58 protein-coding genes, 1 pseudogene and 1 riboswitch (1 of these 60 running past the window's edge) are annotated in these 57,671 nt (G+C 37.8%); of the genes and pseudogenes, 10 read left to right on the top strand and 49 right to left on the bottom strand.

Annotation, left to right across the window (positions count from 1 at the left end; genetic code table 11):
* From N7603_RS04215 to N7603_RS04160, 12 genes are all read right to left on the bottom strand, one after another.
* On the bottom strand, positions 1–81 hold the start of the coding sequence (locus tag N7603_RS04215; protein ID WP_262096106.1) for a hypothetical protein. Its footprint begins 315 nt before the window's first position; 81 of the gene's 396 nt are visible here — the first part of the coding sequence; it begins with the start codon at positions 79–81; the stop codon falls past the left edge of the window.
* Positions 44–1,039 carry a S16 family serine protease gene (locus N7603_RS04210; RefSeq protein ID WP_262096105.1) on the bottom strand — a complete coding sequence of 332 codons (996 nt, stop codon included), beginning with the start codon at positions 1,037–1,039 and terminating at the stop codon, positions 44–46. Before N7603_RS04210 ends, N7603_RS04215 begins: the two co-directional genes overlap by 38 nt.
* Complete coding sequence (locus N7603_RS04205) at positions 1,036–1,506, bottom strand: deoxycytidylate deaminase (RefSeq protein ID WP_262096104.1); 471 nt, start codon at positions 1,504–1,506, stop codon at positions 1,036–1,038. Before N7603_RS04205 ends, N7603_RS04210 begins: the two co-directional genes overlap by 4 nt.
* Complete coding sequence (gene msrA / locus N7603_RS04200; protein ID WP_262096103.1) at positions 1,503–2,000, bottom strand: peptide-methionine (S)-S-oxide reductase MsrA; 498 nt, start codon at positions 1,998–2,000, stop codon at positions 1,503–1,505. The genes N7603_RS04205 and msrA overlap by 4 nt, the downstream gene beginning before the upstream one ends.
* A gap of 186 nt (positions 2,001–2,186) precedes the next feature.
* Positions 2,187–3,911: an aspartate--tRNA ligase gene (aspS, locus tag N7603_RS04195; protein WP_262096102.1), complete on the bottom strand. Its 1,725-nt coding sequence runs from the start codon at positions 3,909–3,911 to the stop codon at positions 2,187–2,189.
* A 1-nt stretch (position 3,912) separates the two neighbouring features.
* The gene (gene hisS / locus N7603_RS04190; RefSeq protein ID WP_262096101.1) at positions 3,913–5,178 is read right to left on the bottom strand and encodes a histidine--tRNA ligase; all 1,266 of its coding nucleotides are present in this window, start codon (positions 5,176–5,178) and stop codon (positions 3,913–3,915) included.
* Positions 5,175–5,732 carry a GNAT family N-acetyltransferase gene (locus tag N7603_RS04185; RefSeq protein ID WP_262096100.1) on the bottom strand — a complete coding sequence of 186 codons (558 nt, stop codon included), beginning with the start codon at positions 5,730–5,732 and terminating at the stop codon, positions 5,175–5,177. Before N7603_RS04185 ends, hisS begins: the two co-directional genes overlap by 4 nt.
* Before the next feature lie 246 nt (positions 5,733–5,978).
* Positions 5,979–7,061: an AI-2E family transporter gene (locus tag N7603_RS04180; RefSeq protein ID WP_262096099.1), complete on the bottom strand. Its 1,083-nt coding sequence runs from the start codon at positions 7,059–7,061 to the stop codon at positions 5,979–5,981.
* 6 nt (positions 7,062–7,067) lie between these two features.
* Positions 7,068–7,508: a D-aminoacyl-tRNA deacylase gene (gene dtd / locus N7603_RS04175; RefSeq protein WP_262096098.1), complete on the bottom strand. Its 441-nt coding sequence runs from the start codon at positions 7,506–7,508 to the stop codon at positions 7,068–7,070.
* Entirely contained in the window at positions 7,508–9,691 is a 2,184-nt protein-coding gene (locus N7603_RS04170) for a RelA/SpoT family protein (RefSeq protein ID WP_262096097.1), read from the bottom strand. The genes dtd and N7603_RS04170 overlap by 1 nt, the downstream gene beginning before the upstream one ends.
* A gap of 8 nt (positions 9,692–9,699) precedes the next feature.
* Complete coding sequence (locus N7603_RS04165) at positions 9,700–10,212, bottom strand: adenine phosphoribosyltransferase (protein ID WP_262096096.1); 513 nt, start codon at positions 10,210–10,212, stop codon at positions 9,700–9,702.
* A 55-nt stretch (positions 10,213–10,267) separates the two neighbouring features.
* Positions 10,268–11,044, bottom strand: a complete 777-nt coding sequence (locus N7603_RS04160; protein ID WP_262096095.1) for a beta/alpha barrel domain-containing protein — start codon at positions 11,042–11,044, stop codon at positions 10,268–10,270.
* 100 nt (positions 11,045–11,144) lie between these two features.
* On the opposite strand from N7603_RS04160, the gene N7603_RS04155 reads away from it, so the two are divergent.
* A complete protein-coding gene (locus N7603_RS04155; RefSeq protein WP_262096094.1) occupies positions 11,145–12,380 on the top strand; it encodes a replication-associated recombination protein A in 1,236 nt (411 codons plus the stop codon).
* 5 nt (positions 12,381–12,385) lie between these two features.
* Here the strand turns inward: N7603_RS04155 and N7603_RS04150 are convergent, their stop codons facing one another.
* Positions 12,386–13,111: a glycoside hydrolase family 16 protein gene (locus tag N7603_RS04150; protein WP_262096093.1), complete on the bottom strand. Its 726-nt coding sequence runs from the start codon at positions 13,109–13,111 to the stop codon at positions 12,386–12,388.
* Between the two features lie 103 nt (positions 13,112–13,214).
* Between N7603_RS04150 and N7603_RS04145 the strand changes: the two genes are divergently transcribed.
* On the top strand, positions 13,215–13,739 hold the full coding sequence (locus N7603_RS04145; RefSeq protein WP_262096092.1) for a peptidylprolyl isomerase: 525 nt from the start codon (positions 13,215–13,217) through the stop codon (positions 13,737–13,739).
* A 40-nt stretch (positions 13,740–13,779) separates the two neighbouring features.
* On the opposite strand, the gene N7603_RS04140 is transcribed toward N7603_RS04145, so the two are convergent.
* From N7603_RS04140 to N7603_RS04110, 7 genes are all read right to left on the bottom strand, one after another.
* Entirely contained in the window at positions 13,780–14,118 is a 339-nt protein-coding gene (locus N7603_RS04140) for a hypothetical protein (RefSeq protein WP_262096091.1), read from the bottom strand.
* 2 nt (positions 14,119–14,120) lie between these two features.
* On the bottom strand, positions 14,121–17,183 hold the full coding sequence (locus N7603_RS04135) for a hypothetical protein (protein ID WP_262096090.1): 3,063 nt from the start codon (positions 17,181–17,183) through the stop codon (positions 14,121–14,123).
* 28 nt (positions 17,184–17,211) lie between these two features.
* Positions 17,212–18,219, bottom strand: a complete 1,008-nt coding sequence (locus N7603_RS04130; protein ID WP_262096089.1) for a LacI family DNA-binding transcriptional regulator — start codon at positions 18,217–18,219, stop codon at positions 17,212–17,214.
* 5 nt (positions 18,220–18,224) lie between these two features.
* Positions 18,225–18,956 carry a glycoside hydrolase family 16 protein gene (locus N7603_RS04125; protein ID WP_262096088.1) on the bottom strand — a complete coding sequence of 244 codons (732 nt, stop codon included), beginning with the start codon at positions 18,954–18,956 and terminating at the stop codon, positions 18,225–18,227.
* The gene (locus N7603_RS04120) at positions 18,946–19,350 is read right to left on the bottom strand and encodes a cupin domain-containing protein (protein ID WP_262096087.1); all 405 of its coding nucleotides are present in this window, start codon (positions 19,348–19,350) and stop codon (positions 18,946–18,948) included. Before N7603_RS04120 ends, N7603_RS04125 begins: the two co-directional genes overlap by 11 nt.
* Complete coding sequence (locus N7603_RS04115) at positions 19,337–21,847, bottom strand: GH36-type glycosyl hydrolase domain-containing protein (protein WP_262096086.1); 2,511 nt, start codon at positions 21,845–21,847, stop codon at positions 19,337–19,339. The genes N7603_RS04120 and N7603_RS04115 overlap by 14 nt, the downstream gene beginning before the upstream one ends.
* A 264-nt stretch (positions 21,848–22,111) precedes the next feature.
* Positions 22,112–23,785 carry a ribonuclease J gene (locus N7603_RS04110; protein WP_262096085.1) on the bottom strand — a complete coding sequence of 558 codons (1,674 nt, stop codon included), beginning with the start codon at positions 23,783–23,785 and terminating at the stop codon, positions 22,112–22,114.
* Between the two features lie 154 nt (positions 23,786–23,939).
* Between N7603_RS04110 and recU the strand changes: the two genes are divergently transcribed.
* Positions 23,940–24,542: a Holliday junction resolvase RecU gene (gene recU / locus N7603_RS04105; protein WP_262096084.1), complete on the top strand. Its 603-nt coding sequence runs from the start codon at positions 23,940–23,942 to the stop codon at positions 24,540–24,542.
* Here recU and thiT read toward each other — a convergent pair.
* From thiT to N7603_RS04085, 4 genes are all read right to left on the bottom strand, one after another.
* A complete protein-coding gene (thiT, locus tag N7603_RS04100) occupies positions 24,505–25,044 on the bottom strand; it encodes an energy-coupled thiamine transporter ThiT (RefSeq protein WP_262096083.1) in 540 nt (179 codons plus the stop codon). The genes recU and thiT overlap by 38 nt on opposite strands.
* A gap of 49 nt (positions 25,045–25,093) precedes the next feature.
* Positions 25,094–25,191: riboswitch (TPP riboswitch) on the bottom strand.
* A 40-nt stretch (positions 25,192–25,231) separates the two neighbouring features.
* Entirely contained in the window at positions 25,232–25,873 is a 642-nt protein-coding gene (locus N7603_RS04095) for a hypothetical protein (protein ID WP_262096082.1), read from the bottom strand.
* 105 nt (positions 25,874–25,978) lie between these two features.
* Positions 25,979–26,743 (bottom strand): SDR family NAD(P)-dependent oxidoreductase, encoded by a 765-nt coding sequence (locus N7603_RS04090; RefSeq protein ID WP_262096081.1) that lies wholly within the window; start codon positions 26,741–26,743, stop codon positions 25,979–25,981.
* Complete coding sequence (locus N7603_RS04085; RefSeq protein ID WP_262096080.1) at positions 26,740–28,035, bottom strand: pyrimidine-nucleoside phosphorylase; 1,296 nt, start codon at positions 28,033–28,035, stop codon at positions 26,740–26,742. Before N7603_RS04085 ends, N7603_RS04090 begins: the two co-directional genes overlap by 4 nt.
* An 86-nt stretch (positions 28,036–28,121) precedes the next feature.
* Here N7603_RS04085 and N7603_RS04080 point away from each other — a divergent pair, with 86 nt between their 5' ends.
* The 6 genes from N7603_RS04080 (at position 28,122) to N7603_RS04055 (ending at position 32,657) form a co-directional block, all read left to right on the top strand.
* Positions 28,122–28,694: a histidine phosphatase family protein gene (locus tag N7603_RS04080; protein WP_262096078.1), complete on the top strand. Its 573-nt coding sequence runs from the start codon at positions 28,122–28,124 to the stop codon at positions 28,692–28,694.
* A 143-nt stretch (positions 28,695–28,837) separates the two neighbouring features.
* Positions 28,838–29,758 carry an RnfABCDGE type electron transport complex subunit D gene (locus tag N7603_RS04075; protein WP_262096077.1) on the top strand — a complete coding sequence of 307 codons (921 nt, stop codon included), beginning with the start codon at positions 28,838–28,840 and terminating at the stop codon, positions 29,756–29,758.
* On the top strand, positions 29,755–30,351 hold the full coding sequence (locus N7603_RS04070; protein WP_262096076.1) for an RnfABCDGE type electron transport complex subunit G: 597 nt from the start codon (positions 29,755–29,757) through the stop codon (positions 30,349–30,351). Before N7603_RS04075 ends, N7603_RS04070 begins: the two co-directional genes overlap by 4 nt.
* 2 nt (positions 30,352–30,353) lie before the next feature.
* Complete coding sequence (locus N7603_RS04065; protein WP_262096075.1) at positions 30,354–30,980, top strand: Rnf-Nqr domain containing protein; 627 nt, start codon at positions 30,354–30,356, stop codon at positions 30,978–30,980.
* A 3-nt stretch (positions 30,981–30,983) separates the two neighbouring features.
* Complete coding sequence (locus N7603_RS04060) at positions 30,984–31,565, top strand: Rnf-Nqr domain containing protein (RefSeq protein WP_262096074.1); 582 nt, start codon at positions 30,984–30,986, stop codon at positions 31,563–31,565.
* A 9-nt stretch (positions 31,566–31,574) separates the two neighbouring features.
* Positions 31,575–32,657, top strand: a complete 1,083-nt coding sequence (locus N7603_RS04055) for an NADH:ubiquinone reductase (Na(+)-transporting) subunit F (RefSeq protein ID WP_262096073.1) — start codon at positions 31,575–31,577, stop codon at positions 32,655–32,657.
* 67 nt (positions 32,658–32,724) lie between these two features.
* Here the strand turns inward: N7603_RS04055 and N7603_RS04050 are convergent, their stop codons facing one another.
* The 22 genes and pseudogenes from N7603_RS04050 to tgt all read right to left on the bottom strand — a co-directional run bounded on the left by N7603_RS04050 (position 32,725) and on the right by tgt (position 55,064).
* Positions 32,725–34,710: an ABC transporter ATP-binding protein gene (locus N7603_RS04050; RefSeq protein WP_262096072.1), complete on the bottom strand. Its 1,986-nt coding sequence runs from the start codon at positions 34,708–34,710 to the stop codon at positions 32,725–32,727.
* 4 nt (positions 34,711–34,714) lie between these two features.
* Positions 34,715–36,448, bottom strand: coding sequence for an ABC transporter ATP-binding protein (locus tag N7603_RS04045; RefSeq protein ID WP_262096071.1), 1,734 nt, complete (start codon positions 36,446–36,448; stop codon positions 34,715–34,717).
* A gap of 140 nt (positions 36,449–36,588) precedes the next feature.
* Positions 36,589–36,672: a winged helix-turn-helix domain-containing protein gene (locus N7603_RS09070; RefSeq protein ID WP_373425363.1), complete on the bottom strand. Its 84-nt coding sequence runs from the start codon at positions 36,670–36,672 to the stop codon at positions 36,589–36,591.
* A gap of 369 nt (positions 36,673–37,041) precedes the next feature.
* Entirely contained in the window at positions 37,042–37,845 is an 804-nt protein-coding gene (locus N7603_RS04040) for a lysophospholipid acyltransferase family protein (RefSeq protein ID WP_262096070.1), read from the bottom strand.
* Positions 37,842–38,315 (bottom strand): dihydrofolate reductase, encoded by a 474-nt coding sequence (locus N7603_RS04035; RefSeq protein ID WP_262096069.1) that lies wholly within the window; start codon positions 38,313–38,315, stop codon positions 37,842–37,844. The genes N7603_RS04040 and N7603_RS04035 overlap by 4 nt, the downstream gene beginning before the upstream one ends.
* The gene (locus tag N7603_RS04030) at positions 38,312–39,178 is read right to left on the bottom strand and encodes a thymidylate synthase (RefSeq protein WP_262096068.1); all 867 of its coding nucleotides are present in this window, start codon (positions 39,176–39,178) and stop codon (positions 38,312–38,314) included. The genes N7603_RS04035 and N7603_RS04030 overlap by 4 nt, the downstream gene beginning before the upstream one ends.
* Positions 39,178–40,554, bottom strand: coding sequence for a dipeptidase PepV (pepV, locus tag N7603_RS04025; RefSeq protein ID WP_262096067.1), 1,377 nt, complete (start codon positions 40,552–40,554; stop codon positions 39,178–39,180). The genes N7603_RS04030 and pepV overlap by 1 nt, the downstream gene beginning before the upstream one ends.
* A 119-nt stretch (positions 40,555–40,673) precedes the next feature.
* Positions 40,674–41,030 (bottom strand): single-stranded DNA-binding protein, encoded by a 357-nt coding sequence (locus N7603_RS04020; protein WP_262096066.1) that lies wholly within the window; start codon positions 41,028–41,030, stop codon positions 40,674–40,676.
* Between the two features lie 159 nt (positions 41,031–41,189).
* Positions 41,190–42,482 (bottom strand): EF-P 5-aminopentanol modification-associated protein YfmH, encoded by a 1,293-nt coding sequence (gene yfmH / locus N7603_RS04015; protein ID WP_262096065.1) that lies wholly within the window; start codon positions 42,480–42,482, stop codon positions 41,190–41,192.
* 3 nt (positions 42,483–42,485) lie between these two features.
* The gene (gene yfmF / locus N7603_RS04010) at positions 42,486–43,697 is read right to left on the bottom strand and encodes an EF-P 5-aminopentanol modification-associated protein YfmF (RefSeq protein ID WP_262096064.1); all 1,212 of its coding nucleotides are present in this window, start codon (positions 43,695–43,697) and stop codon (positions 42,486–42,488) included.
* Positions 43,694–44,410: a purine-nucleoside phosphorylase gene (deoD, locus tag N7603_RS04005; RefSeq protein ID WP_373425362.1), complete on the bottom strand. Its 717-nt coding sequence runs from the start codon at positions 44,408–44,410 to the stop codon at positions 43,694–43,696. Before deoD ends, yfmF begins: the two co-directional genes overlap by 4 nt.
* On the bottom strand, positions 44,391–45,071 hold the full coding sequence (deoC, locus tag N7603_RS04000; RefSeq protein ID WP_262096062.1) for a deoxyribose-phosphate aldolase: 681 nt from the start codon (positions 45,069–45,071) through the stop codon (positions 44,391–44,393). Before deoC ends, deoD begins: the two co-directional genes overlap by 20 nt.
* A gap of 2 nt (positions 45,072–45,073) precedes the next feature.
* Positions 45,074–45,316: a YgjV family protein gene (locus N7603_RS03995; protein WP_262096061.1), complete on the bottom strand. Its 243-nt coding sequence runs from the start codon at positions 45,314–45,316 to the stop codon at positions 45,074–45,076.
* Positions 45,317–45,360: 44 nt separating this feature from the next.
* A complete protein-coding gene (locus tag N7603_RS03990) occupies positions 45,361–46,227 on the bottom strand; it encodes a hypothetical protein (RefSeq protein WP_262096060.1) in 867 nt (288 codons plus the stop codon).
* 12 nt (positions 46,228–46,239) lie between these two features.
* On the bottom strand, positions 46,240–47,010 hold the full coding sequence (surE, locus tag N7603_RS03985) for a 5'/3'-nucleotidase SurE (RefSeq protein WP_262096059.1): 771 nt from the start codon (positions 47,008–47,010) through the stop codon (positions 46,240–46,242).
* A 1-nt stretch (position 47,011) separates the two neighbouring features.
* Entirely contained in the window at positions 47,012–49,705 is a 2,694-nt protein-coding gene (gene ileS / locus N7603_RS03980; RefSeq protein ID WP_262096058.1) for an isoleucine--tRNA ligase, read from the bottom strand.
* A gap of 218 nt (positions 49,706–49,923) precedes the next feature.
* On the bottom strand, positions 49,924–50,520 hold the full coding sequence (locus N7603_RS03975) for a YlmH/Sll1252 family protein (RefSeq protein ID WP_262096057.1): 597 nt from the start codon (positions 50,518–50,520) through the stop codon (positions 49,924–49,926).
* Between the two features lie 94 nt (positions 50,521–50,614).
* The gene (sepF, locus tag N7603_RS03970; protein WP_262096056.1) at positions 50,615–50,962 is read right to left on the bottom strand and encodes a cell division protein SepF; all 348 of its coding nucleotides are present in this window, start codon (positions 50,960–50,962) and stop codon (positions 50,615–50,617) included.
* Positions 50,963–50,970: 8 nt separating this feature from the next.
* Positions 50,971–51,615, bottom strand: a complete 645-nt coding sequence (locus N7603_RS03965; RefSeq protein ID WP_262096055.1) for a YggS family pyridoxal phosphate-dependent enzyme — start codon at positions 51,613–51,615, stop codon at positions 50,971–50,973.
* A complete protein-coding gene (gene ychF / locus N7603_RS03960) occupies positions 51,587–52,687 on the bottom strand; it encodes a redox-regulated ATPase YchF (RefSeq protein ID WP_262096054.1) in 1,101 nt (366 codons plus the stop codon). The genes N7603_RS03965 and ychF overlap by 29 nt, the downstream gene beginning before the upstream one ends.
* A gap of 45 nt (positions 52,688–52,732) precedes the next feature.
* On the bottom strand, positions 52,733–53,860 hold the full coding sequence (ftsZ, locus tag N7603_RS03955; RefSeq protein WP_262096053.1) for a cell division protein FtsZ: 1,128 nt from the start codon (positions 53,858–53,860) through the stop codon (positions 52,733–52,735).
* 95 nt (positions 53,861–53,955) lie between these two features.
* Positions 53,956–55,064 (bottom strand): annotated as a pseudogene (gene tgt / locus N7603_RS03950) (tRNA guanosine(34) transglycosylase Tgt).
* Between the two features lie 91 nt (positions 55,065–55,155).
* Here tgt and N7603_RS03945 point away from each other — a divergent pair.
* Positions 55,156–55,641, top strand: a complete 486-nt coding sequence (locus tag N7603_RS03945; RefSeq protein WP_262096052.1) for a QueT transporter family protein — start codon at positions 55,156–55,158, stop codon at positions 55,639–55,641.
* A gap of 35 nt (positions 55,642–55,676) precedes the next feature.
* On the opposite strand, the gene N7603_RS03940 is transcribed toward N7603_RS03945, so the two are convergent.
* From N7603_RS03940 to N7603_RS03930, 3 genes are read right to left on the bottom strand one after another with little or no spacing between them, the layout of a single operon-like run.
* Positions 55,677–56,006: a DUF6054 family protein gene (locus tag N7603_RS03940; RefSeq protein ID WP_262096051.1), complete on the bottom strand. Its 330-nt coding sequence runs from the start codon at positions 56,004–56,006 to the stop codon at positions 55,677–55,679.
* Positions 55,993–57,018 (bottom strand): A/G-specific adenine glycosylase, encoded by a 1,026-nt coding sequence (gene mutY, locus N7603_RS03935; protein ID WP_262096050.1) that lies wholly within the window; start codon positions 57,016–57,018, stop codon positions 55,993–55,995. The genes N7603_RS03940 and mutY overlap by 14 nt, the downstream gene beginning before the upstream one ends.
* Positions 56,999–57,538: a histidine phosphatase family protein gene (locus N7603_RS03930; RefSeq protein ID WP_262096049.1), complete on the bottom strand. Its 540-nt coding sequence runs from the start codon at positions 57,536–57,538 to the stop codon at positions 56,999–57,001. Before N7603_RS03930 ends, mutY begins: the two co-directional genes overlap by 20 nt.
* Between the last annotated feature and the right edge of the window lie 133 nt (positions 57,539–57,671).

Raw genomic sequence — 57,671 nt, 5'->3', positions numbered from 1 at the left:
GAATGAAAGATTTTTATGATAGGCTTTATACTGCTTTTGGGTATTAAGACAATCGTGAAAGTACACTTTGAATGGCTTCATCGATGTCACCTACCTTTATCAGTTCAAATGTTGGGGATTTTAATGTTTCATAGACTTTCAGTGCAGCTTCATAGTTTTCGGCACCACATAGGAATATATCGATATTGTGATCATTAGCGGTGTATATTTTTTGTTCAATACCACCAATTGCGCCTATCGTACCATCCAATTCAATCGTACCTGTCCCTGCGATTTTAAGTTCTTTTAAATCAATATCGAGTAATTTCATGTATAAATCTAAAGTTTGAATCATCCCACCAGAGGGACCACCAACAAAATCGCTAGTGTGTGCCGTACTCAATAAAGGTATAGTGGTCAGTGTGTAGTAAGGTTCAAAACGAATACCGTAGCGATCCATGGTTGTGTTTTTATTCAGCGTTATTGTCAGACGTTCCTGCCCTCTTAAAACAACAACTTCGACTTGATCATTATTCGAAAATTGACCAAAGAGCGTTTCTTTAGATACACTATCAATAGTCATCGTATCGACTTCGATTAAAATATCACCCAAACGAATGTCATCTTGATAGGACTCCACGAAACTCGCAATATAACCTTTAAGAACATAGTCAATTTGGATGTTTGGATTCACTAGATTCGCCCTTGTGTAGGCTTGAATGGTTGCGTATTGATAACTCAATTCTTCTGCGATTTGACCCATTTTGAATTGGTCCATCACGCTCATACCTTCATAGGCTTTTGGTAATGTGGAGATATCGATTTGTTTAATAAGTTTCGCTATCCAGTATTGAAATAATGTGGGTTTATCCATACTGACCACATAAATCGTATAGAAATGCGGGTCTTGTTCAAGATTCACCTGGGTTTTTACAGGTGTTAAGTCACCTTTAAGAGTAAGGGTTTTATCGTTTAAACGATAGGTCACCGAAAATAGGATCGACACATAGACTAGGATGAGTACGATTGAAGTGACCTTATGCTTCCATAACCACTTCATGGTTTAATCTCAATTTGTCCCAAATGAAACTGACGGATTTTAACACCTGCAGCATTTAACATGCGCATCGCTGCGACATTAGACGGTGTATTTTCGTATTTATTTTCTTGATAGACGAGTTCTTTAATCCCACTTTGAATCAGTAATTTTGTACATTCATGACACGGAAAAAGCGTGACATAGCAAACCCCATTTTTAATCGATTGAGTTGCGTTTAAAATTGCATTGGCTTCTGCGTGAACGACATAAGGGTATTTGGTGTCCTGTAAGTCACCATCTTTTGTCCAAGGAAATTCATCGTCAGACAACTGTTGTGGTAATCCATTATAACCAATCCCGATGATGCGTTTATCGGTATTGATGATACAAGCGCCTACTTGGGTGTTTGGATCTTTAGATCTGAGTGCTGATAGTGAAGCAACCCCCATAAAGTATTGGTCCCATGAAATGTAGTCAGAGCGTTTCATTTACGTTCATCTGCTTTCAATAAGTCTAAGTTGACATGACAGTACCCATTTGGATTCTTGATTAAGTAATCTTGATGGTATTCTTCTGCTTTATAATAATTTTTTAAAGGTTCAACAACAACAGCGAACTTGCGTTCAGATAACGCTTGGCGTTTTTGAATGAATTCACGCGACACCAGTGCGTCGTTTTCAGATTCATAATAAACACCTGAGCGATATTGTAAGCCAATATCGTTACCTTGACGGTTAAGTGTATACGGGTTGATGATTCTAAAGAAATGTTCCAAAATGGTTGAAAGGGAAACGATGGTTTCATCATATTTGACTAATGTGACTTCAGCGTGCGTAGCCACTCCATTACAAACTTCTTGATAAGTCGGGTTTGGTTTGTTCCCGTTCGCATAACCAACTTCAGTATGATAGACCCCTTTTAAATCTCTAAAATAGGCTTGGACACCCCAAAAGCATCCACCTGCTAAAATGATTTTTTTCATAGATTAACCTCCAAATTGCTTTAATAATATCATACCTTAAAAACACATTTTTGACTAGAGAACCGACTAATATTTATAAACTATTCTAATTGTGGGAATTTCACTAAAATGCGTTATAAGCGATTATTAAAATAAAATCCCAATTCAATGATTAAACTGAACTGGGATAATTTATTCCATAAGTTACTACTTTTTGATGATTAAATTGAGTTCTTCAAGCTGAGCATCTGCAACTGTAGAGGGTGCTTGCATCATGAGGTCTCTCGCACTTTGTGTTTTTGGGAATGCGATAACATCTTTGATGTTCTTGGTGTGTGTCATAAGCATAACTAAACGGTCAAGACCTAATGCCAATCCACCATGTGGAGGTGTACCATACTTGAGTGCGCCTACTAAGAATCCAAAGCGTTCTTCAATCGTTTCATTTGATAATCCAATCGCTTCAAACATTTGTTGTTGGATGTGTGATTCGTGAATTCTCACGGACCCACCACCGAGTTCATAACCGTTTAAAACAATATCATACGCTTGTGCACGGCAGGCTTTTGGATTGGTTGTTAATAACGGTTTATCGGCTTCTTTAGGCGATGTAAATGGATGATGGGCAGCAGTTAATGAGCCGTCATCATTGACATCAAAGAGTGGCCAGTCTACAATCCAAACAAAACGGTAATCGTCATCAGAAGCTAAATTGAGGTAGTCACCAAGTTCTTTACGTAGTGCCCCTGCTGCTTTGGAGGCTGATTCATAATCCTTACCTGCAATAACCAATAATAAGTCATTATCATTTAAACCAGCTGTATGGATAAATGCATGTGGGTCTGTGATGTTCTTTAGTAAAGACCCCGATAATTCATGGTTCATTACTTTAAGGAAAGCAAGTGCGTCCCCATGATTTTTCTTCACAGTTAATGTGAATGCATCCAGTTCTTTTCTAGATAAATGGGCTCCATTTGGTACGACAAAACCTCTTACGGTTTTATTTGCTAAAAATGGAATTTCAAATGAATCTAGTAAAGGATTCAAGTCCTTTAACAATAAACCGAAACGAATGTCTGGTTTATCAGATCCGTATAAAGACATCGCTTTATCGAAGGACATGCGTTCAATTGGTAATTGAATTTCATGGTTTAGCACTTTTTTAAATGTATGAGCTAAGACACGTTCAACCATCGATTGAATTTCTTCTTCGCTTAAGAATGAAGTTTCGATATCCACTTGTGTGAATTCTAATTGACGGTCTGCACGAAGGTCTTCGTCTCTAAAGCAACGTGCAATTTGGAAATATTTTTCAAACCCAGCTACCATATATAATTGTTTATAGATTTGTGGGGATTGTGGTAGTGCATAAAATTCGCCAGCATATAATCTAGAAGGTACTAAGAAATCGCGTGCGCCTTCAGGTGTTGATTTACCTAAAATAGGGGTTTCAAATTCATTAAAATCTTCTGCCAATAACGCTTCACGGACAGCTTGTGTGATTTGAGCACGCTTAATTAAATAGTTTTGCATAACTGGACGTCTTAAGTCTAGATAGCGGTATTTTAAGCGTGTATCTTCTAAAGCAGTATCTTCATTTGAAATCCCAATTGGTGGGGTTTCAGCGGTATTAAGAATCTTTAAATATGTAATGTTGACTTCGATATCACCTGTAGCCATATTTGGATTTTTAGATTCACGTTCGATGACAGTCCCTTTTACGTCGATGACGTACTCACTTTTTAGAGTACTTGCAAGTTCATAGACTTCTTGTCCAGGTTGAACGAGTAATTGTGTAATCCCAAAACGGTCTCTTAAATCGATGAAGATTAAACCACCAAGATTACGTTTTCGTGCAACCCAGCCTTTGAGATGGACAGTTTGTCCTAAGTTTGATAGATTTAATTCGTTGTTATGATGCGTGTATGCCATATTATTTACCTAACCAGTCTTTGAGCGATCTAATCGCTATCTTTAGAGGAACTTCTTCCTGTTGTTGTGTTTCAGTATTCTTTAGAGAAATGGTCTTATTTTGAAGTTCAGTTTCACCAATGATTCCTAAGTATTTTGCATTCTTTTTTAAACCCGATTTTAGCTGGGCTTTAAAGGATGTCGAAACAAAATCCATATCGGCAACCATATTTTGATTTCTTGACTCAAATAGCAATTTAAGTGCCTGTGTGCGGGCATTCGCATCGGTTGCGATAAAGAAAATGTCTGTCCTTGGGTCTTGTTCGAAAGCGATATTTTCCGATTCCATGGCGATGATTAAACGTTCCATACCGAATGCAAATCCAATACCTGGTAAATCTGGTCCACCGAGTTCCTTAACTAATGATTGGTATCTACCCCCACCACCTAATACGTTTTGAGCACCAAATCCTTCAATATCGGCTTCGATTTCAAATACAGTGTGGGTGTAGTAGTCTAAACCACGTACCAATTTAGGTGCAATCTCATAGTCGATGTTTGCGACATCTAGATAAGTAAGCACACTTTGGAAATAGCGCTTAGAAAAATCATTTAAATAGTCTTGAGTCGTTGGTGCTTTTACGACAGCTGGGTGTTGACCATCGATTTTACAATCTAAAATGCGGAGTGGATTTTTATCAATACGTTGCTTACAATCTTCACATAAAGTATCTACATGAGGTTCAAAATGATTCTTAAGTGCTGCTTTAAACGCAGCTCTTGACTCATTATCACCTAAGGTATTGATTCTTACACGAACTCCTTTTAAACCTAATTTTTGGATGAATGAATAGGCTAAACCGATGACTTCTGCATCCAGTGCTGGGTCATTCGAACCGATTGCTTCGACACCAAATTGCGAGAATTGTCTAAAACGTCCTTTTTGAGGGCGTTCATAACGAAAATTAGGTCCAATGTAATATAGTTTATTCAGTGGTGTTTCAACGTAGAGTTTGTTTTCAACAAAACTACGGATAACACCCGCAGTACCTTCTGGTCTTAAAGTGAGTTCGCGATCTCCTTTATCCATGAAGTTATAGGTTTCTTTTGTCACCATATCGGATTGTTCGTTTTGGCGATGGAATACTTCCTTGTATTCAAATATGGGCGTTCTTACTTCTTGATATCCAAATAAAACACAGATTTGACGTGCTTTTTCCTCTAAAGTATGCCACTTATGAGATTCGTTGGGTAATACATCGTAAGTGCCTTTTGCTTTGCTGATCATTTTTGATTCCTCCATAGTTCGTATATATTAACGTCATGAAAACGTTGTGTTTTGGGATGAAAAAAGCTTTTTTTGCTAAGTTCAACAAATTGATACCCTGCTTTTAGGATGACGCGTTGGCTAGCCGTATTCTCAATAATATGTTTAATAACGACACGATCCATCTTTAAGTGGTTAAAAGCAACTTTCGTAACGGCTTTTAAACAATCGGTCATAATCCCTTGATTCCAATAGTCTCTGCTAAGAACATAGCCAATTTCACAGGTATTCATTTTACGATTGAAGGTATGAAACTCAATGGTTCCAATCATTTTAGCTGTCGCTTTATCGACAATCGCATAACCGATGGGTTCATTTCTCGATGTTCTTCGGAAGTAAGTGAATTTGATCATGGTGATAGCTTCTTTTAGAGTCTTGAAGGGGCCCCATGTCAAAAATTCGGTAGTAATAGGATCTTTACCTAACTCAAAAAAATCATTAGCATCCTTTTTTAAGAGTGTTCTTAGAATCACTTTATCCAATTCAATTGTTGGCATTTTTTGGCTAAATATCATAGATTTCACCTTAAAAAATAAAAAAGCGCCTTATTTCTAAGGACGCTAAACATGCGCGGTACCACCTTAGTTCTATGGATGCCCATAGCCCTCAAATTGAACGTCTTCCTGAAGTGTCCCTGGGGGGTGTTTCTAGATGCTTTCACCATTCATCCTCGCTATAAGAGATAACCAGCCCATTCTTTTCAATCATCAGACGATTAAATTACAAGTAAATGATACAATAACAACACCGATTTGTCAATCTTATAGAGAATCTTTAAATTGTCTAAGTTTCGCGTGAATCGGTTCTTTATAGAAGTTGTATGTGATGGTGATAAATAAGATAGCTGGGATGGAGATAAATACCCCAACCAAGCCAAAGAACGCTTGAGCAAGTAAAATCGCAGACACCGAGAGTAATGGGTTCAGTTTAAGTTGCTTCTTATAAATCATTGGATTGATTAAATACGCATCTAAGTTAGGGAAGATAAGAATAAATAATCCAATTGGAATGGAGGCGTACACGACTTCTGGTAAAGATAGCGCGATTAGTATCATGAAGAATGAGGATAGATACCCACCAAAATACGGCACAAGTGAGAATACGGAGACACACACACCTAAAACCAATGCATAGGTTCTATATTCTGGAATAAAAATGCCAATCAATAGGAATAAGCCTGCATATTCGATGAATTGAATTAAAGCAATAATGATTTCAGCCACTAAATAGTTCGTTAAATCATGATATAACTGCGAAACATATAAATACATTTTGTTTGTTTCACGAAGCAATAAATACTCTTTCGTACGGTTCTTAATGTTTTCAAAGTTGATGAGGAAGATAATCCCAACAATGACGATGACAGCTCCACTAAATATAGTAGAAACGACTAAATTAGCAGCATCCCCAGTAGCGGTAAAGAATGAAAAAATGTTATTGTAGATATCTTCAACAATGGTGGATAAGGAGAGTTCGACTGATGTTGTATCGATATTGAGTAAATCCCCAATTTGACTGAGTAAATTGGTTATTCCAACCGTAACATTACCTAAATCATCGATATAGGGTTTTACAAAAACGAACACAATAACCAAAACTATACCAATAATTAAAGCATAAAGTGACAATATCCCAACGACTCGTGGAATTTTCATTTTTTTCTCTAGTGTAGTCACAATCGGATTAAAAATGAATGCAATTGCAAACGCGATGATGATTGGCAACAATGCCATGATGGCCTTTTCAAATAGACTACCCCAAAGTGGTGATAGAATGTAAAGCATGTAAATGATCAGGAGTAATACCAGCACATTTACATAACGCCAATTGATTTTACTTTTCACTCGAAATCACTCCTTTGAATCGATAATGATGGTAACAGGACCTTGATTGATGAGTTCAATTTTCATGTCTTCTCTAAAGCGACCTGTTTCTACAATTGGTACCGATTTTCTTAAATCGATGGCTAAACGTTCATAATAACTTTTCGCCAGATCTGGTTTCGCACTCTCAGTGAATGATGGGCGATTATTCCCTTTCACTGAACCGAGCAACGTAAACTGGGAAATTAATAAAATACTACCATTAACTTGAGATAAACTCAAATTCATTTTAGCATTCTCGTCTTCGAATACTCTTAAAGCGAGTATTTTTTTTAGAATATATGCATAATCCGCTTCGGTGTCTGAAACATGAATACCGAGTAGGATTAAGTATCCTATCCCAATAGACCGGTGGTAATCGCCAACCTTAACCGATGCTTGTGTTACTCTTTGAATGACTACTTTCATTATTTAAATCTTCTTTCAATGTGATAAATGTTTGAAATCTTCATAAGATTGACCATGACATTCTCGATTTCTGCTTTATTACTAGCTAAAACCTTTAAAGTGATGATACTTTCAAGTTTAGCATTACTAATGGCATTGATTTCAGCGATGGTCAATGAGGTTGCATTAATCGTAGAAATGATTTCAGATAAGATATTCTCACGGTTTTGTCCGATAATTTGAATACGCGTAGGGTATTTGCGTGTTATATTGGTGGCCCAATATACATCCACAAACCGCATTTCGGTAAGATTTTTAACGTTAGGACAATTTTCATGGTGAACAGCGATACCGCTACCTTTAGTAACATAACCGACGATGGAATCACCAGGCACTGGTAAACAGCAGTTCGCAATCTTGATTTGAGGTGTAGATAGTCCTTCAACAATCAAACCAGATTCATGATTAGTGGTTAGAATGCGTTTAGCTTTATCGAGTTGACGTTGTAATAAAGTGTCTTTATCGAGCTCTTTACCACTTAGTTTCGCAATAACTGTCTTTGGACTGATGATACCTTTACCAACTTCAACATAGAGGTCTTCAACGGTTTCGGTCATGTTTTTGGAGAAATGTTTGGAGACAAACTCATCGTTAATTTGATTGAGATCCAGTTTGAGTGGCGCAGCTTCACGCTCAATCATGTCTTTACCCATTTGCAAGAGATTATCTTTGTTTAACTTGTTTAAGAAACCTTTAATCTTATGTCTTGCATGGGAGGACTTGGCCATTTTGAGCCAGTCTTCAGAAGGACCGGTTACGTTTTTTGAAGTTCTAATAGCGACAATATCACCAGTTTGAAGTTCATAATCGAGTGGAACAATACGGTTATTGACGGATGCACCCACCATCTTGTTACCGACATCTGAGTGGATTCGGTATGCGAAGTCAATTGGTGTAGATCCTTTAGTAAGCTCAACGACTTGACCTTTGGGTGTAAAGACATAAACGTTTGCTTCTAGGATGTCATTTTTAACGGTTTCAACAAACTCATCAGCACCTTCATTTTTGTCATCTGCATCTTCACTCATTTTGAGTAAATCCGCATACCATTTCAATTTTTGAGCAATTTCAAATTGTTCTTTTTCTTTAGAATACTCTTTAGATTCTTTATAGGCCCAATGGGCAGCAATCCCGTATTCCGCAACCTTATCCATTTCATAAGTACGAATTTGGACTTCAAAAATCGATCCATCGTCAGAAAGGATCGTAGTATGAAGCGACTGATACATGTTTGGTTTAGGTACAGCGATATAGTCTTTAAAGCGTTTTGGAATTGGGATAAAATGGGCATGAATGATACCTAAAACTTGGTAACAGTCTTCAATACGATCAACAATAACACGAATCGCGAGTATATCATAGATATCTTCGAAATCCTTGTTTTGTTTTGTCATTTTCTTGTAAATGGAGTAGATATTTTTTGTACGACCAGAGATTTGGTAATGTTCAACATGGTGGTCACCCAAATACTCTTTAATTTTGCTCATCATATGCTCAATGGATACATTCTTAACTATCGCTTGGTTTTCGATCATATTTTTAATGCGGTGATAGAATGGTCCATTCACGATGCGCAAAGATGAATCTTCTAATTCCGCTTTGATTTTGAATAACCCCAGACGGTGTGCGAGCGGTGCATATATTTCTAAGGTTTCATTGGCAATTTTGAGTTGTTTCTCACTGGATTGATAATGAATCGTACGCATATTATGCAAACGGTCAGCAATCTTAATTAACACAACACGAATATCTTTGCCCATCGCCAATAGCATTTTTTGATGGTTATCCGCTTGTGAGATGGATTGGTTATAAGAAATCTTACCAATTTTAGTCACACCGTCGACCAATTGTGCGACTTCTTCACCAAACTGATTTTTTAAATCATCGTAGGTCGTATTGGTATCTTCTAAAGTATCATGTAATAAGGCTGCAATCAGAGTATTTGGACCCGCCGATAACTCGCTTAGAATATAAGCTACAGCGAGTGGGTGAGTGATATATGGTGCTCCACTTTTGCGAACCTGTCCAGCATGCTTAAAAGACGACAATTGATATGCCGCCTCAAGTCGTGCCAAGTCTGTTTCGCGTCGGATATATGTCTTGACATTTTCGATTAATTTTTCAAATGTCATCAATGTTTCCAAAATATCACCTAGTATTTCAAGGATGCAAAAATCGGGTATTTAGATAATTTTTCTCTGCCTTTTAAAGCTTCAAGTTCAATGAAAAATGCCGCGCCAACGACTTCGCCACCGAGTTTTTCTACAAGTTGAACTGTTGCCTCAACGGTACCACCGGTTGCAAGTAAATCATCGACAATGAGGACACGGTCACCTTTCTTCACTGCATCAGCGTGTAAAGAAAGTTCGTTAGAACCGTATTCTAGATCGTATTTTACTGTCACGGTTTCACGAGGGAGTTTACCTGGTTTACGAACTGGAGCAAATCCAAGGTTTAATGCATAAGCAACAGGACATCCAAAAATGAATCCACGAGCTTCTGGGCCAATGATTAATGTTGCGTTTACTTCTTTAGCAAAACGAACCATCTCATCACATGCGTATTTATAAGCTTCACCGTTCAACATAAGTGGTGTAATATCTCTAAATAAAATGCCTTCTTTGGGAAAATTCTCAATTGATGCAATATAATCTTTTAAATTCATACAATACCTCCGTATAACATGAATATTTTACTATAAAATGGGTATTTTTACTAGACTAAATACCGACTTTTACACCGATATCGTATACTCTGGATGCACTCATAAAGAGTGTTGTGTATAGATAATCAAATTGGTAACTTCCAAGGATGTCTAAGCGTTGTGGGAGAACTAAACCACCAATGACTAATCGCTTCTTACCTCGGTTATCTAAGATGACACGACGAATGGCTTCATCATTAAAGTATTTCAGACAAATAAAGTCTACATTTGAATTTTCTACTTCGTAAAAATGCTGGATATCAGAGATTTCTATCAATACAGGTTTGGATTGTACTGTCTTCACTTTTTCAATGGCTTCTACACGGTTTCCGGTGAGGTCTATTAGGGTTTCATCGATTTTAAATAAATCCAATCGGACAGCACCACCATCTTTCATGGCTTTCGCAATCAAATCGTGGTCATTTGTAATTGTATCGTTTAAATCCATCACAACAGCGTTTTGAAGTTTAGTTTGATAGAGTCTGACTAAACTAGCAATCCCCATCATTTTACCGATGATATGAGTTAACGTGTTTAAGATGCGATAAACAGTATCTTTTTCACCAGAGATTGAACAAAGTAATTCGCCTCTTTTGACAGATTGACCATTTTGTTTGTGCTTTCTAAATTCGATTTCAATGTCATAAAGGCTTAATAAGGTCTGAATCTCATCTAACCCAGATACGATGCCTTCTTCTTTGCAAAATAAATAAAAAACGCCCTGCGTTTTGTCGATCAACGGGTTGTGTTCACCACGTAATGACTCAATTATGGTTTCAAAGTATCTTAACATGTGGTCACGACCTTTCTATAGTTGCTTCTATTTTAGCCTTGTATAGGACAGATATGCAAGCGTTATGTGTTATAATCATAAATGATTAAGGAGTTGATTCGTGTTGAAACCACTCGCACACCGATTAAGACCTGTTCGCTTTGAAGATGTTGTTGGACAAGACCATCTCATTGGTAGCGACGGGATTATTACCCATATGCTCGAACAACATAAGCTCATTTCATTCATTTTGTATGGAAATCCTGGGACTGGTAAGACTACTATCGCGTCTTTAGTTGCTCAAAAATCCGAAATGGCTGCTTTTGCATTTTCCGCAGCAACCGATTCAAAACAGCGCTTAAAAGAATTGATTGACCAAACTGCCTATCACGATATTTTACTGATTATTGATGAAATTCATCGAATGAAAACCGATATCCAAGACTATTTGCTCCCGTATGTGGAGGAAGGTAAAGTGACTATCATTGGTTTGACTACCAATAATCCATACATTACGGTCAATCCAGCCATTCGTTCCCGCTGTCATATTTATCAACTCAACGATATTACAGAACAAGATATTATTAAAGTACTTGAAAATGCGTTAAATTCATCCGAAGTCGATACGGATTTAACACTCACAAAAGACACATTAGCCTATATTGCTCAATCCGCTGGTGGTGAAATTCGAACGGCTTTAAATATGTTAGAAGCAACACTACTTCTCACACAGTATGAAGTTATCACACCTAAGATTGCGAAACTTGCCATAGGAAAGCCTGTATTACAATTAGATGGGCAAGCTGATAACTACTATGAAGTCTTAAGTGCTTTTCAAAAATCTATTCGAGGGTCCGATGTCGATGCGGCACTACATTATTTAGCACGACTCATTGTCATGCAGGACTTAGTGTCACTCACTCGAAGATTAATGGTTATTGCTTATGAAGATATTGGTTTAGCAAACCCAGCGATTGGACCTAAAGTCATGGCAGCCTGTGATGCAGCGATAAAACTGGGCTTACCTGAAGCACGCATCCCGCTATCGGTTGCCGTTATCGATTGTGCACTATCGCCTAAATCAAATACGGCTTACACCGCACTTGACCAAGCGATTGCCGATTTTGAAACAGGAAAAACCGGTTCTATTCCGAAACACATTATCAATCGTGAGATTAAAGGGGATGCTTCTTTGTATAAGTATCCGCACGATTACCCTTACGCAATCGTTGATCAATCCTATTTACCGGAACCAATAAAAAACATCACTTATTACCATCCTAAAGAGGAATCCACTTATGAAAAGGCGTTAAAAGAGCGCTTGGAATGGATCACTAAAAAAAAGAAAAGCCGCTAAGGCTTTTATTTTTCTTCAATGATTTCAAAATGACGAATCGAAGCAACTTCAAAATGAAACGGGAAGTCCTCATCCACAATTTTACCGCCATACCAACCGCCTACTGCGAGGTTGATAATCATGTAATAAGGTTGATCAAAAGGCCATTCTGCAAAAGTATCATTAGGCTTTTTGTCTGCACGTAAGATTTCTTCGTAATCGACTTGGAAGGAGATATGGTCTTTAGTCCACTCTAAGATGTAATCATGAAATTCGGTATCTAAATTATTCGCTATTAAAACGCCTTCTTTATGGGTATTAATCGAATGGTTATACGTTTTTGTATGGTAAGCTGAAGTGACTTGAGTACGTCTGTTACCAGCAAATTCCATTAAGTCGATTTCTCCACAAGCTGGCCAACCTTGACCTTTCACAGTGCCCATAAACCAGATTGCAGGCCAAGCACCGCGTCCCTTAGGCATTTTGGCTCTAACGACAAAGCGACCGTATTGAAAATGTTTCTTATCCTTAGACATGATACGTGCAGATTCGTATGGGCAATTTGGATCATCACTCTTGGTTGCGATAATGTGTAGCGCACCATCAGAGACATAACAGTTTTCGAGTTTGTCAACATAACATTGTTTTTCATTGTTAGCCCATTTAGGTCCAACTTGGAATGTCCAAATCTCAGGATTTGGTTTCCCATTGTAATCAAAGTTCTCTTCAAAAGCCAATTTAAATTTTGCCATATGCATTTCCCCCTAATAATATGTCTTTTTATTGCATAATAACGTCATAGATGACAAATCACACCTGCTTTAGTATAATTAATCCATAGCGAGGTATGAATATATGTCTTATGAACAGTTTTTAAAACCAACCAACCCTAAAGTTGTGATGGTAGTCAAATCGTTTGGTACCATTGAGTTAGAATTATTTCCAGAAGTAGCGCCAAATACCGTCAATAATTTCATTGACTTAGTGGCATCTGGTTATTACAGTGGTTTAAAGTTCCACAGAATTATTCCCAATTTCATGATTCAAGGTGGATGGGGCCCAGAATTACGCCCAATTCGTGGTGATTTCAAGCAAAATGGGTTTTCCAATCCATTGTTACATGAACGCGGTGTCATTTCGATGGCAAGAACTAATAATCCGAACTCTGCGACCGCTCAATTCTTCATCATGCATAAAGCATCCCCTCATTTAGATGGGGCGTATGCTGCTTTTGGTGTCGTAACGAAAGGCATTGAAGTCGTGGATGCCATTGTGATGAGTCCAAGAGATTACTCAGACAAACCACACACGGATATCGTAATTGAATCCGTTTCGATAGATTTAAAGGGTCAAACTTACCCTAAACCCAATCGATTGTAAACAATATGCCGTTAAGTCGTTTAAGGACCTAACGGCTTTTTTATGGTTGTAGTACGTATAAATATCGCCATTTAGACACATCAAACTCACCAAAACGAACACGATAAAGGATCATTTGTTGACCACTAATCGTTGTATCGAGTATCCCCGTCTCAGATACATTCGCTTCGGTTTCAAAAGTGAGGTAAGCGGTGTAATCTTTTAAATCATCCCCATTAGCTGTAATACCATCTAAGACATTAAAATAGCTACCATAAGGAATACTGAGCACGTCGCTAACCCCATTGAGTGTTATGGTAGTCAGTTCAATCTTAGGTTTACAGCCCGTTAGTATCATTAAAGCAGATACAAACAGTGTAATACCGATTCTTTTAAACACAATTAGTTACGTAAATTGATATAGAGGATAATTTGTTCAATCGAGCCTTCACGGATAGCCTTAACAAAGGTTTCATTGAGTACATTACCTTTAATCCAATGGGTACCTAAGGCATCTCTCACTTCGATATCCGTAATGACTGCATTAGGATCATATGTATTCAAACCTTTTGGATTTATGTAGGTTACCTTTGTATCAAAGAATTTAAACGATACACGTCCTTCTCTAAAGAAACGGTGGTGTAATACCGGTTTAATTGCTAAAGTCAGTTGGTTATTATCGTAACTAAATGGTTTTTTACCAATAAACATCTCTTTGTACATCGATAACATTTCAGCTGTAGACCCGGATAGTCTTGAGACAAAACCTTGTCCATGTTTATTTGGGTCTGGATTGGTGGATGTCGCGATGAAACTGGAGTTTTCGAGTGGTGAACGCCCATATACTTCGGGATTCATAAAGCAAACCAAGTTGGTTTCGATTTCCTTGAAGAATTCGTCGTGTAGTCCTGCTTTTAGAAGGCCTAGTAAGTATTTATAAGTCATGTGTAGGAAGTTCGATTCGCGTTCAAGCCAGCCTTTAGTAAACGCTCTAATGCGTCCGATTTCATTTGAATACGCATCAAGAGAAACGCTGGTTTGATAGAATTTCATCTTACGATCATATAACTCTGTTTCTTTAATCGTTTGATACAATACTTTCGCCTTTTCTACATCTTTGGTTTGTTTTAAGTAACGTGCCGGCGCTTCAAGGAAGGCTGGAATAGGTTTCATTTCAAAGGCTAGGACCTTTACGAGTGGTAACTTATAATTACCAATCTTTGGTTGTCCATTTTCTAAAATCGGTTCGTATTTTGTCGCTTCAAATGTGAGATAAGTTGGGTATACTGGGTCAATCTCGAGCGCTTTGGTTTCAGCGACTTCAAGATCAGTTTGGATGCGTTCTAACACTTTAATTGCATCTTTCGTTGAAATACGTGCGAGTGACAGTGGGTGTTTTAGTGCAGCGCGATAATTTTCTAAGGCTGTCGTTCTTTGATCCCATAATGCAAATCCAGTCGAATTCAAGTTTTGGTAAGCATGTATTAGATCGACTAAAGGTTTAAGGACTTCGATGTCTTTAGATTCGAAGGACTTGAATGCTTTAAGTAGGTATTGATTGAGACGTTTGAGTTCAAACATCTCAGATACACCGGAACCAAACAATCCTGGTAATCCGTTCATCGCGTCATTCCAGCCAGGTTTATTCGCATCATAAGATAAGCCGATACCTGCTGGGTCTAATAGACCGTATTTGTTCAACACAAGGGTCAATAACTTAGAAGCTAAGGTGACTGAAACCGGTTTTTGATCAATTAATAACCAGTCACTATCTCCATGATGATGGGCTAATGCGCCATATTGTCTGACTTTTCCATCTTTGGTAAGCACCGTTTTTTCTTCTCTTGGTAAGACATCTGTATGGTTATCGAAGAAACGGTATTTGGATTGGTTGAAGAGTAAAGACTCTTCTTGTTCAGGATAAATATCTAAGAAGCCTTCAATGAGGTCATAAATATACGTGAAGTGGTCATTCCAATAACCTTCACCAAAACTCGCCTTAATCACAGGTTTCGATGATTTTAGTACGATCTTCATGGTCGTTTCGGCGACGTTATCAGAGTTCCCTAAGTCAATGAGTTTCTTGTAGAGTGACCCTGGTGTGAATGGTTTTTTAAGGAACTCTTCTAAACCTTTATGGGACACTTGACTGTGGTACTCAAATTGAATACCTTCAATTGATAATGGATTATAACTATCCGCACTGATTAACGATGCAAAATGCCATAGGTTATGATCTTTAACAAATCGGTGGAATAAGGTATCGTTACGACGATTTTGTAAGACGTCACGGAAGTTTCCGTTTCCTTGTGAATAGTATTCTGGTTCGATGACAAAGAAGTTATAGTCACGTTCTAAATCACCATGTTTACGACTGAATAAATGGTAACTCGCTGTACCATCTGCAGTTTCGATTGGGAACGGTTCCCCTCCGCGTAATAAGTTGTCTAAATAGCATTGTTTTAAATAAGCATCAAAGAGTGGTTCTGCAGTTTCCGTTTCGATGGCTTGTGTGATTTCTCCATGAAGTTTAGAATTTTCAAGGTCTTTTTCCATGAGGAATTCGGTATTCAATTTTTCAACGTATTCATCAAGTAAACCGCGGTCTGATGTGTAACCAACTAAACTGTTTAAGGTAACTTTCTTATCTAAATCATAGCTAAATGCACTAAAAGCACACGGGACTTGGTTCACGACAACTTGTGGTTTTGATACAAACGCATCAAATGCATGGTACATAAACCCGTAAGGTTTCGCGAATGCCGTATCCATATCAAACACCAATCTGGTATCGGCGATGATTTTAACGGTTTCGTCTTCAAGTTTTGATAAATAGAAATTACCATCAGTAACTTCACTCACCTCAGCGGAGTCTCCAGTGGAAGCTCTTAGTTTATAGAAAGCATAACCTGGCTTAAAATCGACGTCCATCCAGGATTGTAAAAGGTTTGAAATGGCTTTGAATCCGCCGTAATCAATCCCTGAAGGGAGTATTTGGGTCAAACCGTCAAGGACTTCAATGTGTCTTTTACGATTGGATAAGTTTTCGAATGTCACTTTGCGAACCAAAGCACCAACTTTTTCATTAGGGAGAGTGAAGTACTTCACAGTGACCTTTAGTTCGATAGTTTCGTTGATTTCAGAAATCGAGACAGATTCTTTTTCAACGTAAAGGTGTTGATTTAAACCTTCCTCTTTAAAAAATTCATAAATGATACCGTTTACACGAATGAATGTACGGAAACCAATGGTTTTGGTATACATATACGCTGCATTCGCTGGAAAGAATTCAAGAATTGCGCCATTCTTATCACGTCGGCCAAAACTGGTGATTACTTGGCCACGATTCACATAGAAACTCCAAAGTGGAATTCCTTTTTTACCCGCAATACCTGGTAAAAATGAGGAGAATGGTTTTTGTTTTTGGTAGTTCTTTTGAATAAATGTAGTATAATTCGATTTCATATTGACCTCCATAAAATCGTACAACTGCTTATTTTGTTGTTTCGCGAACCATCAGTTCAACCGGAATGCGGATAACTTCTTCGACAGGTCGATCTGGGTGATTAATCAACTGTAGTAATTTTTTAGCTGCTGTGGTTGCTATGCGTTCTCGGTCCTGTTTTACCGTTGTTAAACTTGGTGTAAAGTGTTTTGCAAAATGAATATCGTCAAAACCAATGATTTCAATGTCCTTTGGGATGCTAATGTTATGGTCTTTGAGTGCTTTTAAAACGCCTAAAGCGATGTCATCTGATCCAACTAACAAGACTTTTGGCAATGGGTTTTCGAGCAGTTTCATCGCAGCTTGGTAGCCTGAAGTAAATCCAAAGGATTCAGCAAACACAATGTGTTTAGGATTAATTGGATGTTCTTGCTCATTTTGATATTCAATAAACGCTTGATAACGTTCTAAAAAAGCTCTTGAATGCTGTGGTCCAGCAATCATACCGACTGTTTTACTTGAACCATTTTGATAGACATAATCCAGGCTTTGAATAATCCCCATTCGGTTATCAGAGACTATGGCATGGATACCAGGGATGAGAATATCCGTGGACACACATGGGATATTTTTAAGGGCGAGTTCGTGTAAGCCTTGATCGCCATTATCACCAACGACAATGTAAACCCCATCCACTTTTTTATTCATACACCACTCATAATAACTCATTTGGTTATTTCCTAGTTTAGAGACAATAAACGAGAGCTCATAGCCTTCATTTTCAACGTATTTCTTAAAATGTTGAAGAATTGAAGCGAAAAATGGGTGTTCTAATCCAATGTTCAAATCTTCAGAAAAGACGACACCAATGGTATAGCTCTTTTTAGATTTCAACATACGTGCAGAGGTTGCAGGCACATAGCCAACTTTTTTAATGTATGCAAGAACACGTTCTCTCGTTTCATCGGACACATTACCTGTCTTGTTAATCACCTTAGAAATGGTACCCGGTGAGAGATTCAGTTCTCTCGCGATATCGTAGATCGTCCGTTTCAACGTCTTCAGATCCTTTCGTAAACTTTAACGTATTTAAATTGCATGGTCACAGGAAAAATAGAATCATCAATCTTTCCACCCCACCAACCGCCAAGTGCGAGGTTCAAAATGAGGTAGAATGGCTGATGAAACGGCCATCCGCCTTCATCGGTTAGGCGGTTTTCGTCGCCACGATGGAAGGTGACATGGTGTTTCTTATCGATGTAAAAACGCATCTCATCTTCTTCCCATTCAAACGCATATTCATGGAAACCTTCTGTTAATTTTGGGTCTTCCACTATGTGTGTGGGTTGAAGATAGTTTATGTGATTATAACTTTTCGAGTGTAATGAAAAATGAACAAATCCAGGGTGATTTCCGACGTGTTCCATTAAATCGATTTCACCACAAAGTGGCCATGAAGTACCTGTTTGAAAAGCATTGGATAATAACCAAATGGCTGGCCATGTCCCCAGCCCAAGTGGTAACTTCGCCATGACTTCAACACGACCAAATAGAATTGATTTTTTACCATAGGTTGTCAATTTAGCTGATGTGTATTCGTTATTTTCATATTTTTCTTTATAACCCACAATGTTAAGGATGCCATCTTTCACGAATGCATTCTTTTCACGGTTAGTATAGTATTGTGATTCACCGTTTCCGAAACCGTGTCCTCCGGTTTCATAACCCCAAATCGATGCATCGGGTTTCCCATCTTTTTCAAACAAGTCTTGCCATAAAAGTTTATAAGCCATGATTCATCCTCGCGTATTCTATAAGTTGTTGCTTTTGTGCGTCTGTTAGATCCATTGAAGGTGAATTGTCATCTGAGGTATTCTCCTCTTCAATAATCAATAATTTACAATTTTTTGACAACGTATGGGAGTGAAATACACCCTTTTTGATGTTGTAAATTTTATGTGGTTCTAAATGGATAGGGACGATACGCCCATCCTCGTAAATAAATAGTGTACAAGCCCCTTCTAGAAGGACAAACGATTCATCCGTTAAGGTATGAGCTTGAAACTTATGAATGTTATTTGGGTCTAGTTCGTCGATATAATTTAAAATCGCAATTCTCCACGATTGAAAATGGAATAATTTTTGATAACCAATGCCATCAAAATGATGGATTTCAATACCTTTCATCTAAATAAACCTCCAGGTTGCCATCGAGGGATTGGAAGTAATTCGGTACCCATTGGCTATTCATTGTTATTTTCTTAATTTCATATTGACCATAAGATAACTGCTTAGGATTATGATAAGTAATTCGGCGTTTTTGTCCAAATAAATAAGTGTCGATATAAGCAACGCCATGGATAAAATCTTTTTTCGTCAATTTAGGATTCAAAATGAGTGTCCCTAAGTGCATTTGGATACCGAATACTTCGGTTCTTAATAATTTTAACAACCATGAAGCCGAACCCGTGAGGTAACTGTATTTACCTTCACCTTTTGGTGTGAAATACTCAGGAATACCTGCAAGCATATTTGATTTTGGATGAATCGATCGGTTCATAAGTGCATCAATCGCTTCATGCCCATAATTCACCAAATCGTATTGGTATAAGCCATAGGCATACATCACAGCCATGTGTGAGAATACAGCACCATTTTCTTTATGTCCATAGGCAAAGCCGTAAGCTCTTCCCATGTTAAGTTTGACTTCCTCAAAATTGGAGTTGAGTTTATATCCACCAATGGAAGCATCAAACAAGGTTTTCTTTGTCACGGAAGCAATCTGTTTTGCTCGTTTTAAACTGACGGTTTCAGATAGTAACGCCATCGCTTGACCAGTTAAAGAAAGTGTATCGAAACGGTCTAAGAATATACCATCATTATCAATATAGGATTGTAATGCACCAGTTGGATGTACACCATAAACATCTAAGTGTTTAATCATCGCTTTGGCTTTGGCTTTTAAAGCCTTGATTAATTGTGTGGTATCAACAACGGCGGTTACACCATCAAATAAAGCTACACGGTCTAAGAAAGATTCCAAACTTGGATTTTTATGGATATTTAGACTGAGTTCAGCTAAGGACTTGAAAAGTGTAATAGTTGGCACATTGGCGTATTCTAGGAATTCTGCTAATGTGCGTAGGTTGTTCGCGTAGAAATGGGTAAAAGCGAGTGTTTCACCTTTTTTAGTTGCCATGTCTAAACCGTCGTTCCAATCGGCATCTTCGAGTTTTAAGAAACCTTGTTCACCTAAATTGAGGGAAGCCACTACATTTTCTAGTAATAAATGTTCGAATATAGTACCTGTGTATGGGGTGCCCTCAACTCTAAGGACATAGTCTTTAGGGAAGTTTGTCTTGGTTTTCTTCGTATAGTGCGTAAATTGGTCTTCAAAATAGGGGGTTTGAAGCCATAAGAAATCGAGATCTCCGGTTTCGTGAATATACATGGCTGTGGTTACGATTGGCCACGCACCATGGTCACTCCAAACGCGGACAATGTTGTTACGATCGGCTTTGAATTCGCCCTTCTTTGATCCTATAATGGTCGCGTTTGATCCATCTATACGGATTCCAGCGAAATTATTGATGAGCGCGTCTTTTACTGTAGGATCGTTATACATAATAAGAGATAGCAAATCTTGCCAAAGATCACGCCAGCCTTTCCCACCTTTTCCATAATCATGGTGAGGCATATATGAATTACCAAAAAAGCGTCTTAAGATGGGTTGAATAGCTACCATATCTAAAAGTGCGGTTTTAGCTTGGCTTCCATATGAGAATTGCAGTCTTGATACCTCATCGAGCCAGTAGGTTTTACAAGCGTTGAATGCAGTATCAAAGTTCGTTTCATTTAAATAGACGTTGTAGCGTTCTAAGTGTCCGACCGTGTTGGCAGAAAAACCGATAAACAATCTAATGGTTTGATTTGGTTCGACTTGAATTGGATTAAATGCGATGCCACCTAGCGCTTCATAACCATCAATGGTATCACCAACATGGGATGGATTTTGAGGTTTAGGAAATAATAAGTTTCCGTTGCCAATGAAATCATCCAAAGATGGGTAATAAGCCTTTATGCTTAAATCACTGGATTGTGCATGGAAACCATAATAGACATCATTTGGTTTGTGTCCACGTTCGTCAAAAGATAGTGTTGGTTTAAGTTCAATGAGGCCATCTTTGACCCATACTCGATTGAGTAAAGAGGTTACATGGCGGTGGTCTCTTAGGTTATCAGCGCTTCTACCATAGAGTGGTGAAGCGGTTAAAACATCCAAGCGGATGGTTTTTGTTGATCGATTCGTAAATTCAATTTTGTGAATCTCAATAGGGTCATCGTTGACAATGAATGAGGTCGTTTTAAGGCTCATTTTTGGATTATTTCGAGTAACTACTTGATAAAGCGGCCCCACTTCTAAATCCATGGTATCTTTTTGTTGTAACAATGAATTACCATTCAGGTGGTAAGGTTTACCATCAACATAGAAAATGACATTGCGTGAAAATAGACTATTAACGAGGTCTTTTTCTGTGAAGGGTTCGGTAATATAATGGTGATAGTCCAGTTTAATATCGCCAGAAAGTGTTGGTGTAATGTAAGACATTAAACCGGATTTGTTGAATAACGGAAAATAATAGCCGGTTAAGCCCTTAAGATTTTGTTTTAGAATGGTTCCCATATGTGCACCTCACTGTGTTTGGAAATCGGTTTCCTCATTTAACATTATATCGATTTAAACACAATTGTAAAGGGTTTCAGCGTACTTATTCGAATTAATAGAAACATTTTTATGGTTTAGTGTCGTAATCGAATCACATATTATAAATCCATGCGAACGTAGTCGAAGAAAAAAAATCCCCTCTCTGTAAAATTCTACAAACTTTAATTATTTGTAGTGTCTACTTTGAGGGGATCATATCACCATACGAACTGTCTTTATGAATTATATTTCGGTTGCAATTATCACAGGGATTGTTATTGGACTACGTTTGGTTTCTTTATATAAGAACTTGTTGATTTCTTCTCTTACATTGGTCTTGAGTTCATTCCAATTAATATACTTACCTTTAAGGTGTTTGTCACAAGCTTTAACGAATAACTCTTTGACTTCTTGAAGTAGTTGTTCCGATTCTTTAACATAGACAAAACCTTTGGTGACAATTTCAATTTCACCAAGGATGCGTTTCGAACGTGGATTGATATTGGCTACAATCAGCAATACACCATCTTCTGATAAGAGTTCACGGTCATGGATGACGATGTCGTTGACATCCCCAATAGCCGATCCATCGATCAGGATATCACCACTGCGATAACGTGCTCTTTGAACATCAGGTTCACCGTCTTTAAAGACCAGTGCATCGCCATTATCCATTAGGAATACTTGGTCTTTATCATAGCCCATTTCCATGGCTAATCGCTGAACAGTATACTGCATACGGTATTCACCGATAACTGGGAGAATATAACGCGGTTTAAGCATATTCATCATCATTTTAATTTCATCGGCTGTCGCATGTGAGGTGGTCAATATTTTTTTATCAATCACAGTCACTTTGGCATCTGTTCGATAAAGGATGTCTAAGGTTTTCGCAGCCATCTTTTCAGTACCAGGAATCGGTGAAGCCACAACCAAAACCGAATCGTTTTCATCGATGTGGATGAGGCGGTCAGCCTTCTTGCACATGCGTTGTAACATAAAGAATGGTTCATGGCGATTACCAGTAACTAAAGCAACGATATCACTATCATCATTCTTATTCTTATCATCGATATATCTTAAGCTGATTAAGGATTCTTTGGGGATATTCAAATAACTCATTTCAATAGCAATATCGACGATACGTTGAGCACGTCTACCAATGATTGCGATGCGTTTTTTATGTTTTAAGGCGATATCAATTACCCTTTGGATTTTCAATAAGTCAGATGAGAATAAGGATGCGATAACGCGACCTTTTGCGTTAGAAATCGCTTGGTTGATGGTATGATCGAGTTCTTTTGTGATCGAACCATTTAAGACCAATCCAGAACCCAAGGATTCAGTCATTAAACAAAGTACTTTCTTTTCTGCTAGTTCATTGATCTTTTTAAAATCGGTTTGATAGCGTGGGTCTGCACTTTGGTCAAATGTGTAATCAGAGGTATAAATGATTGACCCATCTACAGTATTGATTGCGACCCCAACACTCTCTGGAATGGAGTGGGTAGTTGTAAAAAAAGTCACTTTGACGTGGTCAAACTTGATGATTGAATTTTGATTGATCACATGGAGTTTTAACTTGTCTAAATCATAACCTTCTTCTTTGAGGTTATCCTTGATTAATTCCATGGTGAAGTTTGTTGCGTAAACAGGGACATTGATATCCTTTAAGATATGGGAAAGTGCACCAATGTGGTCTTCATGAGCATGTGTCATGAAAAAACCTTTGATTTTACTTTGGTGCTCTAAAAGTACTTTATAATCTGGAACGATTTCATCGACCCCGAATAATTCCGATGTTGGGTATTTGATCCCAGCATCTAAGATGAAAATTTGGTTATCGACGTCAACACAGTACATGTTTTTCCCGTTTTCACCTAGTCCGCCTAGCGCGAATATTTTGATTAAGCTCATTAAAATACATCCTTTCGATACAGAAACGTTAAAGTTTATTTAATTATAACATGGACAGGAAAATTTCAGCAAGTTTATTACACCTTTTCAAATCAAATAGACTCTAAAAGCAAATTCATTTGGCTTTATGGTAATATACTAATAGGTGATTAAAATGGCTATTAAATACCCTACTCCAAAAAAAACAACTGAAAAAATTATCAACCGTGCAAATCTTGGGATGACACTAGAGAGCGATATTGAAGCGACTAATCAGTATTATCTTGATAAACAAATCGCAGTGATCTACAAAAAACCAACCCCTGTACAAGTCGTAACAGTAAGCTATCCAGCCCGTAATAAAGCCAAAATCGTTGAAGCATACTACAAGACCCCTTCAACGACAGACTTTAACGGCGTTTACCGTGGTTATTATGTTGATTTCGATGCGAAAGAAACGAATTCTAGAACCTCGATTCCGTTAAAGAATATTCCAGACCATCAAATTCATCACTTAAAACGCGTCGTAGATGCGGGTGGAATTGGGTTTATGATTATCTATTTTGCATCATACAATCAGTATTTTTATCTACCTTTTGATGTTTTATACGATCATTTTCAAGATTCCCTTCATGGGGGTCGGAAATCTATTCCATATGAAACCATTAAAAAAGAGGGGTATCCGATTACCTTTGGATACAACCCTCGAATAGACTATCTATCCATTTTAGATCAGTATGTTATACCCGGTTTAAAACAAGCAAGCGCTTGTAAGTAAGCAGCATTGCTACTAAACAGAGTATCGTTGATGCTAACATATAAGTTCCATTATACACGATGGAGTATATAATGACGTTTTCATCTCCAGCATATTCCGCGAAGAAAAATATACCAGATAATGTATGGATTACAAAGCGAGTAAACCCACCTAATAACACCCCGAAAATGACTGCACTGAGATCTAATTTCAGTGCTTTTTTACTGAAAAATCCAGCTAAGCCAATGGCAGCAAAACCAAGGGTATAGTCGAATACAAACGAACCCCAAAAGAAGGCATAACCATCAATGAAAAAATTGACAATCCCGAATGCAAATCCAGCCAATAAGCCCCATTTCAAGCCATGACGATAGCTTAAAATGAAGATTGGAAACATCGCTAGGGATGCGGAACCACCTTGTGGCATCTGTAAAACTGGAATCATTTTAGAGATGATTTCCAATACCACTGCTAAAGCTACTAAAATTGCTGATTCTGTGAGTCTAGTTAATTCTTTATTCATCTTGAACACTCCTTTATAAATAAAAAATCCTTTTGGAATGCCAAAAGAATGTCCATTAAGTGACTATTCCTCCGCTGGCATGATCCAGATCAGGTAATTCGGGTCGATTTTAATCCTCTCAGCCTTTTGGCTCCCCGTAGTACACTTGTATTATAACATATATATTGAAAAAACAAATCAAAGTGATTTATAACTTCGAAACATAATCCGCAGAATAAATTTGCAGTAATTTATATTTTTGATTCGTTGTTTTACGTAAGTCAAATAAGAAACCTTCTACGGATTTCCAAATAAACACCCAACTCGCGATTGAAAAAACTTCATTGATGATGAATATATTGAAAAATCGATCGGACAATAAAATAGAAATAATCATCGCAGTTAAACCAAATAGAACCATCAACGTGGAGATGATTTTGATTTGCTTAATATTCACAGTCAAATCGATGATACGTTTTGTCAAACTGCGCTCAACCATGAGTTCAATGGTTTTTAGAAGTTCTGGTTCGAGTATGTGATTAGGCATCGTAATGTTAATCAACAGTGGCTTATAAAGTGGGACATACTTCGCATTTTCTTCCAAGTGATTCATGATTTCCTGACTAATGCGGCGACGACTCAACATAGTGAACTTTTGATAAATATCACTTTCCTGTGTAATTTCGAGGTCAATAACTGCGTAATCCTCATCTTCATCATATTCTTCATATTCGATTTTAAGGACTTCTTTGTCAGCTTCTTTGAACTTACTGATTTGTTGTCCTAACTGTTTTTCGCGGAGCTTTTCGGCTTCTTTTTGGGGAAGGACTTTCTTTTCTTCTGTTCTCATATCAATTTACCTCATCTATATTGTATCGTTTTTTGCCTACTTTAGCAAACGAAGTCATGAAATAAAAAGTGCTTGAGGCCTTTATAAAGCCTTCAAGCACTGTTTTTATACGGATTTTTTTTTACGTCTTTGTCCAAAGCCTGCGAAACGTACAGTTAGGTTTGTTGGCAGTACTTTTAACATGCCATGTGCTAACTTTTCCTTTAAACTAGGAACCACGACTACACGTTTAGAATCGAGAATGGCGCGTGCAGCAAACTTAGGATCACGTTTATAAAATTTAACTTGTGTCCCAGCTGTTTCGAAAAATTGGGTTTTGAGTGGACCCGGACATAAAGCTTGAATCTTCACATTGGATTTTGTAACCTTCGCTTCATATGCCAGAGCCCTTGTAATACTAGTCACGTAGGCTTTTGAAGCGTAATAGGTTGAAGCGTATGCACCTGGAACAAAACCAGCTAGTGAACTAACGTTGATGATACGCCCCTGACCTTTTGTCTTAAACATACCATAGAAGTGTTTCATTAAATGGTGTAATGCTTTAATATTTAAGTCAATCATTTGATACTCTTTATCGAGTGGTGCATCTTCAAATAGATCATTATGTCCAAAACCTGCGTTATTGATTAATAGATCTATGTCGTAAGGTTCAACGAAGCTAATGAGTTTATCTCGAAATTCTACCTTCGATAAATCTCCTACAAAGATATGAACTTTTACACGGTATTTTGCTTGTATTTCTTTTTGTGCAGACGCCAAATGTTCAAGATTTCTTGACGTTAAAAACAGGTCATAACCACGATCAGCGAGTAATTCAGAAAATGCCCGGCCGAGACCAATGGCACCACCTGTGACCAGTGCACAACTCATAGAATAACACCCTCGATGAGGACAACTTCTTTTTTCTGTGTGCCGATATGGATGGCTTTTTCTAACGTAGATAAAGCATCTTTAACACCTTTTTGATTCGCATGAATATCCAAAATAACATCACCTTCTTGGACATAATCACCAATCTTCTTATGGAAAATAATACCTACTGCTGGGTCAATGACGCCATCAACAGTTTCTCTACCTGCACCTAAGTAAGCAGCTGCTAAACCGATATCGATGGTTGTCATGGATTCGATATAACCAGACTTATTTGCCTTTAATGGAATGACTTGAGTGGATTTAGTGAATAAACTTGGGTTCTTGATATAGTTCGAATCCCCACCTTGAGCTTCAACCAATTCGATTAATTTTTCAAGGGCTTGTCCATTATGTAATTTGGATTTTAAAAGTTCAATTGCTTTTTCTTTCGAAGCAATACCTGCATCCTCAAGTAAATAGGCACCGATTTCAAGGACAACATTTTCTAAATCCTTTGGACCATTACCTTTTAAGGTTTCAATCGCTTCAATGACTTCTAGTGTATTCCCTACAGCAAATCCAAGAGGTTCATCCATATTTGTAAGGATTGCTTTCACACGTTTACCAGCTAGTTTACCGATTTGAACCATAAGGACAGCTAATTTCTTGGCTTCTTCAAGATCAGTCATGAAAGCGCCATTCCCTACTTTAACGTCTAAACAGATCGCATCTGCACCGGAAGCTAATTTTTTTGACATGATTGAAGATGCAATTAGTGGAATCGATGGGACAGTGGCTGTCACGTCACGCAGCGCGTACATCTTCTTATCTGCTGGGGTAATATTTTTGGATTGACCAATGACAGAAATACCAATGCGATTGACTTGAGCCTTAAACGCATCTTCATCTAAGACAATATTGTATCCAGGAATGGCTTCTAATTTATCCAGTGTACCACCAGTATGACCTAAACCACGGCCACTCATCTTCGCGAATTTCGCACCACAAGCAGCTACAAGCGGTCCTAAAACCAATGTGACCTTGTCACCAACACCACCAGTGGAATGCTTATCGACTTTGATGCCTGAAATGTCTTCAAGATTGAAGGTATCTCCACTATGCATCATAGCGATCGCTAAGTCAGTTGATTCTTGGTCTGTCATACCGTTAAAATAAGTCGCCATCAAGAATGATGACATTTGATAATCTGGAATTTGTCCTTGCGTATAGCCATGGACAATGAATTCAATCTCTGCTTTGGTTAATTCAAAACCATCGCGTTTTTTTGTAATTAAATCTAACATTCTCATCGTATTTACACCTCGTAAATGTATTATATCATATTCAAGTTTATTGGGCATTACTTTGTGCTATAATAGCAACGGGAGTGAATTACATGCGCATTTATGCAATCCGTCATGGACAAACTAACTATAACTTAAACCGCTTAGTACAGGGTTGGACTGACCATCCATTAAATGAAAATGGTGAGGCTCAAGCAAAGCGGATGGGATGTTATTTGAAACAACGTCAAGTCCAATTTACTAAAGTCGTTTCATCTCCACTGATTCGCAGTATCAAAACTGCTGAGATTATTCAAAATGAACTCAATGTAAACCTTGAAATTGAGATTGATCCAGCATTCATTGAAAGAGACTTTGGAGTATTTGAAGGTGATGATGTCGATGTGACCTCTAAAACCATTTCAACACCTAACTTTAGAAGAGATGGATATGAGCATGATGAAGCCTTATTACAGCGCATCCAAAACGGGTTAGATAATCTCTATCAACGTCACCCGAATGAGATCATTTTGCTATCTTGTCACTCTCATGTTATCAAGTCCTTACTCGTTTTAGCAGACCCTAATACTTATACCTATCGAACATTTTTGAATAATGGTAGCCTTTGTATCTTCGAATACGATGGCAACCGTTTAATCACAACCGATTATAATATTGAACCCTAATATAAACCGTTTCGGTTTATTTTTTTTATTTATTGGCTTATTCATAAGCAAACGATTTGTCATATATGAAAGCGCTATGATACAATAACGGTAAATATTAACTTTGAAGTTCAAATACTTCAATAGAGAAAGCGGTGAATTTTATGGAATCAGACAAAACATCTAGTCATTTAGATGTTTTAACACGAAGAAACCTTCTGATTTATACAGGGGTTTTATTCGTTCTACTGGTCTCATCCAGTATTATTTTTGGGCTGTATGCATTCTTAATTGCATTGATAGCTGTTTTAGGCTCCGTATCGGTCGAGGTAGCGTTTGCGAAAATTCGTAAAAAACCACTCGATTACAGTTTATTAATCACACCACTCATCTTTACACTCATGATGCCACCAACTGTGCCGTTATGGATTGTCATCATCGGTAGTGTATTTGGGACATTCTTTGCGAAATCACTATTCGGTGGTCTTGGGAAAAACGTATTCAATCCTGCACTCGTTGGTTATATCTTCGTTACTATCTCATTTCCAAAGTATATGAATACACAGTGGTTGAACCCACAAACCGATGTTGTCGCTTCGACTACACCATTGATTCAATTAAATAACAACGCATTAGGTTACAACCTTTGGGAATTGTTGGTTGGTAATGTGCCTGGGTCATTGGGTGAAACATTCCGAATTGGAATCTTGGTTTTGGGATTAGCATTAATCGTTCTAAAGATTATCGATTGGAGAATCACCTTATCACTTCTAACTTCGATTTTTGTAATTAACCTCGTTGGGGGTTGGATTGTACCGGAACTATTTAGAGACCCAATCTCATCCTTGTTGGTAGGTAGTGTACTATTTGCTGCGTTTTTTGTAGCGACCGACCCAGTCACTGCACCAACCTACGGATGGGGTAGAGTAGCCTATGGTATCGGGATTGGCGTAATAATCATGGTTATTCGTGCAGATGTTGGTGCGTATCCAGAAGGCACTGCTTTTGCGATAGTAATCATGAACGCAATTGCACCATTAATCGATAGTTATAAAAAAGAACCTTCGATGGAGGTAGCCGCGTGAAACAATATATTAAAATGCTTCTGTTTGTGATTATCCTTGGTGGTGTCACATCGGGTTTATTGGTTGGTATGGACTTATTAACTAAAGAACGTATCGAATTGAATAAACAAGCTCAAGTTAAATCTGCCATTTTAGATGCCTATGAGATTAAGTATAATTTAAACACGGTCCATGACATTTTTGATGAAGAAGTCACTGTAATTCAATATGAAGGTCAAGATACATTCTATATCGATAACGCGACAGGACAAATCTCTTACATCTTCTCTGGTGGTGGAGTTTGGGGAACCATTCGTGGGGTTATTACTTTCGAACAAGATTTCAAAACCGTCGTCAATTTGAGTATTCTAGAACAATCTGAAACCCCTGGTTTAGGCGGTGTAGTAGCTGAAAAATGGTACTTAGACAAATATAAAGGTATTGTTTTTGCTGATTCAACTCCATATATTATGATTCGTCATGGGTCAGCTGATAATTTGTCCAATGAAGTAGATGCCATCACAGGTGGGACGCGTACTTCAGAAAAATTTGAAGAAATACTAAATACTGCTTACGCTGATTTCAAAGCTAAATGGGCAGTTGTGGGGGTGTAACGATGAAATTAATTCGATTACGCTATAAAAAATGGTTTAACATATTAAAGGGTGGTATATCTACCAATAACCCAATCGTCGTCACCGTCTTAGGTATCTGTTCTTCGTTAGCTGTCTCTAATAAAGTGGAGAATGCGTTAGCCATGGGGTTCGGTGTTACTTTTGTAGTCATGGCGAGCAGCGCATTTATTTCTGCACTTCGTAGACTAATCCCAGGTAAAGTCCGTATGGTGACCTATATGGTCGTCATCTCAACGTTTGTTATTCTCGTACAGATGTTCCTTGAAGCATTCCTACCATTGATTGCGATTCAGTTAGGTGCTTATGTAGGATTGATTATTACCAACTGTATTGTCATGGGACGTGCTGAAGCTTATGCAATTAAGAATCCTGTTCACTATTCATTAGTTGATGGTTTCGCAAGTGGTATGGGGTATACTTTCGTATTGGTCACAGTCTCGTTGATTCGTGAAACCCTCGCGTTTGGGACTATCTTGGGCATGCGTGTCATGCCTGAATCATTCACAAACTGGTCAATTATGGCTTTAGCTCCAGGCGGATTCTTCGTCATTGCATTGTTTATTTGGGGCATTCGCGAATGGCTCAAATTTTATGAAAGTGAGGAATAACCCATGGAACGTCTAATTGAACTCTTTGTGGCAACCATTTTGAACCACAATATCGCACTCGTATATATCCTCGGGATGTGTCCTCTAATCGCAATTTCTACTTCGGTTAAGAATGCCAAAAGTATGGGGATTGCTGTAGTCATCGTTGTTACGTTGACAGGTATCATCAATTATCCGATTTATCTATTATTAAAACAAACCGAAACGACCAGTTTAGCATTACTTGTGTTCATCATTACGATTGCTGCTACTGTTCAAATTCTTGAACTTTTGATGGAAAAATTCGTACCTAAAATGTACAATGCTTTCGGGATTTTCTTACCTTTGATCACGGTGAACTGTGTTGTCCTCGCAGTATCGTTATTCTTTGTAACCCGCGAATACACATTCAGCGAAACCGCCGTATTCTCCTTTGGTTCTTCTCTAGGTTGGATGCTCGCGATTGTACTGATTGCAGGATTAAGAGAAAAAATGGCGAAACATGCAGATGTTCCTAGAGGACTTAAAGGTAAAGGAATTGTCTTTGTATTATTGGGCATATTAGCTCTAGCATTCATTGGCCTAACTGGCCTAGCAAGCATATAGGAGGCCAAAATGAATATATTTGTTCCCATCATATTAATGGGCGTCTTAGTGCTCATTACCTTACTACTCATCGTCGTGGATAAACTACTTGGTGGTGGAAAAGAAAAAATCTTAATGATCAACGATGAAATCATCATTCCTGTTAAGAATGAAGATACCTTGCTCAATACACTATCAGACCAAAAAATCTATTTACCTTCTGCATGTGGTGGTAAAGCGACCTGCGGTACGTGCAAATTTAGATTGATCGATGGCGGTGGAGAAATCAAACCAACTGAGTTACCATTCCTTTCTGCCTCTGAAAAAGAAAATGGCGTCCGTCTTTCCTGCCAAGTCAAAGTCAAAGACGATATGAAGATTGAAATACCTAAACAATTGTTGAATGCGAAATCGTACAAAACAAAAGTTATTTCGATCATCGATCAGACTTACGATATTAAACTGGTGAAATTTAAACTCATCTCACCAACAAGAATGGAATTTAAGCCTGGTCAATTTGCACAAATTGTTGTACCTGGTATTGATATCATTCGAGCTTATTCGATTGCTTCAAACCCAGCATTCCCAGACGAAATTGAACTCATTATTAGACAAGTACCCAATGGACAAGCGACCACATTTGTGCATAAAGCTCTTAGAGTCGGTGACAAAATTACATTAACAGGACCATTTGGAGATTTCTACCTTCAAGAATCTTCCGAAAGAGACATGATTTGTATAGCGGGTGGGTCTGGTAAAGCTCCGATTCGTAGTATCCTTTATTACTTAAAAGACCGTGGTATGAATCGAAAAGTAAAATACTTCTTTGGAGCTAAGTCCAAACGAGATCTCTATATGACTGAAGAGTTTGAACAACTTCAAAAAGAATTTCCTAATTTCGAATACATTCCTGCTTTATCTGAACCACTTCCAGAAGACAATTGGACCGGACAAACTGGCCTCATTACCGATGTTGTAGACCGAAATGTTGGTGATTTATCCGAATCCGAAGCGTACCTTTGTGGGTCACCAGGGATGATTAATGCCTGCATCAAAGTCCTTAATAAACACGACATTAAACAACATAATGTCTTCTACGACAAATTTTCGTAATCGACTAACGCCAATTTCACATTGGCGTTTTTTCATGAGAAAAGCCATCAAAAAGACGGCTTTCAATTTATTTGATTTGGGAACGATAAATATTGGCATAAACGCCATTTTTCTTGAGTAAAGCACTGTGTGTGCCTTCTTCGACTTTAATCCCTTTTTCCAATACGACAATCTTATCTGCATTCTTGATTGTAGACAAGCGGTGTGCAATGACAATCGTTGTTCTACCTTCTTTGACTTTATTTAATGCATGTTGAATCATACCTTCTGTTTCCGTATCGATATTGGCGGTTGCTTCATCCATGATTAAGATAGAAGGATTGTGGACAACAGCTCTTGCAAAAGAAATGATTTGTTTTTCACCAACTGAAAAGTTACTACCTTGTCGTGTGACTTTAGCGTGGATTCCATCCTCAAGTTTATCTAAGAGTTTATCGCCACCAATTTCGCGTAAAATACGTTCAATTTCAGCATCAGAAATATCAACACCAAATCGAATATTATCCGCAATCGTACCTTTGAAAAGGACAGGGTCCTGTAGAATGATCCCGATGTGTTGACGATAGGTTCGTTTACTATAGGTTCGAATGTCTTGATCATCGATATAAATATTACCCATATCATCGGGTTTAATGTCGTAAAAACGCAGTAATAAGCTCATTAATGACGTTTTTCCAGAACCAGTATGACCGACTAATCCAACCATTTGACCAGGTAGTACAGTTAAATCGATGCCTTTTAAGACCGGGTTATTCTTTTCATAGGAAAACCAAACATTATCGAATACGATTTTGCCTTCATAACGATCGATTACATGGAAATCACTATCTTCTTGCTCACCATCGACAATAACGAATAAACGTTCAGTTCTGACAATTGCATGCTGTAAGTTACCAATTTCTCTAAAGAGTGTCCCCACAGGTTCAATGAGTCGTGATAAATAATCATTGTAGGCATAGATAATCCCAGCAGATACTACAAATCCTGCAATATTTAGATAAGATACGCCGAAATAGAGAATGACAAATGCTGTAACCAATTGACCAATTAAGCGAATCATGTTCCAACCGATGGATAGATGAAGCTTAGTTTCCTTTAATTTTTCTTTTAAGAAATCTTCTGATAATTGATTAAACTTATCTGAAGTTTGTTCTTCAAAGTTGAAAATTTGAAGTACTGAAATACCATTGATGATTTCATTAAGGTTTGCTGTAATCATCGAATTTTGTTCGTTGACCTTCACCGCAATCTTATTTAATTTCTTGATAAAATAACGCAGCCAAATATAAACAAATGGGAAGATTATAAATGTGAATAGTGCGAGTTTCGCATCCAAGTAGAACATCCCAATATACGCGAATACAATTGCCATTGTCGCATTCACTAATAAATTCATGATTGTTGAGAATAGGTTCATCATCCCACCAACGTCATTGATGATACGGTTAGCAATTTTCCCTGCAGGTTCCTTTTCAAAATACTGCATTGGCATCTTCTGCAAGGATTTAATGGCGTCCATACGCGCATCTCTAACAATGTTCACGTTGATCATCATGGTTGAAATACGCTGGATATACGTGAATAAAATTTGTAAAAAGAATCTTAAAATCAATAAAACGAGTAATACAATAATCGGATTCACGAAAGGTTGATAGAATGCGAGTACTTCATTTTTCGACAGCTGAGTTACCGCATAGGTAAAAGTTTGACCTTGATTATTATGAACGGTTAAGGTATTACCAGTAATGGTTTTATTTCCAAGCTCAACGATATCCATGACCGCGTAATACTTACCGCGGTAAATGATGATGGATAAGACATCGCCTTCTGTATTATCTTGAACATAATTAGACCCTTGATAAGAAACACCTTCAGATGAACTACTTTCATACCACGGTCTTTCAATTCCGACTAAGTAATCATCGAGAATCGACTTGACAATGAGTGGTGCGAACAAACCTAAAACTTGAACAATAACCATCGCTGTGAAACTAATGACTAAGTATTTTTTATATTTGGCGATATAGCGCCAGACTTTTTTCATGGTTTTCATGGGATTACCTCATCGTCATCTGCTCAATAAACTGGGTTTTATACCAACCCTCTTGTCTAATGAGCTCTTGGTGTGTACCACGTTGGGTAATTCGACCAGATTCTAAAACCAAAATGATATCTGCATCGTGAATCGCAGAGAATCGATGTGCGATGATAATATTGGTTTTACCTTTACGGAATTCTTTTAAGTGGTTAATGATGTTGTCTTCAGTTTTCGCATCTACTGCCGATAACGAATCGTCTAAAATGAGAATAGCGGGTTCTTTGATTAAAGCTCTCGCAATTGAAAGACGTTGTTTTTGCCCCCCAGACAAACTGACACCGGATTCACCTACCATGGTATGTAAACCATCGTGTAAAAACATCAAATCTTTTTCAAAGTCGGCAAGTTTGACAGCCTTATCTAACATTTGTGAAGAGGCATTTGGTTTACCAATTAAGATATTTTCATCGAAACTACGCCTAAACAGTATGTGGGATTGTGGTACATACCCCACTAGGTTTCGAATATCTTCTATTTTATAGGATTGAATTGGTTGATTATCTACAAGAATCGTTCCCTCTGAAACGTTAAATTCTCGTAATAGCTGCCTGATTAAGGTAGACTTACCCGCACCTGTTGGACCAACAATACCAATGGTTTGGCCTTTTTTAATGGTAATGTCGATATTCTTAATGACCGGTTGTTTATCAAATGGATATTTAAATGTAACATCTTTAAATTCAATCACATTAAAATCGATAATAGCTTTAGAGTCGATTTCATCATGGACTTCAGGTTTTTCATTCATGACTTGTTCGAAACGGTCAATTGAAATATGCGCATTGTTGATTTGTGTAAAAATCCCTGAAATCGAGGTGATTGGTCCATACAATTGGCCGATATAAGCCACAAATGTGATCAATCCACCTAAGGTCATTTCTTGTTGCATAATATAAAATGTCCCAAATGAGAATGCAAGAATATATGCAATACCATAAATGACTTCAAACATGGGTGTAAACCAGTTTTCATATTTAACAATGTAGCGCCAGGATTCGATGTCCTTATTGATGGCGTCATATTGACGTTTAAGATCATTTTCCTCTTGAACATAAGCACGTATTGTCTTTTGGCCTTCGACGTTTTCTAAGACCTTTTCAGTCATATCTGCGTAGATTTCACGGTGAATCTTTATGTATTTACGTTTTTTATTACGGATGATGTTTAAAATCGTAATCCCGATCGGCATGATTGTGATGGATATAATGGTTAATTTCCAACTGATCGTCATACCCATGACCGCGATTGCGAATATAATCAGCCCCACGTTGAAGATGATACCTTCTAACAATGACGTAGCTGCCTGTGTAATCGAATCTAGATCGCTCGTCACACGGGAAATGAGGTCCCCTTTTTCATACATTTCATAAAATTTGGAGTCCATTTTAAAAAGGTGTTTTAAATAATTACTTCTCAGTTGATAAGCCAGTTTTTGTGCTTCCTTGGTTACCATAAAGTTATAAAGGAATGACATTAAATAACGCAAGACTGGAATGAGTAATAGAAGACCAAAAAGCCAAATAAAGTTTTGTCGAGTTAATTGCGAAGAAACGATAATGTCAATGGCTTCACCAAGCACTTTTGCAGGTGCTAAAGAAATAATGGATATCCCGATTAATAGGATAAACATGATGGTGTATTGCTTCCATTCAACTTTGATGAACCAACCGATGTGAGAGATGATTTTTTTCATAGTATAATGTCCTTAAGAGTGTGTCCTGTCTATATATGATTATACAGCCATCGAGTTTAATTTCATAGCCCATAATCTTGAAAACGTTTCAATCTATATATGAAAAAAATCAGTCGTGATTGACTGATATTCTAACTATTTTATTCTTTAAATTGATATCCAATTCCCCATACAGTTTGGATGATATCCGGGTTGGTTGAGTCCTTTTCGATCTTGTTTCGAATAAACCTTTTTCGACCTTAGGATATGAGGATACGACTATCTTCATTTTATCTTAAACCTAAGTATAGGAGACCTCCCGGGGTAATTCATATAACTTTCCTCTTTTTCGTGCTTGGTTCACATCCCTAAATTACGCTCACTTTTTGGACTTCAAGATGTTCTGTTCTCTTATCCTTTAAAAATACCTTACACCAAGTTCTCGTTCACCAAGCCAAGATTTTACTACGCACTTCCTCCAGTTCACACCTCACGATGGATACCTTGTGCTTCGTTAGTGGTGGTCAGTGAGTACCTCCACAGTGGACTTTCACCACTTAGTTATATGCGATGCCCGATACACAGAAAAAACAGAAATCCTTGTAGATTTCTGTTTATTTACCATTGTGCACTTTTATGGTTTGATTTACCAGTTGCATCACGTGATCTGCGAGTTCTGTGGAGGATAAGTCTTGATAGGTTTCTTTATAAATCGGTTCATGAATGATGACTTTTATCTTAGTAGGTCTCCAAGGTGCTCTATGTTTAACCTCAGTGGTTCCGATTAGAGTTATGGGAACAATCGGAGCTTCTGCTTTAGTTGCGAGTTTGTATGCACCTGCACGCATCGCGACCATTTGTTCATCGTTGCGATCTTTAATGCCACCCTCAGGGAATATGGCCATAATCATACCTTGTTTAATTTGATCAATACCTTTAAGTATGGATTTTGCAGCTTCACGGTTGTTTTCACGATCAATTTGGATACAACCAAACCAAGGCATATAACGTCTTACGACTGGTAACTTATAGATGCCTTTTTTAGCTGCCATGCCCGCAGGTCTATCAATCAGTTGATAAAGAATAAACGGATCTGCGTAGGATTTGTGGTTTGCATACATCACGAAACTACCGTCTGCTGGCAACAAATGTTTCCCTTCTACCTTTAATCTTAGTCTTAAAGCAAATATCGAGATGAATTTGGCGATACTACGAATGTAATAATGCTTGAATCGATTATCAACTTTGGTGTACTTCATATAAGGCATCATGACAATGAGGGTAAGTACCATAGAAATCCATGCGAGTGCGTAGCCTACGATGAGCCAAACTGGAATGAGCCATAGTTCAGAGGACGTGAGGCCAAAAAAGAACCCTGCTGATCCAAACCAAATGATAATAAATAGTGCTGAAATCATGATTTCACCTTTTCGTATACACAAAATCTTAATACATCGACTTTTTCTTCTTGAATCAGGTGGTATGCGTTTAAATCAAACTTCGGAAAATAAACGTTCCCTTCATGAGATTTGTCGATGAAAGTGATGTAAAGTTGGTCGGCATAAGGTAAACTTAAACGGTAGATAGTCTTACCACCAATGACGAATAAATCGTCTTTATAGGTGCTTAAGAACTGATCGATGTCCGTTACCTTAATTGCGTCGTGAAACACCCTATCCGTAATAGAAGCAACATACAGTTGTCCAAACGGTAATGGTTTGTCTTTATAGTATGATTTTAATGAATCATAAGTCATATCTCCCATTAAAACGGGTTGACCTTTGGTTTTTTCTTTAAAATAGGCCAAATCTTTCTTGTAATGCCAAGGCAATACATTGTCTTTACCGATTAGCCAATCTTGATCCATTGCCCAAATGAGTTTAATCATACCGCTACGACACCTTTGATTGTAGGGTATGGATTATAATCCACCAATTCAAAATCATCAAATTTGAACCCTGTAATCTCTTTAACGTCGGGATTTATTTTCATCTTAGGCAGTGTTCTAGGGGTTCGACTGAGTTGTAGATTCACTTGATCAAAATGATTACTATAAATATGTGCATCCCCAATGGTATGAACGAATGTTTTTGGTTTTAAACCCGTAACTTGAGCTACCATCATTAAAAATAGGCTGTAGGATGCGATATTAAATGGAATACCTAAGAAAATGTCACCACTTCGTTGATAAAGTTGAAGGGATAACTCACCATTCACCACATAAAACTGCATGAATGTATGACAAGGTGGTAACGCCATTTCAGGTAAGTCTTTCGGATTCCAAGCGGATAGAATTATGCGTCTTGAATCGGGATTGTGTTTAATTTGCTTGATGACATCCATCAACTGATCAACCCCGTTAAAATTACGCCACTGAGCACCATAGACTGGCCCAAGTTCGCCATGTTTCTTTGCGAACTCAGCATCATTTTTGATTTTTTGAACGAATTCTTCCATCGTTTCTTGTCGATAGTCATCCGATTTTTTAAATTTTTCATAAGGCCATTCATTCCAAATTCGGACATCGTTGTCAACTAAATATTTAATATTAGTGTCCCCACTGATGAACCAAAGTAATTCATGAATGATGGCTTTTAAGAATACTTTTTTGGTCGTTAACAGAGGAAATCCCTCAGATAAATCAAATCGCATTTGATAGCCAAACACACTTTTGGTTCCGGTGTTGGTTCTATCCGTTTTTTCGGTGCCATGTGTCATTACATGACGACATAGATCGAGATACTGTTTCATTATTTTGCCAATTGATACAATGCATCTGCATAGATAGCAATGCTCATGAAGAAATCATCTAAAATGATGTATTCGTCTTTTTGATGAATATAGCTTGGTTTATTAGGGAAATGTGGTCCAAATGCTACCGAGTTTTTCATCGCTCTTGCGAAAGTACCACCACCGGTAGTCAGTGGTTTAGCCTCATAGTCTTTGGAATACTTCTTATAGGCTTCCATAAGGGTTTGAATCATAGCTGATTTTGGGTCCACATAAAGCAGGCGTTGGTGTTTGCCGAGTTCAACTTTTAATCCAAGTGAAGAGAATGCTGTTTCAAAACGTTTGATAAAACTTTCTGGGTCAACACCATTTGGATAACGTGGGTTTAAAATGATTTCGAATTGGTTATTTTCGAGTTTAAATACACCAGCATTAACTGTCACAGGTCCCATTTCTTTATCTAAATAGTCGACACCAATTTTGACGCCTTTAGTATCGTCTAATAGGTAGGTATTGATGGCGTCAATAAATGCATTTGTGATACCTACTTCATTAAAGAAATGAACCATGAGATAGGCTGCGTTCACACCTTCGTCTGGTGTAGAACCGTGTGCACTCTTACCATCGATTTCAAGGACTAAATTAGCACCTTCTTCGGATACCTTACCTGAATATTTATGTTTAGAAAGGAATGCTTCAAATTTTTCTTTCAAGTCTTTGTCTGAAACAATTGCGAGGGCGTGATCAGGCACCATATTATCGCGTAAACCCGAGTCAAAACGAACCAATTTAGATGGCTCATTCTTACCTTTAACGACGACTTTTAAAATGCCTTTTTCACCATAGGTTAGAGGGAACTCTGAGTCTGGAATGAATCCGGCTACTGGTTGTTCTGGATAATGTTTAAAATAGTAATTTACACAGCGCCAAGCGGTTTCTTCATCGGTACCAAGAACCAATTTGATACGCTTAGAGAGTGGAACTTGGAGGTCCTTCAATATTTTCATAGCATAATAAGCAGCGAGGGTTGGACCTTTGTCATCTTCTGTTCCACGGCCATACATTTTACCGTCTGCAACGACTGCACCGTATGGTGGATAAGACCATCCAGAACCTGCAGGTACGACATCTAAGTGACCCACCATACCGACGTATTCGTCTTGTTGACCATATTCAATGTGACCAGCATAATGATCTGCATTTAACGTGCTAAAACCATCTCTTTTGCCAATATTCAACATATAAGTTAATGCTTCATCGATACCTTCGCCAAATGGTGCATGTTTACGGTTCGGATCGAAAGTGGTTAATTCTGAATTGATTTGAATGAGGCCGACTAGGTCTTTCATAATCGCTTCTTTGCGTTTTGTGACTTCTTCTACAAAATTAATGTTCATAATATCAACTCCTTGTTTCATTATACCAACATTTAGGTTCATTCACAATCCATTTTAGTGCTGTATGTATCAAAATTCAAAAACGTTTATATGATATATAAAAATGAAAAAGCGCCTGCTTAGGCGTCTTCTTCCGGACATGATGGACTTGTTTTAAATGTACTAGAAAGGTGTATAACCCTTTCGCCGACGAGTTCAATGACTGAAATGATTTTGTTATTTGCAAGTTCGAGTTTTCTGGTTTGAAGCCTGCCGCGGATTGCTACCATAGACCCTTTCTTACAATAGTTTTCAATAATTTCAGCCGAACCTTGCCATAGACTACAACTGATGAAATCTGTTTCGTAAAGACCATCCATATTCTTGAATGCACGCTGAACTGCAATCTGAATATCGGATACTTTTTTGCCATCCTCCATGGTCTTCACAACAGGATCGTGAGTGAGTCTACCAATCAGTGTTACTTGATTTAACATTGTGTACCTCCTTGATGCCTATTATAAAGTAGTATATTGAAATCACCTAATTGCAGAAATTCAGGATGTAAAGTTTAAATTGACGTATTTTGATACAAAAAAAGGAATTTCGATGTGAAATTCCCCTTGAATGGTTTTTATATTAATTTTTGATAAAAACTAGGCTTTTTGAGCTTTCGCTGGTAAGACAACAAATGAAGAAATACGTTTAGGTTGAATATCTTGCGCGATCACTTGAATATCATCTAATGTAATGGATTCAATGATTTCAGGTACTTCAAACATAGAAATACCATTCGCTAAATAATTGGTGAATCCCATTGAAATCGATTCAAGGCTATTTAAACTCATAAAGAACGAGCCCAATGTACTCTTCTTTTGACGTTCAAATAAAGCAACATCGTGATTTTTACGTTTTAACGCTAAAATCATTTTGGTTAGTTTTTCCTTAAGTGCAGTTGGATCGACGGTATCACCAAAGAATGCTAGGCTGAACGCGCCGTCTTCTTCAATACTGGTATATTCGAAAGATTCATTAATTAAACGCGATTGTAATAAGGTTTGATAGTTCCTTGTGGAGTTCGCAAAATACATATCTAGCAATATTGCAAGTGCAATGTCTTTCTTTAGGGCTTCTTTTCCCGATGAAGGTGTTAATTTAACCCCAAGTCCTAGTTTAGGCATGACTACAGGCATTTCCACTTCTGCATGAGATCTTACAATCCCTTTAGGTTCTTTTGGCATAAAGCGTTTGATTGGTTCTTGATAGGTATATGCTTTTTTAGCTTGGTTATCTTCAATCAATTTAGCCATCGCTTCGGGATCAAAATTACCGACTAAGACGACTTCCATGTTGGAAGGGTGGTAGAATGTTTCATACGCATCATAAAGCTTTTTGGCGGTAATCCGGTAGATGGATTCTACTGTCCCCCCAATTTCAACATGGATTGGGTGTTTTTCATATAGATTTTGTAATAATCCATAAAACAAACGTTGATTAGGGTAATCGGCATACATTCTAAGTTCTTCAGCAATGATACCTTGTTCTTTACGAACCGATTTCACTGTGAAGTACGGGGTTTGCACGAAATCTAGTAAATAATTCAGCGCACCTTCAATGTTTTTAGTGCCTGAGAATAAATAACTAGTACGATCAAAATTCGTATAGGCGTTCGCATTGACACCAAATTTTGACAAGGTTTCAAATGCATCAGTCTTGTCTGGCATTGAAAACATCTTATGTTCTAAGAAGTGCGCAATACCTTCTGGTTGATTCATCTTTTTACCTGTTTTTGGGAAAATAAAACTTTGATCAAATGAACCATAGTTTGTAGTAAATGTAGCGAAGACTTTATGAAAATCAGTTTTTGGAATCATATAAATCTTTAAACCATTGGCTAGAGTCTTTTGATAGACGGTTTCATTGAGTTGAGGATAGTATAGTTTTTCCATAGTTTAACGCTCCACATCCAATAGATAAACCGTATCTTTTACGAGTAATTTACCTACTTCTAATAAATCATTTGGGGTCACAGCTTCAATTTTAGCGATACGTTCTTCTAAAGAAGGTGTTTTACCTAATAACGCTTGAATATACATCAAGTTTTGTCTCGCACCTTGAGAGTCTTCTGATTCCTTTAGGTCATTGATCATCGCTTGTTTGGATAAGGCAAGTTCTTTTTCACTAATGCGTTCTGTGCACATACGTCTGACTTCTTCATCGATCACTTTCTTAGCTAAATCTAAGCGTTTCGCATCGACACCGGAATAGATGAATAAAATCCCTTTGTAGGCGTCATAGACAGATGATACATAATAACATAATGAGTGTTTTTCGCGTACATTTAAAAATAAACGAGAGTGTACATATCCACCTAGTGCTGCATTAAATAATACGGCAGCGACATGATTGGTATCTCCTTGACGAATTGGTAAACGATAACCAATATTCAATTTCGTTTGGTTGATTTGATCGTGTTCAACGATTTCTTTAACCGATTCAATAGTCTTGGTTTCATAGTCTAAGAAATCGATTGGGCTGAAGGAAGCGTTTGGGAATATCGTTTCAGTTAAAGAGATGTCTTGACGCTTAATATCTCCAGAAAGGATAATTTGAAGTTCATCGTTATTCACGAAGTCTTTATATAATTTCTTAAATTGTTTGAATGTCAGTGCTTCTAATTGTTCTTTGGTTCCGGATACACGAGCACCGTAGAGTTCATTTGGACACATTTCTTCAAATAGACGGGTTAAAGCATAACGGGTTTTATCGTTTTCTTTCGCAACCACTTCTTCAATCAGCATTTGTTTTTCAAGTTCAAAGTCTTTTTCATTGAAAGTATCATGTCCATAGACATATTCCTTCAAGAAGTTTAACCCTTCAGCAAACAATGTTTCATCGAGTGCTAGGGAAGGATTGATCAATTTGAGTTGAATATGAATGATACTTAAAGTACCAATTTTATTGGTATTCGAACTTAAACTTGCACCATAAAGATTTTCAAGTTTTTCATTGAATTGTTGGCGATTTTTGTATAAGTTAGTTTTAGTGCGTAGTACACTTGGCAGTAAGGTTCTAAAGGCGAATTCATCTACTCTCGCCGGCCTTTTAAACTTTAATGTGATGAGTACCGTTTTGAATTTTTTTGTAGTGTCGACTAAAATCATGATTTAATCGCTACTTCTAGCGCAATTTCCATCATTTTTGTGAAAGATTTTTGTCTTTCTTCAGCAGTGGTTGCTTCATGAGTGACTAGGGAGTCAGACACAGTTAAGAGGCAGGTTGCTTTCTTATTCAATGCTTTAGCATTTGCGAATAAAGCGAAAGATTCCATTTCTACTGCGATACAACCTTGTTCATTGAAACGGGCTTCATGGACAGAACCTTTTAAGTTATAGAACACGTCAGAAGAGTGAATTCGTCCGACTGTAAGCGGAATATTTAACTTTTCTGCAGCTTTCACGGCACGATTATTAAGTGTCTTATTCGCTTTTAGTACTTTAGATCCAGTTAATCCCATAGTTTTAGCATAGGAAGATTCACTGTATGCTTCATTGACTAAAATGACATCGTATAGGTTTAAATCCTTCGTATAAGCTCCACAAGACCCTACGCGAATGATGTTTTCGACGCCATAGAAAGCGAAAAGTTCATAGGAGTAAATACCAATGGAAGGCATTCCCATACCTGAACCAAATACAGTGACTGGTTTGCCTTTATATTTACCGGTATAGCCAAACATATTACGTACTGCGTTGATTTGAACAACATCGGTTAAGAAGGTTTCTGCAATCATTTTCGCACGTAGTGGGTCACCCGGCATTAATACTGTTTTAGCTATTAAATTTTTATCTGTAAGACTAATATGAGGTGTTGGAATCATCTTTCTTATCTCCTTGTTGATGGGTTACGATTTTAATACCTGAGGATGCACCAATACGGCTAGCCCCTGCTTCAATCATGAGTTTTGCATCTTCATAGCTACGAATACCGCCAGAAGCTTTTACACCATAATTAGGACCGACAACTTTACGCATCAATGCGATATCGGCTGCAGTCGCACCACCGGTTGAGAAACCTGTGGATGTTTTGACAAAGTCTGCTTTTGCTAAAACCGCAAGTTCGCACGCTTTGATTTTTTCTTCATCGGTTAATAAACAGGTTTCGATGATGACTTTAACCAGTTTACCACTCGCTGCTGCGACAACAGCTTTGATGTCTTGCAAGACTGCGTCATAACGTTTGTCTTTAAGGTTACCAACAGAAATGACCATATCGATTTCATCTGCACCATCTATAACCGCTTGACGAGTTTCAAACGCTTTAGCCTCAGTGGCATGCGCACCGGAAGGGAATCCAACGACTGTACAAACGAGTACGGACGAACCTTGTAGCAATGATTTTGCTAGTTTAACATAATTTGGGTTGACACATACACTCATGAAGTCATACTGTTTAGCTTCTTCGCAGAGTTTAATGATGTCTGCCTCTACCACACTAGGTCCTAACTTGGTGTGGTCAATCATTTTACTTAATGACATGATTATTCTTGCTCCTTTTCTTTCTTACGACTTAATTTTACAATATGAACGAGTGTCAAGCCAACGTTTAATACAACGACTGACACTGAGCTGATCATGATGTCATAAACTACAAAAATCACGCAGCCGATGATATTGATGAAACGAATTTGTCTTTCACTCTTCATTAAAAATGAGATTAGGACCAAGGTCCCTGCTAAAATGCCAAATAGCTCCACAATTGCAGGATCTAGGTTTGAAAACATGTAATTCCTCCTTTTTTTGGATTTAAAAGGGCCATCATTGACCCTTAGATATCGATAACATGTTCGAGTTCAATGTGAACGAGTGTACCATTCACAGGTGTAAACTTGGTTTTCTTGATGATTTTCATCACTTTTTTTAAGTGTTTTGGTTCGATGACTTTGGTGTTTTGAAGAAAACCAGGTACACCGGTTGTCATCTTATCGATTTTAGCCATCAACTCATGAAAAGGAATGATTTTTTGATCAAAACCGATTCGTAAATAGACATAATCGATGTGGGGTGGAAATAACGTAACTGTATTTTCACGCCATTCAATGGAAAAATGTACTTTTTGATCTTCATCTAAAACAACGAAGTAGTTGGGCACATAAATATCTAACTCTTTATAATAACGATGTAAGTCATATTGTTCATCGACGTATTTTAAACAATCATTGAGTTTTTGATCATTGAATGTGTGGTAATCCTTTAATTGATAACCATACTTCTCTTTATAAGCTTTACGAACGATATCGAATACTTTTTCGACGACTTCCATTTTAAATGGTAACACATCTTCAAACATATCGTGGTAAATTGCAAAATTGAACTCCTTACAAAGACGTTCAACGATATTAAAGACTTTCTTCGCACCATAAAAAGGCGTCATTAGAGGCATTTCTAGCCTGAAATTGACGTCTAAGAATTGTGGATCTAACTTATAAATGTCAGTGACAGTAGATTTCCTAGAAATCACAAAATCCGCTTTGGTCTTTAAGATGGGGTGACGATACTCCATGCGAACTTCGCTAGAGGATTCTGAAACTTCTCCCAACTGTGCTTCTTGGACATCATCGAAAAAGGATAAAATGCGTTCATAGTCAAAAGCTCTACTTTTTTCTTTAAAAAAATGAAGCACAAATACGTTCATATAAACACATCCTTACTCAATTATATTATCATAAATAGCGGTTACATTCAATTGCTTTTGGTTTTCTAAGATTTGAAGTAAATCATTGTGTGTTCGATTTTCAAATAATGGGGTTATGGATAGATATCCTGTTCTAAATGCGGTTACGTCGCTGTTATCATCCTCATTGGTGTCAATCAATTCATATACGGTTTCATATAAATTTTCACCAACTTGGTTAAACCTCGCAGCGTGATGGTGCTTACCTTGAGTGGTCCACTTAACCCCCAAGAACATTTCAAATTTTGAACTTGGATAATTGATGTTTAGAATATACTCTTTTCCGAGTACGTTGTTTTCTAATAAGTATTTAACCAGTTTATATATTGATTTTTCAGCCATGTGTAAACTCTTTTTGGGACCAGATACAGCAATGGCTGGAATTCCCAAAATTAAGGCTTCTGTTGCAGCGGCAACTGTACCAGAATAAAGCACATCAGATCCGACGTTTAAACCACTATTCACACCACTGACACATAGGTCAAAATCAACACCTAATAAACCCACTGCAATTCGTGTACAATCTGCTGGCTTACCCAAGACGGATAAAGCCTTAGTAGCGCCATAAAGATTCCCATAGTCTTTGACTTTTAAAGGTTCATTAATGGTAATGCCGTGGCCCTGACCGCTTTGATGCGTTTCAGGAGCCACAACATAAATATTACCAAGAGGTGCGAGTTGCTTCGCTAAGACTTCGATACCTGGTTCTAAGATACCGTCGTCATTCACAATTAAGATATTCATATTATTCGCCTTTCAATACAGCTGCACAGCGTGGACAAACGTGTTGTTCATCGACCTTAGCGACGATATTCCAGCAGCGTTCACACTTATGACCTTCTGCAACAAAGGTTTCGACATTGAGGCTTTCGCCGAGGTGTAGTTCAATGGATGAAACCATCAATACTTGAGTGAGTGACACATTTAAGGATTCAATGTGATTACGCATGTCTTTAGGTAAGGTTACTTTAACACCAGCTTCTAATGATTTACCGATGACTTTGTTCTTACGCATGTCTTCTAATTGTTTTAGGAGTTCATCACGGAGCCTCATGAAATCTTCAAAGGCTGCATCTAAATGACGATCTGAATAAGTGTTAACTTCAGGCATTTTTTCTAGATATACATCATCTAGGTGTTCAAACGGTAAAGCCCAATAAGCTTCTGAAGTTGTATGAGGTAAAATTGGATTTAATACTTTAAGTAGTGTCATCAATTGTTCATATAAAACAGTTTGGACACTTCTTCTTAGCAACCCTTTTTGGGATTCAACATATAAAATGTCTTTGGTGTAGTCTAAGTAGAATGCAGATAAGTCATTGATCATATAGTTATTGACTTGTCTGTAAACCACATCAAAACGGAATTGATCAAAGGATTCATAGACACCTTGTTTTAAATCTTCAAGTTTATGTAACATGACCTTATCGAGTGAACCTAATTGATTGTATGGCACTAAATCCGTAGATGGATTGAAGTCGAAAAGATTGGATAATAAGAATTTGAATGTGTTACGAATCTTACGGTAGGATTCACTGACTTGTTTCATCAATTGATCGCCGATACGGACGTCGGAAGCATATTCAACAGAGGATACCCATAATCTTAGGATATCTGCACCCATTTCAGATGTTATTTTTAGTGGGTCGGTAGTATTACCTAACGACTTACTCATAGCACGGCCATCTTTATCTAGTACGAAACCGTGCGATACAACTGCTTTATATGGTGCTTTACCATAAAGTGCTACACCTGTGATGAGTGAGGAGTTGAACCAACCACGGTATTGGTCAGAACCTTCTAGATAAAGGTCTGCCGGGTAAGATAAGCCTCTACGTGCTAATAGTTTATGGGAAGACCCAGAGTCAAACCAAACATCCATGATGTCAGTTTCTTTTTTAAAGATACCATTTGGTGAACCTGGATGCGTAAAGCCTTTTGGCAATAAGTCCTTGACATCTAAATCTAACCAAGCATTGGTACCTTTTTCTTCAACGATGGTTGCGACATGATTGATGACCGCTTGGTCAAGAATCGCTTCACCATTTTCAGCATAGAATACTGGAATTGGTACACCCCAAGCACGTTGACGAGAGATACACCAGTCATTGCGGTCTTTAATCATATTATGAATACGAAGTTCGCCCCATTTTTGGATCCAATTGGTATGTTTGATTTCTTCTAAGAGGGGTTGTTTTAATAAATCAATCGAAGCAAACCATTGTGGGGTTGCTCTAAAAATGATTGGCTTCTTTGTACGCCAGTCATGTGGATAGCTGTGTTTAAAGTAAGAAACATGGAGCAAGTTCCCCATATTTTGGAGTTTTTCAATGATGAGTGGATTGGCTTTTTCATAATAGATCCCTTCAAATTCAAGGGCTTCTTTAGTAAACATCCCACGGTCATCCACAGGTACTAAGATATCTAGATTGTATTTTTTACCAACGTTATAGTCGTCTTCACCATGACCTGGTGCGGTATGAACTAATCCAGTACCATCGGTATCGGTGACGTGTTCACCTAAGATAACTGGGCAAATACGGCCATTTAATGGGTGGGTATACTTAACAAACTCAAGGTCAGTACCTGGGAAAGTATCTACTACAATAGGGTTTTCGAACTTAAGTACGGAACTTACTTTTTCGAGTAATGATTTCGCAACAATATATTGAGTCCCCTGGTTTTGTACAACAACATAAGTTAAAGTTGGGTTCGCAGAAATCGCTAGGTTTGCAGGTAAAGTCCAAGGAGTTGTTGTCCAAATAATCAATTTTTGGCCTTTACGTGGGCCTTCTACGACTTCAAAAGCCACATAAATCGATGGACTGGTGACTTCTTCGTATTCAATTTCTGCTTCTGCTAGTGCAGATTCTGAACTTGGTGACCAGTAGACTGGTTTTAATCCTTTATAAATGAGACCTTTAGCTGCCATCGCTCCAAAAACACGAAGTTGATCCGCTTCAAAGGATGGGTTTAAAGTGATATATGGATTGTCCCATTCGCCTAAGATGCCTAAACGTTTGAATTGAACTTTCTGCATTTTGACTTGTTCTAATGCGTAATCATGACAGAGTCTTCTAAAATCAGATACCGTCATTTCTTTACGATTAACACCTTTTTTGGTGAGTGCTTGTTCAATTGGCAAACCGTGTGTATCCCAACCTGGAATATAAGGTGCATAAAAACCCTTCATGGTTTTATAACGAAGGACAAAGTCTTTTAAGATTTTGTTTAAGGCATGCCCAATATGGATTGCACCATTGGCATAAGGTGGCCCATCGTGTAATACGAATGGGGTATTGCCTTCATTTTGTTTTAATACGCGGTTGTATAAATCCATAGATTCCCATTTAGATTGGAATTCTACTTCTCTAACCCCTAAGTTCCCACGCATTTCAAAACTGGTTTGGGGTAGTAATAGTGTATCTTTAAGTTCCACGGTCAATCCTCCTATAAAAATAAAAAAGTCCCTAGATGAAATCTAAGGACGACAGTGTCGCGGTACCACCTTAGTTCTAACTTAAAAACAGTTAGCCCTCTTACACTTTAACGCAGTGTCTACAGTTGCTCTATGGTGATCCTATGGAGTGATTTGCTTAGGCTTTCACCAATCCCTAAGTCGCTTCTTACATCTCTAGTTCCATATGCTGTCCATTGTTATCGCAACAATTCACATTTGATTCTAATTTTTTGACTTTTGGACGTGCCCATGTCATCTGTAAGGATGATACGACCAAATCCTCTAACCGATATTATATCATAAGGTTTTACTAAAACAGTATATTTTTGTACTGGAAAGTAGTTAATTTTGACTTTTTCTTGATCAATCATCGTTTTAACGTCCTCACGATGGATGTTAAATGCTTTACTCACAAGATTATCAATCCTTAGACTATCTAAAAACAAGGTTATGGCTTCATTTTTCTGTTTACTGTCAGTTGGAATACCACTAACCTCTTCAAAGTAAATGAAGTCTTGTTTGATTTGATGTAAGTCTGTAAAAATCTGTTTAAGTTCAGCAACTACTTGAATGTATATATCCTTTTCAGTAATGTGAATATCACCAAAGGTATCTCGTTCTAATCCTAGATGCATGAGTGCACCTAAGACATCACGATGTGATATTAGAGGGTCTACATAAGTTGATTTTAAAGTGATGATCTTAAAATCGACCTCTTTTGGTTCTTCTGTAACATAAACCCTTGCATATTCGTGGTTAGAATCGGATTCATAAATATGAAAACCTTTAAACATCGATTTGACCAAATCACGCTCAGGCGGGTTTAAAAACCGATACAAAAGGTCTTGATAATAGGCGTCACGTTGACTTTTTAAACGCCTGTAAAAATCAGTCTTTATATTCATCGATAAATTGTTTTAATGTCCCATCTTTAAACTCTTGTTGACGTGCAAATAAGAACACCTTCTTGTTAATTTGAATGATGTCGCCTTCTAGTGCAAACACCACGCCAGAAAGAAAGGCCATAATTTTATTCGCTGGGTCTGGTTGTAACTCCTCAAAATTGAGTACGAGTGGGTGACCATCCATGAGTTCGGTGGCTAATGAGGTGATATACGCATCTTCATCTGTGGACAAAGATTCAAAAATAACACGGTCGAACGCTGTAGAAAGCGATTCGCCTTGATAGTTTGGTAGGACACTTTCAGATTTCTTGGTTTTACTAAATAGGGCCATAAATTACCTCACAAAATGAATTTGCGGCCAATTCGTACGAAATTGGTACCGACAGCAAGGGCGATTGGATAATCGTCTGTCATGCCCATCGAAACGTACGGTAAATTGGTTTGTTCTTTCAAAGCTTTGAGTGTCTCAAAGACTGATTGAGTCTTTGTTAAATCCTGATCTACACCCATCGCCATGAAACCGACTATCTTTATTTTATCATATTTTTGGATTTCTAAAAGAAATTCTGGCAAATCCGGTATGGATAATCCAGTCTTATTTGGATCATTGACTACATTGAGTTCGATAAAACAAGAAAGCGGGGTATCTCGATACTTTTGGATTTCTTTAGCAAGTTTAAGTGAATCTAAACTATGTAAAAAATCAATTTCAGGCACGAGTTTTTTTACCTTGTTGGTTTGAAGGTGTCCGATGAAGTGCCAAGTGATTGGCAAATCTCTCAATAAAGCCTTTTTTTCTAATAAAACTTGAGCATGATTTTCACCAAAATGGTGTACACCAGCTTGAAATATTTCTCTCATCTCGAGCGCATTGACGTATTTAGAAGCACAAACCACCGTAACATCCGGATAGTTCATAACGGATTTTAAGATGGATTGTGTATTAAAAGTCAATTTAGACATTAAATTTGAATAACATGACATCCCCATCTTTGACGAGGTAGTCTTTGCCTTCTTGACGAACGCGTCCGGCTTCTTTAGCACCTGAGTATGAACCATACTTGACTAAGTCATCGAAAGCCACAGTTTCAGCTCGAATGAAACCACGTTCAAAATCGCTGTGAATAATACCGGCACATTGTGGTGCGGTCATGCCTTTTCTAAATGTCCAAGCTCTAGCTTCCATCGGACCAGCCGTGAAGTAGGTTTCTAAACCTAAGCGATGGTAAGTGGTACGGATTAACTGATCGAGTCCAGCTTCATGAAGGCCAAGTTCAGCCATAAACATTTCTTTTTCTTCATCGTCTAGTTGAGCGAGTTCGGATTCGATTTGTGCGGAGATGTAAACGACATCCGCCGATTCGTGGTTACCTTTTTCAACCAAACGTTGATAGACTGGATTAGTTTCAATAGTACGAATTTCGGTTTCTGAGACGTTCGCGATGTATATCATCGCTTTAGCAGAAAGGAAGTTATAGCTTTTAATAATTGCAAGTTCGCTATCGGACAAATCCATTAAACGAATCGGAATGTTATCTTCTAAGCTTTGCTTAATCTTACTTAATACTTCAAATTCTTCTTTCTCTTCTGGATTACCAGCTGTTTTCGCTTTTTTCTCAATTTTAGGGATACGTTTCATAACCGTATCATAGTCTGCAATATTGAGTTCAAGCTGAATAATATCAATGTCACGTAAAGGATCTACAGAACCTTCAACGTGGATGATATTATCGTCTTTAAACAAACGCACAACTTGACAAATCGTATCGACATCACGAATGTGACTTAAAAATTGGTTTCCAAGACCTTCACCTTTAGAAGCCCCTTTAACCAAACCAGCAATATCGATGAATTCGACTGTAGTTGGGACAATGCGTCCTGATTTATACATACCTGCAAGGACATCTAATCGTTTATCCTTTAAAGTAACAACCCCAATATTTGGGTCTATGGTCGCAAATGGATAGTTTGCAGCGAGGGCTGCACTTTTCGTGATTGCATTGAATAATGTGGATTTACCCACGTTGGGTAACCCAACAATACCTGCTCTTAACATAAATAATACTCCTTCATCAAAAAAGGCGCCAGGGCCCCTTTTCTGTTATTTTTTACTTTGTAGCCATGATGGCAATTTATTTGATTTCTTGACTTCTGCTTGAGGTTCGACCATCTGACTTTGTTTTTCAAATCCGGATGGTGTCAACTTCACTTGATCATTTGTAGTCTTTTTGAAGATTTGAGTTGCAAAATCATCAATAGTAGATTCCTTCGCTTTGAGCTCATATCCTGTCGCGATTACAGTGACAATCATTTCATCCTTTAAATCCTCATTTAAGGCAGTACCATAAATGACGTTTAACTCAAAATCAGTCGCATTACGAATTTCATCTAAGGCCTGTGAAACTTCGAATAGCGTGATGTTTGTACCAGAAGTGATATTGACAATTGCATCGGTTGCACCATCAATTGAGACTTCTAAAAGTTTCGAGTGAATGGCTTTACGAGCTGCTTCAATGGCCCTATTCTCACCAGAGGCGATCCCAATCCCCATTAATGCGGTACCTTTGTTTTCCATAACTGTACGTACGTCAGCAAAGTCAACGTTAATCAGACCAGGAACTGCAATGATTTCAGCAATCCCTTGAACCCCTTGTCTTAAGACATTATCGGCTTCACGGAACGCATCTAGCATTTGTGTATTCGGTTCAATAATGGATAATAAGCGTTCATTTGGAATGACGATCAACGTATCGACAAATTGCTTCAATTCTTCAAGACCGGATATTGCGGCTTGAGTACGTGCTGGGCCTTCAAATGCAAATGGTTTTGTAACAATACCAATCGTTAGACAACCCATTTCTTTCGCAAGTCTCGCGATGATTGGAGCTGCACCTGTCCCAGTTCCACCACCCATACCGGCAGTAATAAACACCATATCAGCATCGCTCAATACGGCTCTTATTTCATCCTCAGATTCCAACGCTGCACGTTTACCAACTTCTGGTTTAGCACCGGCACCTAATCCACGGGTTAAATGTTTTCCAATTTGTAGACGTTTCTCAGCACGGGATACTCTTAATACTTGGGCATCGGTATTCACAGCTACGAATTCTACACCTTTTACATCGTTTTCAATCATGCGGTTGACGGCATTACCACCACCGCCACCAACACCAATTACTTTGATGACTGGCTTCTGGTTGAAGTTATCATTTTCGCCAAATACCATAATATCCCTCCTAAAATTTTGTTATAAACAACCTAAGTTAATTTTACACTAATTGACTTATAATTAAAAGATATATAAAGCGATTTTAGCAGAACTCACTTTAAATACCCATATCGAGTAAAAAACTCTTTTTTGAAATCCAATAAACGGTCTTGTTTAATGGCTTCACGGATTTCTTTCATCAAATGCTTTAAAAATGCTAAATTTTGATAAGTCATGATACGCATGCCTAAGATTTCTTCAGCCTTAAATAAATGACGGATATAGCTTTTTGTATATTTTGAAAATGGGGTTATAAGGTTTGGATCTAAAGGTGTCATGTCCATCTCAAATTGCTTATTGCGAATTTGAATTTTGCCTTCAGTGGTAAATTTCGAGTCGGTAATACGCAGTCAAACATATCAACACCCCGAATAACTCCTTCAACGAGATCGTCAGGTGATCCTACACCCATTAAATAGCGTGGTTTATCCTTTGGCATAACTGGATTTAACAAATCAAGTATGCGATACATTTCTGATTTGGATTCACCAACTGATAGACCCCCAATGGAGTAGCCTGGAAAATCCATTTCAATGAGTTTTTGAGCGCTATGGAGCCTTAAATCATCGTAAAGTCCACCTTGAACAATACCGAACAGAGCTTGATCAGTGGTAAGGGCTTTTTTGCCTCTTTCTGCCCATCTAAGTGTTCTTTCAAGAGAATCCTTTGTATATTCATAACTTGCGTCGTGTGGTGGACATTCATCAAAACTCATGATAATGTCAGCTCCTAGTTTTTCTTGTATTTCAATCGCTTTTTCAGGAGATAAAAAGAGCGATTCACCACTTTTATGGTGTTTAAAATAAACACCTTCTTCTTTAATTTTACGCATATCAGTTAGTGAGAATACTTGGAATCCCCCACTGTCGGTCAATAACGCACCATCCCAGTTCATGAACCCACGGATGCCACCGTGTGCCTTGACGATGTCTTCACCAGGTTGTAGCCATAAGTGATAGGTATTCCCTAAGATTAACCCTTCTGAGACTTCTTTAATTTCCTCAGGTGTTAAGGTTTTAACGGTCGCGAGTGTGCCTACTGGCATAAAAAATGGGGTTTCAAATGTCCCATGAGGTGTATGCAATAAGCCATATCGTGCACCGGATTGTTTACATGTGTGTAATAATTCAAATCTAATTGCCATTTTGATTCCTCTTTCCATTGAAATTATACCACAGAAGTGTTATATTTGTTTATGGCTTCTGCCCGCAGTACTAGTTACCTGCGAAAACAAAACAAGGAGATAATTTCATATGTTTCATTTTACCTTAAAAGATTGGATTAGACAATCTTTGGTTGCGGCACTTTATGTCGTCCTCGTGTTACTATTCATCCCGATTAGCTTCGGTGAAATTCAGTTTCGCGTTGCTGAACTACTCTTGATTCTGGTATTCTTTGACAAAAAAGCGGTGGTCGGTCTTACCGTCGGAACTTTTGTTGCCAATTTGTACAGCCCAGGCGCACAATTACCATTTGATTTAACCCTAGGAGTACTCGCTACGTTCTTGAGCGTCTATTCGATGGTTCGCATCAAGAACAAGTACCTATCACTTTTAGCACCTACCTTATTTAACGGTGTCATTGTTGGTTTCATTTTATATCTCGTTTGGGATTTACCCTTATTTCTAACCATGGGTTATGTCGCAATCGGTGAGTTTGCAGTGACTTATATCGTGGGGATGCCCTTGTATCAGTTACTCGATAAACACACTGGATTCAAGTCATTATTTGAAGATTAAAGCGCTCATTTGAGCGCTTTTTTGTTATCTAAAACTCATATTTTGAGTATTTTTTCAACGATACCAGAAAAATTATCTTCAGCACCCCAGGCAAATCTAACCAACATACCCTGTGCAGCCCCAGTACTGATGCCATTAACTCTAATTTGATTACCTTTTTGGCTAATCATGATGGATAAACTTGCACGATTACTAGTGCGATAATAGAACTTTTCAAAAACCATCATCCGGACAGAGCCATCTTCGAAATCCGACTTAACATCGAGTCGACATTCACCAGTAATCGAACCATGAACTACAGCATTATAAATGACTTGACCTACGTTTTGAATATCACCAGTTCCGCTTAAACTAATCGTTGCCATAATGTTTCTCCTTATGAATTATTTGTTTATGCGCCGTCGCCATTGGAATATGATTAAAATGATCTATCTTTGTCAATGAATCGCTGTTCTTGCACTTACCGAAATAAACATCCATAGACCAAACAAGATGTGTAAACACATGCTTATAAGACTTTAAAGGTTCAGTATAATAGATTTCTATCCCTTGGTCCATCAAAGACTCGATGGCATAGGATAACCCATCTGATTCCACCTGTGGTAATAAATAGAGGCCTTTTAGTAAATTGTCCTCGACTTTTTGAACTAGATATTGATTGTTTTCGTCTTGAAGAATAAATGTAATGAAGTGTTTTTCTGTTTTTGCTTTCGCTTTTGCTTTGACAGGTAATACACTTTGAAGATTTTCTTTCTTGGCTACACACATTGCTGATACAGGACATAGATCGCATTTTGGATTATGCTTGGTACATAAAGTAGCACCTAATTCAATCATGGCTTGCGTGTACAAATGTGGTCGTTCATCTTCTAATAATGTATGATTCAAATCCGTTAACATTTTTTTAGAGGTGTTTAGCGTTATATCTTTTTTAAAGCCGAAATAGCGAGCCAAAACTCTGGATACATTCCCGTCAATTGCACTCCATTTTTGATGATATGCAATCGAAAGAATCGCACCGGCAGTGTATTCACCAATACCCGTTAGTTTGATTAAATCCTCATAACGATTTGGAAAAATGCCGTTGTAGTTTTCCAAGATATATTGAGCTGTTTTCTTCATATTACGAACTCGAGAATAATAACCTAAACCTTCCCATAGTTTCAATATGAGATCTTCTTCAGCGAAAGCTAGGTCCTTTAAAGTAGGTAAGGTTTCAATAAAACGATTGTAATACGGAATGACTGTTTGAGCCTGAGTCTGCTGTAACATGATTTCAGAGACCCAAATATAATAAGGGTTTTCAGTATGGCGCCAAGGTAAATCGCGTTTGTGGATTTCATACCACGCAATTAAACTATTTGAAAAATGACTCATCGATGTTTACTACCCGAATACCACAATGTGGAATCATATCTTCTATATTCGTAAATGTCCCCATTACAATACCATGACAGACCACTATCACTTTTTTATATTTTAAATACGGTTTTATGGCGTTATGTGTACGTTTTGATAATGTTTCATAGGATTCCCAAGGAAACTTCGTATTCGGGTTACGAATACCTTTATTTTGCATGAACTCAGGATAAGCTTCGTCTAAGTCGTTACGATCTGAAAAAGTAACATCAGGCATCCACTCGTGTAAGTCGTTTTCAACAGTGAGTGGAATCTGTGTGATTCTAGAAATGATTGCTGCGGTTTGAAGTGCGCGTGTATAAGGCGATGAAATGATATAGTCAGCATCCTTTAATATCGCTTCTTTTGCAACCGTTTCAGCTTGTAAAACACCTCGATCGGTTAGTTTTCCAAGGTCATAACCTTGGTTTTTGTAACCACGTTCGATAACCTCATCGTAACGAGGTTCTCCATGTCTAATAAAAATAAAAGTTGTCATATTAATCATGTAAGATTTAAATTGTATTAAGTTAGCACTTAAGATGAATTCAAACCTTTCCTCTTTCTTTCTAATTTAATATACTAATAATGTACTGTGGATTTGTTTCATACTAATACAGCTAGACTGTTTT

The organism is Paracholeplasma vituli (genome assembly GCF_025446935.1).
Classification (GTDB): domain Bacteria; phylum Bacillota_I; class Bacilli_A; order Acholeplasmatales; family UBA5453; genus Paracholeplasma; species Paracholeplasma vituli.
Note: the sequence above shows the minus strand (reverse complement) of the source record. Positions and strands in the feature narration are given on the sequence as shown.

Bases quoted from the DNA above. Each gene is read 5' to 3' on its own strand.
- N7603_RS04210 (WP_262096105.1), bottom strand. From the start codon at position 1,039: ATGAAGTGGTTATGGAAGCATAAGGTCACTTCAATCGTACTCATCCTA.
- N7603_RS04205 (WP_262096104.1), bottom strand. From the start codon at position 1,506: ATGAAACGCTCTGACTACATTTCATGGGACCAATACTTTATGGGGGTT.
- msrA (WP_262096103.1), bottom strand. From the start codon at position 2,000: ATGAAAAAAATCATTTTAGCAGGTGGATGCTTTTGGGGTGTCCAAGCC.
- aspS (WP_262096102.1), bottom strand. From the start codon at position 3,911: ATGGCATACACGCATCATAACAACGAATTAAATCTATCAAACTTAGGA.
- hisS (WP_262096101.1), bottom strand. From the start codon at position 5,178: ATGATCAGCAAAGCAAAAGGCACTTACGATGTATTACCCAACGAATCT.
- N7603_RS04185 (WP_262096100.1), bottom strand. From the start codon at position 5,732: ATGATATTTAGCCAAAAAATGCCAACAATTGAATTGGATAAAGTGATT.
- dtd (WP_262096098.1), bottom strand. From the start codon at position 7,508: ATGAAAGTAGTCATTCAAAGAGTAACACAAGCATCGGTTAAGGTTGGC.
- N7603_RS04165 (WP_262096096.1), bottom strand. From the start codon at position 10,212: ATGAATTTAAAAGATTATATTGCATCAATTGAGAATTTTCCCAAAGAA.
- N7603_RS04160 (WP_262096095.1), bottom strand. From the start codon at position 11,044: ATGTTAAGATACTTTGAAACCATAATTGAGTCATTACGTGGTGAACAC.
- N7603_RS04150 (WP_262096093.1), bottom strand. From the start codon at position 13,111: ATGGCAAAATTTAAATTGGCTTTTGAAGAGAACTTTGATTACAATGGG.
- N7603_RS04145 (WP_262096092.1), top strand. From the start codon at position 13,215: ATGTCTTATGAACAGTTTTTAAAACCAACCAACCCTAAAGTTGTGATG.
- N7603_RS04135 (WP_262096090.1), bottom strand. From the start codon at position 17,183: ATGAAATCGAATTATACTACATTTATTCAAAAGAACTACCAAAAACAA.
- N7603_RS04125 (WP_262096088.1), bottom strand. From the start codon at position 18,956: ATGGCTTATAAACTTTTATGGCAAGACTTGTTTGAAAAAGATGGGAAA.
- N7603_RS04120 (WP_262096087.1), bottom strand. From the start codon at position 19,350: ATGAAAGGTATTGAAATCCATCATTTTGATGGCATTGGTTATCAAAAA.
- N7603_RS04115 (WP_262096086.1), bottom strand. From the start codon at position 21,847: ATGGGAACCATTCTAAAACAAAATCTTAAGGGCTTAACCGGCTATTAT.
- N7603_RS04110 (WP_262096085.1), bottom strand. From the start codon at position 23,785: ATGAGCTTAATCAAAATATTCGCGCTAGGCGGACTAGGTGAAAACGGG.
- recU (WP_262096084.1), top strand. From the start codon at position 23,940: ATGGCTATTAAATACCCTACTCCAAAAAAAACAACTGAAAAAATTATC.
- thiT (WP_262096083.1), bottom strand. From the start codon at position 25,044: ATGAATAAAGAATTAACTAGACTCACAGAATCAGCAATTTTAGTAGCT.
- N7603_RS04095 (WP_262096082.1), bottom strand. From the start codon at position 25,873: ATGAGAACAGAAGAAAAGAAAGTCCTTCCCCAAAAAGAAGCCGAAAAG.
- N7603_RS04090 (WP_262096081.1), bottom strand. From the start codon at position 26,743: ATGAGTTGTGCACTGGTCACAGGTGGTGCCATTGGTCTCGGCCGGGCA.
- N7603_RS04085 (WP_262096080.1), bottom strand. From the start codon at position 28,035: ATGAGAATGTTAGATTTAATTACAAAAAAACGCGATGGTTTTGAATTA.
- N7603_RS04080 (WP_262096078.1), top strand. From the start codon at position 28,122: ATGCGCATTTATGCAATCCGTCATGGACAAACTAACTATAACTTAAAC.
- N7603_RS04075 (WP_262096077.1), top strand. From the start codon at position 28,838: ATGGAATCAGACAAAACATCTAGTCATTTAGATGTTTTAACACGAAGA.
- N7603_RS04065 (WP_262096075.1), top strand. From the start codon at position 30,354: ATGAAATTAATTCGATTACGCTATAAAAAATGGTTTAACATATTAAAG.
- N7603_RS04060 (WP_262096074.1), top strand. From the start codon at position 30,984: ATGGAACGTCTAATTGAACTCTTTGTGGCAACCATTTTGAACCACAAT.
- N7603_RS04055 (WP_262096073.1), top strand. From the start codon at position 31,575: ATGAATATATTTGTTCCCATCATATTAATGGGCGTCTTAGTGCTCATT.
- N7603_RS04050 (WP_262096072.1), bottom strand. From the start codon at position 34,710: ATGAAAACCATGAAAAAAGTCTGGCGCTATATCGCCAAATATAAAAAA.
- N7603_RS04045 (WP_262096071.1), bottom strand. From the start codon at position 36,448: ATGAAAAAAATCATCTCTCACATCGGTTGGTTCATCAAAGTTGAATGG.
- N7603_RS04040 (WP_262096070.1), bottom strand. From the start codon at position 37,845: ATGATTTCAGCACTATTTATTATCATTTGGTTTGGATCAGCAGGGTTC.
- N7603_RS04035 (WP_262096069.1), bottom strand. From the start codon at position 38,315: ATGATTAAACTCATTTGGGCAATGGATCAAGATTGGCTAATCGGTAAA.
- N7603_RS04030 (WP_262096068.1), bottom strand. From the start codon at position 39,178: ATGAAACAGTATCTCGATCTATGTCGTCATGTAATGACACATGGCACC.
- pepV (WP_262096067.1), bottom strand. From the start codon at position 40,554: ATGAACATTAATTTTGTAGAAGAAGTCACAAAACGCAAAGAAGCGATT.
- N7603_RS04020 (WP_262096066.1), bottom strand. From the start codon at position 41,030: ATGTTAAATCAAGTAACACTGATTGGTAGACTCACTCACGATCCTGTT.
- yfmH (WP_262096065.1), bottom strand. From the start codon at position 42,482: ATGGAAAAACTATACTATCCTCAACTCAATGAAACCGTCTATCAAAAG.
- yfmF (WP_262096064.1), bottom strand. From the start codon at position 43,697: ATGATTTTAGTCGACACTACAAAAAAATTCAAAACGGTACTCATCACA.
- deoC (WP_262096062.1), bottom strand. From the start codon at position 45,071: ATGTCATTAAGTAAAATGATTGACCACACCAAGTTAGGACCTAGTGTG.
- N7603_RS03995 (WP_262096061.1), bottom strand. From the start codon at position 45,316: ATGTTTTCAAACCTAGATCCTGCAATTGTGGAGCTATTTGGCATTTTA.
- N7603_RS03990 (WP_262096060.1), bottom strand. From the start codon at position 46,227: ATGAACGTATTTGTGCTTCATTTTTTTAAAGAAAAAAGTAGAGCTTTT.
- surE (WP_262096059.1), bottom strand. From the start codon at position 47,010: ATGAATATCTTAATTGTGAATGACGACGGTATCTTAGAACCAGGTATC.
- N7603_RS03975 (WP_262096057.1), bottom strand. From the start codon at position 50,520: ATGTTTAAAGGTTTTCATATTTATGAATCCGATTCTAACCACGAATAT.
- sepF (WP_262096056.1), bottom strand. From the start codon at position 50,962: ATGGCCCTATTTAGTAAAACCAAGAAATCTGAAAGTGTCCTACCAAAC.
- N7603_RS03965 (WP_262096055.1), bottom strand. From the start codon at position 51,615: ATGTCATGTTATTCAAATTTAATGTCTAAATTGACTTTTAATACACAA.
- ychF (WP_262096054.1), bottom strand. From the start codon at position 52,687: ATGTTAAGAGCAGGTATTGTTGGGTTACCCAACGTGGGTAAATCCACA.
- ftsZ (WP_262096053.1), bottom strand. From the start codon at position 53,860: ATGGTATTTGGCGAAAATGATAACTTCAACCAGAAGCCAGTCATCAAA.
- N7603_RS03945 (WP_262096052.1), top strand. From the start codon at position 55,156: ATGTTTCATTTTACCTTAAAAGATTGGATTAGACAATCTTTGGTTGCG.
- N7603_RS03940 (WP_262096051.1), bottom strand. From the start codon at position 56,006: ATGGCAACGATTAGTTTAAGCGGAACTGGTGATATTCAAAACGTAGGT.
- mutY (WP_262096050.1), bottom strand. From the start codon at position 57,018: ATGAGTCATTTTTCAAATAGTTTAATTGCGTGGTATGAAATCCACAAA.
- N7603_RS03930 (WP_262096049.1), bottom strand. From the start codon at position 57,538: ATGACAACTTTTATTTTTATTAGACATGGAGAACCTCGTTACGATGAG.